Here is a 57,671-nt window from a genome sequence, read left to right as displayed (position 1 = left end):
AAAATATAAACTATACGGACTATATTCACGATATCATTAATAAAAGCCAGGTGTCCCATAATGCCCGATGACAATTTAGATTTTGGATCCTTATTCGACGATGAACCCGGGTCCTCAAAAGAACACGAGGAGACCACCGTCCCCGACAATGAACTTTTTACATTTGAAGACGATTTTGTCTCTCACGGTGATGATCCGGTTCCTGTCAGCGAGACTCCGCACCCCCGGAAGCCAATCGAACCCATAGAGAAAAAAAGACGGTCATCCCTGGACTTTGAGCCCGATATGGATGCGCTGCTCCTCACCGCGCAATCATCCATGATAATAGAGGGCACAAAGTACATGGGGCAGAAATTATACTCCCATAAGGCCCTGCCCATCTATACGGAGGCCATCAAGGGAATTGATCTGTATATTAAAATATTGGAAAGAAACCCCAATAACTATCATAAACTGTCAAAAATGATAGTGCAGGATATTGACTGCCGCGAGGTGGAGCGTCTGGCCTTCAGCATATACAAGGCAAAATACAACGAGGCACCGCAAACGGACGACCATAAACTCAGAGCCTATGAACTTTTCAGGGACCGGCTGAAGATCGCTTATTTCAAATCCCTGATAAGCCAGACAATGGCAGGAATTAAAAAATATTTTCTCCTCTCTGGCGGTACCGATACTGAAAAAATAAACAGCCTCATTCAAAACGAAGATATCACCCTTAAATCCGATGTGGCGAGAATCAGCCAGCACACCAATCTCGCCCTGGAGATGCTCAAACATGGAAACGCCGAAATATCCGGTGGAATGAAAGGCAGGGAAATGAACATGTTCATCATCAGATCGAGTGAACTGCTTCAGTATTACTACACGCAGACGGGAAGAACACAGACCGCCGATTATTACAAGAGACTCCATACCACATACAGTAAATACTTCGTCATCAGGGATTAGCGAAGCGGATACACGTCAGACGAAAGCAATGCCTGTTTCGCCGCAGGCAGGCATTCCGTCACCGCAGCATATCCTCTACCGCTTCATATATTACTGCATCGGCCATCATGATCCCGTCCTTTGTAAGACAAACACGCGCGTCCTCCCCCTCCCGGCTTATTGCGACCATCCCTTTCTCTTCAATCTTTTTTAAATTTTCGACAATGACATGAGGAATTTCTTCGTGAAAATAATCCTGGAACATGCTGAAGGTAAATCCGCGGATCATGCGAAGCCCGGTCATGATGAATTCCACCATGGCATCGCTTCGATTCCTCACATCCATCTTTAACGTAAAATTTTTCTTTTCCACGTAGTCATCCAGCGGTGTTTCATTGCAATACCGCTCCCCCCCGACGAAGGAATGGGATCCGGGCCCGAATCCCATGTATGGTTCGAATCTCCAGTACTTCATATTATGCCGTGAATAAAATGCCGGTTTGCAGTAGTTCGATATTTCATAATGTTCATAACCCGCCGCCACAAGACGGGACATGGCGGCCCGGTAGATGTCATATTGAAGATTCTCCATCTCCTCGCCGGCGGTCATGCGCCGTGCCAGGGCAGTATTTTTTTCGACGGAAAGCAGATAGGCCGAGATATGAACCGGGCCATAGCCCACCAGTATATCAAGCTCTTCCAGGAACCCGTCAACGGTCTGTCCCGGTATGCCCGTCATGATATCAAGGCAATGGGAAAAACCGCTGATGCCGAAAAACATATCGAGAAGATCCACGCTGCAGACCCTTCCCGACCTCCCCAGTATGTCGTGCCAGCGTGAATTTATGGTCTGGACGCCCAGGGTTACCCGGTTTACGCCCGCATCCCGGACACATTCCAGGTAGTCGCGTGAAAGATCGTGGGGATTGACCTCAATGGATACCTCGGTACCCGGTGCAATAACGGTATGTCGTCCAATAGTTTCGATGATACGGGATATTTCATCGGGATACAGCAGGGAGGGCGTTCCGCCGCCGAAATAAATTGTATCGACCGTGATGCCCGGTGCCGCTTCCAGGCGGCTCTCTATCTCATTCACAAGGGCGGGAACATAACGGCGTATAGCAGGATAGCTGCCATCGCTTCCCGCATCGGCCGCTACGGAATAAAAACCGCAGTAATCGCATTTCCTTCTGCAAAAAGGGACATGAATATAAAGGCCATAATTCATTTCACACCGGGCATCCCCAGGTAGACGGAATTATTTTTTAGTGGAGTCACCGCCCCGTTCAGACATTCTGCCAGAAGCTCAAGAGAGATATCCGTATTCGAAAAAGACAGAAGATACGATTTAAACATGCCGGTCCTGGTCACCGGGAAGGGATCGCCGCTGCTGACAAGAACACATTCCATGTATTTCCCTCCGGTCATATCCTTCACCATGGCCAGCTCGGCAAAATCAGGTTTATAAATATGATAATAGACAATGACGGGTTTTGATGATTTGCCTATTTTCCTCAGAATTCCCTGCAACCCGGAAATGTTTTCCACGATGAAATCGTTGTTATCCTTTTTCAGGGACCGGCGTAAAACATCGCTTCCCGAAACAAACACCCTTACCGTTTCCTGTCCCGGCTTCAGAAGATCGTCCCTGCCGTAATAATAAAGGGCGTTGCGCGACAGCATCTCGTTTACTTCACCGGCCTTCCCTTCCAGTTTTTTTTCCTTTTCGGAATATTCAACATGGCCCGACACTACCCTGTTCTCTTTAAAGTCCATTATATTATATCGTAATTTTAACTCGATGATTCTCCTCACCGAATCATTTATCCTCTTTTCGTCGATGGCACCTTTCCGGACGGCTTCCATGAGTGCGCTGAAAATTTTTTCCGTATTGACGCCATAAGAACTGATCAGGATTATATCCGAACCGGCCTGTACTGATTTTACCGCGGCCTCACCCAGATCGTATTTTCCTGAGATGGCATTCATCTCCATATCGTCGGTCATGACAACTCCCTCAAATTTCATGTCCCGCCGCAAAACATCGGTGAGAAAAAATGGTGAAATAGTAGCCGAATCGGTATTACCGACAATTTCAGGAAAGGCGATATGCGCTGTCATGACACATTCCAGGCCGGCATCTATGGCTTCGGCGAAGGGGGGAAGCTCAATTCTTTTCAGCCTGTCCATTCCATAATGGATCACCGGCAGGGTGAGATGCGAGTCCTTATTGGTATCTCCATGGCCGGGAAAATGTTTCCCCACGGCGATGCATCGCGATTCCTGGAGCCCCTTAATGTAGGCCCGCCCCATTCCCGCCACCAGTTCCGGATCAGAACCGAAGGAACGTGTATTGATGACGGGATTTTCCGGATTATTGTTTACATCCAATACAGGAGCCAGGTTCATATTTATACCCAGCGCTCTCATTTCCATGCCGAGTATACGTGCCCACTGAAAAACCAGATCCCGGTCTCCACCGACACCGGCGGCCATGTTCCCGGGGAACTGTGTAACTCCCGATGTTATCCTGACGACCCTGCCACCCTCCTGATCAACGGAAACGAATACGGGAATACCGCTGTTTTGCATGGACTTAATCTGTATCTCCCCGGTGAGCGCCGCGATGCCCTTATCGTCGGTGAGATTGTATCCAAAATAAATAACACCTCCGGGAAGAAATTTTTCCAGTATTTTCTCCATATCGGAATTCATGGCTTTTCCTGGAAGGGCCACCATGAGCATCTGCCCGATCTTCTGTTCCATAGACAGTGTACTGATCAGGGCATCGGCCTTTTCAAACATTCTCTTCTTCCCGCATGTCGTGACTATCAAACATAACAACAGTATTATTGGAGTATGGAAAAATATTTTTACTTTTGTTTTTTTCATCTGTATAATTCCTGAGAGTTAGTTAGTATGTAGAAAAAGAATTTGCATGCAATAATAGTAATCGTGTTAATTTCAGCAATCAATAATCCGAATACTGTAATAAAAATGAATTCTGACCGGCCGGTCCCACAAAACCCGAACGGGCGGACAGACAATGTTGACATAAAGACAAAAATATAATATTATTCAATTTTTACTCAATCATCCGGATAATAACTTGACAACGGGAACGTGTTCGGCGGCACTTATGAGTTAATGAATTGAAATTCAATATTAAAATTATAACGGCAATACATTCCGATCTTTTCATATAAATTTTAATTTAGTTATTGATTTTTTGGTGTAAATTATTAGAGTAAGAAACTCGTACTAAAAAATTTAAATTGTAAAATCGATTAACAGGCTCATAAATATCAAAATTGATAAAGGCGACAATCACGACAGCTACGTGTCACTATCTTATGGTTAAGAACGAACGCGAAATAGGTTTTCTGGACAGCTATACGGCAAACACTTCCATAGTTCCCAGTGTAATTGATAGATTGATAAAAGATCTTCAAAAGCTCGGTTACGCCCAGGACGATATAGATGAGATAGTGCTGTCCATGGATGAATCCATCACCAATGCCGTGCAGGAGACATTGAATAAATACCGGCATCGCAATCAAAACAATGATACGCGCGATATCACCATCCGCTACACCATCAACGACAAGGAATTTGATGCCACCATCATCGACCACGGCAAGGGACTTGATATCTTCCACGTCCTTCATGCCGTACCGGACAACATGTCCGACTCCTACCATGACCAGGTAATCATCTACGCCACGGAATCAGAAAAAAGCAAAATTAAAGTCAGAATCAACGGCGAAGAAGTTCCACTGCGTGGAATCGGGGCCGGACTAAAAATAATCCTTCATTTTATGGACGCTGTTACCATTGATCTCATTGACAAAGAAAAAGTGCTGTCCAGCTCTGTTTCAAAACATACCGACGGCACCATCCTGAACATGAAACGAAAAAAAAGATACGGCTGACATTTATTACTGTCTTCAATAAAATACAGAAATCAGGGTTACTGCAAACAGATGAACGCAAAAAAAACCATACTGGCCTTTGACAACCCGGAATTCCTTCGATCCCGCGAAGCGCGGGCCATCAGAATCCTGAGCGAATATTTGGAACCTGAAAAAAGATTCCAGGAAAAAAACATTCTCCACACCGTGGTATTTTTTGGTTCAGCACGATTTACTCCGGAAAATAAATACTATATTGCCGCCGAAGAGCTGGCTTACGAAATGGTCCTTATGGGACGCGAGCTTGAGGAGAAAATTGGCAACGGTTTTTATATCTGTACCGGCGGCGGGCCCGGCATAATGGAAGCAGCCAACAGGGGCGCTCACCGCGCCGGGGAAAAGACCATCGGCCTTAACATCGAACTCCCCAACGAACAAGGATGCAATCCCTTCATCACGCCGGAGCTTAATTTTGAATTTAATTATTTCTTTATGAGAAAATTCTGGTTCCTCTATCACGCAAAAGCTATAATTGTTTTCCCCGGCGGATTCGGTACCCTGGATGAACTTTTTGAATCTCTAACCCTGGTACAAACGAAAAAAATTGAGAAGTTCGATCTTCCTATTCTATTATATGACAGGGATTACTGGAATGATCTGATCAATTTCCCCAAGCTCGTGGAAATGGAACTGATATCACCGGAAGACATGAAGCTCATTCACTTTTTTTCAACCCCGGCCGAGGCTATAAATATATTAAAACCGCGGATGATCAATCTCATGGAGTATATCGAGATTTACCACGAAGTCTGATAAGGCATGAAGGATACTATGCAAAAAAAAATCCTCACCGTTCTCGCAATCCTTTTCATCTCCCTTCCGGCGGCGGCCCGCCGCGACAGGAATAACAGCGGCGAAAACTTCACCAGGCATGGAAATCCAACGTTCGGCTTCAGTATCATGATCCCCCAGTGCTGGAAAAAAACCGAGGCCGATCTTTCCTACAAATATATTCTTCTGTTCCAGAAAGGGACATACACGGAGATAAAGATAAGCGCGATCAAAGCCGGTGATGAACTGCTGCAACAGCAGATAAAATGGGTTGACTGGTATACCAAGGGAATCGGTGCAAGAGCCTTTGAAATTATTGAGACCGGAGAAGTCGCCATAGACCGGGAAACCAAAGGCAAACTTCTGCTTCTCGAATATTCATCCCGGGGCAGAAAAATTATCCAGAGAGTCCTTATTGTCCGCCATAAAAATATACTGCTCACCATTGAGTGCAGCGGCACCGTTGATCAGTTCTACCGATATAGTGAAGTTTTCAATACGGTAATGGGAAGTCTCATATTCTCCGCCCCTTCTGTCCCGGAGGCGGTTGAAAAAAAAGAAACAGTTGAAAAAGTCGTGATTCCTGAAAAGCAAAAAGAAGTAGAGCCTGTAAACAAAAAAGAAGAAACCAGGACCGAAAGCAACGATAAAGTAAAAAAAGAAGATGAAGAAGAGGAAGAAGAAATAGAAGAAGAGTTTACCGATGATACTTCTCAGGAAACAGGAAAATAGCCACTCTATACCCGGCAGAATTATTTATACACCTTCAGCATTACAGATAAAAAAAAAGGCGGGGCTCATATCCTCACCTTTTTTTATGTGCCCAGGGCGGGACTTGAACCCGCACGGACGCAAGGTCCAAGGGATTTTAAGTCCCTTGTGTCTACCATTTCCACCACCTGGGCAGGTATTTGCCTGCTTCCCGAAACCTTCATCGAATATAGTGTCACTCTATGAATACGGGGTGTCTTCTAAAACGGATTTATTTATTGAAAGATAAAATGAGGCGCCGAGCGGATTCGAACCGCTGCATAAAGGTTTTGCAGACCTCTCCCTTAGCCACTTGGGTACGGCGCCGTATAACTGTGTAGAATCAACCATATATTGAACCAATATGCTATTGTCAACTTAAAATATTCACGGTATCTGAATTTTCCTCCTATGCCCTCAGCATACACTGGTATCTCTCATACACCCGCCGCAGGATATATCAGTACCGTTTCATTTTTAAAATTAATTTTTCAGAAATGCTTATAAATATTGACATATTATATTGCCAATTAATAATTGAACCTACTTAATGCCGTTACTGTGAGTTTGTATAAATTGCATTAAGCATCACATATGCTTTTTCCATTTATCTTTTCTTGGGGAAAAAAGGGGAGAAAAGAGACAAGCAACTTCATAACCGGTAATGGCTTAAACAATCTTCAACTTTCTCTACAAAGAAAGACTTTCATAGGAGGTTTTTATGACAAGAAGGATCGAAAAAGTAGCCGTTATAGGCTCTGGTATCATGGGGGGTGGTATTGCCGCTCTCTGTGCTGGTGCTGGGATCCCTACTTTACTCTTGGACATTGTTCCATTTGATCTAAAAGACGAAGAAAAAAATGATCCGAAAGCAAGAAACCGGATCGTCACAGCAGGTCTCGAAGGAGTAAAAAAGGCCAAACCCGGTCTTATATTCGACAAAAAGGCCGACCTTGAGCTTATCAAGTTAGGCAACCTGACTGACGATTTCGACAAACTTGCTGAATGTGATCTGATCTTTGAAGTGGTTGTTGAAAACCTGAAGATCAAACAGGAACTCTTCGGAAGGATCGACAAGATTCGCAAACCTACCGCAATCGTAGCATCAAACACCTCAGGTCTTCCCCTTGCAGCAATGTCGGAAGGAAGAAGCAAAGGCTTCAAAGAAAACTTTCTTATAATGCACTTCTTTAATCCCGTTCGATACATGAAGCTCCTTGAGCTCGTTGCCGGACCCGATACAAAAAAAGATGTATGTGAATTCATCTCCAAATGGGGAGAAAAAGTCCTTGGTAAAGGGATTGTATGGGGCAAAGATACCCCGAACTTCATCGGAAACCGAATCGGCGTTCAACTCATTGCTGAAGCATGGAGTCTCATTAAAGATTCCGACGTAACAGTTCCTGAGGTTGATGCGATGTTCGGACCTGCTTTCGGACTTCCAAAAACAGGTGTTTTCGCTCTTGCCGACATGGTCGGTCTTGACACGATTCACCACCTCTGCGAAAACTCATACGAACTGCTGAAAAATGATGAAAGAAGGGATCTGTATAAAGTTCCCCAGTTCATCAACGATATGATCGCAAAGAAAATGTTCGGTAACAAAACCAAAGACGTCGGTGGATTCTACAAATCAGTACTGGATCCCAAGACTTGGAAAAAATCCAAACTCGTACTCAACCCTAAAACAGGCGAACAGGCAGAGTTTGACAGGAAAGCCATTCCCGCCAACGTTGCAGAGGCTAAAACCAAAACAACTCTGGCAGAAAAACAAAAAGCCGTCCTTGCTGGAGACAGCCCCCAGGCTCAATTCGCATGGAAACTCATCTCCAGTTCAGTATGCTATGCCGCAAACCGTATTCCTGAAATCGCTGACACCATCGTTGAGATTGACAACGCGATGAAATGGGGATATGCATGGGAAGTTGGCCCCTTTGAAATGTGGGACAACGTCGGCCTGGAAGATACTGTTAAGAGAATGAAGGCCGATAAAATTGCTGTACCGGCAAACATCGAAAAGATGCTGGCTTCCGGTGCAAAAACCTTCTACAGAGTACAAAACGGTAAACGTCAGTACTTTGATTTCGCTTCATCACAGTATAAAGATGTGATACTGAGCGACAACATGATTTTCCTTTCAACCCTGAAGGAAGCAGGCAAGGTTGTTAAATCAACTCCTTCAGTTTCACTCATCGACCTTGGCGACGGCGTATTCTGCATGGAATTCACCACCAAGATGAATGCCATCAACGGCGGCATCGTTGATTTCATTCCCGAAGTCGGCGAAATCGTCACCAAAGAAGGTATTGGTCTTGTCATAGGCAACCAGGCTCCTGGTATGCCCGGTGCATTCTCAGCCGGCGGCGACCTTGGCTATATGGGTGAACTTGCCAAGGCAGGAAAATTCGCTGAAATTGACGCTTTTATTGCCAACGTTCACAAAGCCATCTTTGGTCAGAAATATGCTCCGTTCCCGGTAGTTGCCGCTCCTTACGGCATGACGCTGGGCGGCGGTGCTGAAACATGTCTGGCAGCGGACAAAATCGTTGCCCACGTTGAACTCTTCATGGGTCTTGTTGAAATCGGAGCCGGTCTCCTTCCCGCAGGCGGCGGATGTACAAACCTGTGGCGCAAAATGACTGAAAGCAAACCGGGATGCGTAACCATCACGGATATGGCGGACTTCTTCCTGCCCTGCTTCCAGAGCATAGCCATGGCAAAGGTTTCAATGTCAGCCATGGAAGCCCGCAATAACGGCTTCCTGGGCCCCAAAGACAGAATCATCATGAACAAGGACTACCTCATTGGCGAAGCCAAAAAGGAAGTTCTCAGAATGGTTGAAGACGGATACGTTCCTCCGGCAAAAACTCCCATCAGAGTTATGGGTGGTGCGGCCCAGGGTATGGTCGACGCAGAAATGCTTAACATGAAGAGCGGTGGATATATCACTCCCCATATGATGACGATTGCGAAAAAAATCGCATACGTTGTTTCCGGTGGTGATGCACAGCCCGGCAGCTATGTATCGGAAGACTACATGCTGAAACTCGAAAGAGAAGCCTTCGTTGAGCTGTGGAAGACTGAAAATACTCAGAAAATGGCAGCACATATCCTGGCAACAGGAAAGCCGTTGATGATATAACTTATCTTTAATAACGATTTCAGGAGGAATATCAATGAGAGACGTATATATTGTTGAATCAGTAAGAACCCCCGGTTGTCGACGTAACAAGGGTGCTCTTGCACAGACCAGGCCTGAGTCTTTAATTGTTCACGCGCTGCAGCAGCTTATGGTTCGCGCCAAAGTTGAAAAAGCCGCCGTTGAAGACATCATGCTCGGATGCGCATTCCCCGAGGCCGAACAGGGGCTTAACCTCGGTCGGATCGCCGCCCAGATGGCGGGATTCCCCGATGAAACAACAGGAGCAATAGTAAACCGTTTTTGCTCTTCCGGTCTGGAAGCCATAGCTCTTTCAGCGATGAGGATCATGACGGGAATGGCAGATGTTTGCATCGGAGCGGGCTGTGAGTCCATGTCCATAGTACCTATGGGCGGCAACATGCCTCGTCCTCACCCCGAGTGGGCAAAGGAAAATCCCGATGTTTACATTTCAATGGGTATCACGGCGGAAAATGTTGCACGCCGCTACAATATCACCCGTGAAATGCAGGATGAATTCGCATTTCATTCAAACATGAAAGCTGCCGAAGCTCAGAAGAACGGCTATTTTACAGAGATCGTTGAAACACCTGCCGTCAAGTATGTGACACAGAAAGACGGTTCTGTAAAAAAAGAAACCTTCATGCAGAATTTTGATGACGGTGTAAGAGCCGAAACAACAGTTGAAGGACTTGGCAAGCTGAGAGGCGCTTTTTCTACTGCCAACCCAACTATTGCTAACAGCGGAACTGTAACAGCCGGTAACAGCTCACAGACCACTGACGGCGCAGCCGCTACCCTGCTTATGAGCGAAGATGGCCTGAAAAAATACGGCGTAAAACCCGTAGCCAAATTCAAACTCTATGCAGTTGCCGGATGTAAAGCTGACGAAATGGGTGTTGGCCCGAAATATGCCATTCCCAAGCTTCTGAAAATGGCCGGTTTGGACATCAATGATATGATTAAAAACGGCATCTTCGAGCTTAACGAAGCTTTTGCATCACAGGCACTTTATTGCGCACAGGAAATCGGCATTGGAGACAAAAAATACTTCCTGTCCGACAGCAAAGAAAGAATCATAAACGTCAATGGTGGAGCTATTGCTCTCGGTCACCCTCTGGGATGCACCGGCGCAAAACTTGCTGCTACTCTCATTGCCAACATGAAGAGACTTGGTAAGAAATATGGTATCGAGTCCATGTGTATAGGCGGCGGAATGGGCGCAGCTGGTCTTTTTGAACTTGTTGACTAATTGACCATTTCACTATATAAAAAAGGGTGTCCGAAAGGGCGCCCTTTTTTTTTATCTACAGGTTATTCCCGGTATTAACAACAATCCTCTAAATATAAACATATTTTCAGCCGATAATATAATACAGCATATGCAGCTCCCATTATTAATAAAAGACTTGCAAATTAAAGGAGATGGGCCATGATCCACAATAAGAAAGAATTAAACAGATGGAAAATTGATCAGCTGAACTATTTCAAAAAATACTTGGTGACTTTTCAGGTCGATACCAGGGAATATGATCTCATAAAAACAGGAATTGAGCAGCTTGAAAGATCATTGTAATTGATCCATGGGAGACAAGGAAACTTTTTCAGAGAAAACACTGAAGCAAATACGTTCTGACAACCAATCGACAGCAGGAGCCGGAACGCAAAAAATATTGCGCATGGTACTGGTTATAGACGCTATATTTATTGTGATGATCCTGGTTTTTTTCTATTACAAAGAATCGGGTGACAAATATCATTCATCCGCTATGAAGTATGACTATATCTCCCTTCGTTTTTCCAATATAAATAAAAAACAATCGCGTCAAAGCGTTTTGATCCTTAAATCTGACAGCAGGAAATTAAGAGATGAAATGATACCTGGAATCTCTGGAATAGTATTGGAAGCCGGTATTCACTCAATCTCTCCGTGCCTGTATCAACCGAAATCAAATTTATGCATGAGGTATCACAATGAGAGACCGCCCTTCATGGGATGATTATTTTATGAAAATTGCCGAAGATGTGGCAACTCGCTCCACTTGCATACGCCGCAACGTAGGCGCGGTCGTTGTCAAGGATAAAAGAATACTTACTACCGGTTATAACGGCCCGCCCAGCGGCATATCTCACTGCACACCTGAAACCTGTCTGAGAACCAAATTTAATGTCCCTTCAGGAGAAAGACACGAGCTTTGCCGCGGGCTCCATGCGGAACAGAACGCCATAATCCAGGCCGCGTATCATGGCGTTCAGATCAGGAACGGAATCATATATGTTACCCATCAGCCATGCTCCATTTGCACGAAGATGCTCATTAATAGTGGCATCACAAAATTTATATTCAATTCACCCTATGTTGATCCGCTGGCCGATGAAATGGTAAAAGAAGCCGGTATTGAAATGATTGTCTTTCAAAAAAAACCTTCATAAGGCAAGCACAATAAATCATTTAAATAAAACCGGAAATATTTGCAGAACAATTTTATATCTTTTCTGTCTAATAGATAAATGTACATCGGGAATACATCATGTAAATTATATGCAAGGCTGGGAAGACAAATGAAAAATATAATAGTGGGAAAAATATTTCTGATCACCCTGGCTTTATGTGCCGCGCCCTCACATACCGCCTTTTCCCAGGTAGAAGCGAAAAAGAATGATACTTACAAGAAAGCGGTGAAATATTTCTACCAGAAAAAGTTTGAAATGGCTGAAGTCCTTTTCCAGGAGAGCCTGAAACAGGATCCTGAAAATGTTCTGACCTATTCGTACCTGGGCGATATTCTACTCAACAAAAAAAATTATGACGGAGCACTGAATCTCTATAAAAAGGCTCTTGACCTCAAACCCGATATAGCGGAAAATTATTTCCGAATCGGCCAGATATATTATTACAAGAAACTCGGGAACATGGCCATTGAAAATTTTCAGAAAGCCCTTGACGTGGACAGCACGCTGAAATTTTCCCATTATCATATTGGCCTCACCTATCTCATGATTGTCCGCGACAAGGAAAATACAATACGCAGCTGGGAAACCTATCTCCGCGCTGCACCTGAGGACCCCCAGTATGAAAACATACGAAGGGTCATTCAGCTCCTTAAAGATCCAAATTTTATTTTGCCTCCGCCGGGCAGCGAAGTAACCATTGAAGAAGCTCTCCTGCTGGGCGGCGCGACACTGACCACGGCAGAGCACAAAGCCAGTGACAAAAAGGCCGGGAATGAATCGAAAAAAACCAAGAAAAAAGTTGAGGGACTGTACCTCGATGATGAATTATAGAAGGAGGAATTATGTTGAACAATATTGATTCAAAAAAAATTGTAGCTGGAGGGATACTCCTTCTTCTCCTCTTGACGGGAGGATATTTCCTTTTCAAATCGAACGGTATCCCCGAAGTTGAAGACCAGCGCTACAAACAGATTGAGCTCTACATGCAGCTTCTTAAAACCGATCCCACGAACCCGGAATACCTGACAAAAATCGGAACCCTTTACAAGGATGCCGGAGATTTTGATGAAGCAATAGATTATTTCAAAAAAGCCCTGAAGCTCAATCCCAGGGATTATTACGCCCTTAATGAACTTGGCCATGCCTATGCCCTCAAGGGCGATTACGATAATGCCATTAAAACTTTTCAATATGCAAAATCGGTTAAACCGCGTTATCCCAGGGCATACAACAAGCTCGGGAATGTTTACGATAAACAGCTCGAACATACAAAGGCTCTTAAAGAATATAAACAGGCTCAAAAAATAGACCCTGCCGATCCTGACAGCTACTGGAACATTGCCCAGCATCAAATGCGTAAAGGTGACATGAAAGGCGCCATTTCCACCATGGAAAAGGGGGTCAAGGCAAATCCCCGGGAAGCAGAAAATTTTTACAACCTTGGCAATCTCTATCATCAGATAAAAAAATACGATCAAGCCATTGATAATTTCGATAAAGCTATCGCCCTTGATCCCTCAAAATCCAAGTTCTACCGCGGAAAAGGAGAATCCCTCCTGAGGCAGGAAAAAACAGACGAAGCCCTGAATGCTTTCAAAAAAGCCTTCAGTATCAATGAGGCTGATGCAGGTGCGGCGGAGCGCATCGGCGATATTTACGCCAAAGATAAAGATTACGAAAATGCGGCAAAATATTACCGGGCTGCCCTGCAATACAACAGCAGAGACAAGGAGCTGAAAAGAAAATATGCCGATGCCCTGTCCAAACTCAAAAAAGACCGTGCTGTAGCAGTGATTGATTCCGGCAAAGGCGGAACCGACACCTCGGCTGACCGCACGGATGTTTCCGATACATCTTCCGGCGACAACCTCGACAATCAAGGCATACCGGATCAATCGTCGGATATCTCCGATACATCTAAAAAACCGCTCCAAAAAGGTAACAATGTCAAAGAGTCGGCAATCAAATGGAGGGAGCTGGGCGACAAACTGCGGGAGGAAAGAAAATTTGATGACGCTGTCAAGGCTTACCGGAAGGCCGTAGATGTCGATAAAAACGATGATTACTCACACCACTGGCTGGGAAGGATTTACCAGCATAACAAGATGTATGATGATGCTAAAAAATCTTTCCATGATTCGCTTCTGGCTAATCCCAAAAATGCCGAGTCACACTACCGCCTTGGTCTTATTTATTACATGGAAAAAAAATACGATCCCGCGATCAAATCATTCACGCAGGCCATCTACAATCAGCCCAATTTTCCGAAAGCATATTATTCACGGGGCCTTTCTTATATGGCAGTTAAGGATAATACCAGCGCCATCAAGGACAACAAAAAAGCCATTGAACAGGACCCGAAGATGGATCGGGCCTATTTCAACCTGGGCAACATCTACCTGGAGGCGAAAAATTATCCTACCGCTTTACAGTACTTCACCAAGGACCTGGAATTGCGGCCTGACAACCCTGATACGAACTTCAAGCTGGCCGAGACGTATCATGAAATGAAGTCATACAACAACGCCCAGCAATTTTACAATAAAACCCTCACCCTGGATCCCCAGTACTACCAGGCCGTTTTCAACAGCGGACTTATCCTTAACGCCAAGAAGGAATACAACGAGGCTATAGCCCTCTTTAACCGCTCGGCCGAAATAAAACCCAATGATTACGCCTCATATTACCAGATCGGGAAAGCCTACGAAGCCCTGGACAATGATGACAGCGCCATACAGAATTATTCCAAGGCAATCTCAATCAATCCCTCTTACACCATGGCATACATCAACCTGGGAGAACTGTATGCGAAAAACAAGCTCTTTGACAAAGCCATTGAACAGTACCGTAACGCGACGTCGAACAATCCCCGTTCGTTCGAGGCTCATTTCAACCTGGCCAACGCGTATCGTGAATCAAAAATGTATGAAGATGCAATAGAGGAATACAAAACATGCCTGAGTATACAGCCCACGGATTCCAAGTCGCACTTTTTCCTCGGCCTTGCCTACAGGGATAAGGGTAATTACCAGGAAGCCGTTAAATCCTTAGAGAAATCGGTACAGCTCAACAAAAACCTCTATGAAGCTCATGAAGAGATGGGTATGATATATTACCGACAACTGAAGGATAATCAGAAAGCCATTTTTCACTTCGAAAAACTTCTCACAATGCAGCCCAATCATCCCAAAGCTGACCAGATTCAGAATATCATCAATCTGATGAAGGGAAAACAATGAAAAAAGGAATTACCATTATAACACAGCTGGCCATATGGGCAGCTGTGGCATTTATCTCCTGCTCATCGGCGCCGATAAATGATGAATCAATGAATAATTTTACCCACAGGGGATTCATCAATGATGACTGTTTTCAGACAGTGATAACCGAATCGCCCGACAAGGATACAGGCGGGCTGGTTGAACAAAGGGAGAGCGCCTTCCTCAAGGCAAAGGTCGGATGTCCGGAAACGGCCATAAACGATCTGGTGGAATATATCTGCGCAAAAAATATTCATGCGGATAAACCGGGAGAAAATCAGCCGGCGATAAACCCGGTGCCTGCACGGCAAAAAATCGAGGCCTCGGTCCGCAGATATATCCAATACGGATATATAGCCGAGGAATACTACAGGGAAGACTATTCCGTTGTCCTCGTATACCGCATCAGGAAATCGGGCCTGAGACGTGACATTGATTCTATCGAATGCAAATAGTCGCAAACCAGATGATACATATCACATTTTCAGGGGGCACTCAATGAACAAAAATATCAATGGACTCCTTTTATTCTTATTATCATTAGTACTGCTCATACCCGGCCTTTCATGCTCCGGTAAGAAGGTAAAGGAGAATGCTGATAATAAAAGCACATCATGCAGCATAGAGAATCTCAGCCCCGAAGAATTTGAAAAAAGATATATGAAGGAAGGATTTATTTCTGACCGCACATTCCGCATAATCATTCTGGCTCCCGTGGAAGAATGTGAGTCCGATATAGACGCTGTCCAGGAAAAGGCAAGAAAAAGGGCCATATCCACACTTCAAAAATATCTCATATCGGAAAACAGAATTGTTAATCAGAAATCAACGGCGGAAATAATCAATATCGTCAATACCTACGGCATGCTCATCAAGAAGGACATCCGGTGCCAGAACAATTATGTTTTCTTTTATGATATCGAACGCGACAATCTGCAGAGACATGTAAATACCATATCAAAACCGAGGGAATAATAAACGTAATACGCTTCCAGGACAATAAACCCCGCCCACCGGCTGCATCTTGAGAAAATAATATCTCCAGCCGTCTCACCTGTTTGTATAGATATAATAAGCCAGGCTTTTAAAAATAAACGTTTCCAGATTTTCCTTGTCGGAGTCGTAGATACTGCTGAACATAATGCCGATGCCGTACTCATCTTCAAGGTTATCGCAGCGGACAACCATCGCCAGAGCCTCCACGTCCTCAAGGTCTTTGTCAACGCGGCTCAGGTCAATCATGACTTTTATGATGGAAGAAACTTCAATAGCGCGGTTATATTTGAAATAAAGTCCGCCGCGGCTGATATTTATAACATTCCCCACCAGGGTCAAGGCATCTTCATCATCGCCGGCACTTTCAATGAGTGTATCTATAATTGTTATGGGGATTTCAATATCAAGCCTGAAATGACGACGCTTATTACCGGCATCATCACTGCCGGCATAATTCTCATTAAGCCATTTGTCAAAATTGTCCGTGAACCAGTCAATCATGGTATCTTCTATGGAGAGGGAGCTGTTCTGCTTCATCTTTTCATTATGGAGCCTTTCGATGTCTTTTTTGATTTCCAGGGACAGTTTCTCATATTTAATATATTCTTTTTTCATGATCCTCTCCGTCTTTTAAATGACGATTCTCCAATATGTACAACAATAACCTATAAATTCCGATTATATGGATTTATTTTCAATTAATTCAATAAAATTGCAAATATTTTCTTGATAATAATCGATATTTTTATTATAACCATATATTACGCTGAATGGTTCTCTATGGCAATAACCTAAATTTATTGAATGTGATAATAACTATGATCGGAAAAGTATCTGCCCTATCCTCACTTCTTCTCTTGACTTCTTTACTTATTATACATCCGGTATCATATGCCGAAGAAAATATCAGCATCGAACAACCGCAATCCATTCAAGCCATCCTGAAAGCTGAAAAACGCGTCCAGGAAACACGCGAAATATTGGACATAGTGAACCGGATTGATTCTATTTACGGCAATCTATATGAGAACCTGAAAGAGAAAAAACAGCTGGTTATATTCTTCGACCCGGCCCACGGGAAGCTCTCAAACGGAGAATGGCAGGGCGGTAAAATAACGCATCGCCTGAGCTGTTCAGGTAAGCCAGAAGAGTATTACTCCATCCAACTCTCAAGGAAATTATATAAGCTCCTCAAGGACAACCCGCACGTCACTATAAAAAGCACTACCGATTATATGAAAGTGCTCGAAGAAGACAGTGAAGTCTATAACAATATTCCCTTTTCCAAATCCGTTGCCATGGCAAAGGAATCCAATGCCTTTATCATACTTTCGGAACATCTCAACAACGTGTCCATGAGCTATAAGGCCAGCGGCAAATCCAATATCCCGGGCATACATATAACCCTTGACGGCCGCGGCCGCAAAATTTTGCGATACGTCGATGACACCTACTCTGGATTTCTCACGCTGTATAATCCGCTGGATTCCAGCGGATTTTCACGGCAATATGCGGTAAAGCTAAAGCATCGACTCGAGGAAGAAGGCCTTACTCCCAACAGCTGGGATTTCGGAGCCGTCGGCGATGACCGCTTCAGTTATTTTGTCGATTTCCCCGTATCCATTATTTACGAGTCAGGTTTTATTTCCAATCCCAAGGAAGAAATAAAATTGGCGGATCCCGCACATCAGGATATACTCACAAAGGCCCAGTACGAAATGCTTCTGGAAACCATCGAAGACGTCTTCGCCGTGGATATTTCCGGCAGGGAACCTAAAAAGAAAGAGGGAAAAACTGACAGCAGAGTGGAACTGCTGAAGCTGTCCCGCATAGCTGTATACTACACCAAAAAGGGCGAGACCCGTAATGTCGTCAATACCATCACAACTATGGAAAAAAAGTTCAGAAACAGCCCTTTCAGCGGCCACATTGCCTATTTCAGCACCATACGAAAGCGCATACAGAATGCTGAATATAATTTCAACAGGGGACTGATCAACAGTAATAAAAAACGCAGGAAGACAGCAAGAAAATATTTTCGAAATGCCAGAAGATGCATAAGCTATGCACCCATCTATTCCGCCTACCAGGAAAAATATTCAGCTTACCTGGGAAGACGAAGGGCTTTCCGGGAAGATTACGAAGCCCGGCTTGAAGAGACTCCTGCGTCGGTTTCCGTACCTGTACATCGGGCATCGCGATGGACTCCGATAATTCTGGCCGTTGATGACAACCAGAGCCTCCGGGATGCCGTATACAACGCCCTTGAGCCCGACGAGAAAACAATGAACCGTCTTATGAACTCCTTCAACAATGCCCATGGAGTCGGTCACAAAAAAGTAAAATATTATTCCAAAAAAGATAAAAAATATAAAACGAAGTGGGAAAGATATACGAAAAAGATTAATTTTTATACAGGTATATATATCGTTTACCTGGATAAAAACCTGAATATCCGCGACGCGAAAAAAATATCCAGTGTTCATTTAAATTCCGGGAAATACCAGAATCAGCAATTTTTGAAAAACTCGTTTTTCGCCAGTGAAAACAAAATCAAAGACCTTTAACCCCGGTTCCTGGTCCGGAAAACCCTATAATTTTTTCGGCGATTACCTGTGGAATAAATACAAGTGCAGGATACTTAAACTCCCCATAAATGCCGGGCTCTCCTGCCCCAACCGGGACGGCACCCTGAGCAGCGAAGGATGTATTTTCTGCTCCGACGACGGGTCCGCTTCACCCACAACCAGTGGAACTACCGATATCGAGCGACAAATGACCTTTGCACGGGACAACTTCAGACGCTCCGACAGCGCCACCAGGTATCTGGCCTATTTCCAGGCTTTTACCAACACCTATGCGGAAACAGCCACACTCAGAAAATTATATGATACGGCAATTGCATTCCCAGGGGTTACGGGCCTCATGATAGGGACCAGGCCCGATGTTCTTGATGACCAGGTCATAGAGCTCATCGCGTCGTACCGAAAACCGCAGTTCGAGCTATGGGTAGAGATCGGCATGCAGACCATGCACGACAGGAGTCTTATCTTTCTCAACAGGGGACATGACCATGAAAGAACTAGAGATGCAGTCACGAGAGCAGCAAGGAGTGATATTCCTGTCTGCGCGCATATTATCCTGGGCATTCCCGGTGAATCCTGGAATGATATGATGGAAACAGCCCGGGAGATGGCATCACTTCCCGTATGTGGAGTAAAATTTCATCACCTCCATGTGATCAAGGGCTCAGCATTGGAGCTTCTGTATAACCGGGGAGAAGTCCCCATGCTCACCATCAAAGAATATACATCTACGCTCTGTGATTTCATAGAACGGCTTAGGCCCGATATCCTCATCCACCGCCTGGCAGGCGACAGAAATGAAGAATCTCTTGTGGCTCCGCTGTGGGGGCTGCATAAAGGTACGGTTCAGAAAACGATTCTCGATGAATTTTCCCGGAGGGGAACATACCAGGGATTTCTTCATGAAGACCTTTCCCTCGATTAGGTGACAAATTTCTGTGGACATATTTCAGCGAGTATTTTCCATGTCAATAAATACGATTGAGGAGCCACTTTATGAAAATCGCAGTCGCCATGAGCGGTGGTATTGATTCAACCATCGCCGCCATTCTGCTCCGGGAAATGGGCCATGATATCATCGGCATAACGGCGAACTTTAAAACAGGAATTCCCGCCGACAGGAACAATCCTTTTTTTTCAGAAAAAAGCATCGAGGATTCCCGTGCAATAGCGAAACAGTTCGATTTTCCCCATTTTGTTAAAGAGATAAGCGATGATTTTTATCACCTGGTCATTGATCCCTTTTGCCGTGAGTACATGAACGGCAGGACTCCCAATCCCTGCACACACTGCAATCCCCTTATTAAATTCAAAAACCTCCTGGAGTATGCTCTGACCCTGGGATGTGAAAAAATCGCCACGGGCCACTATTCTCAGATAAAGATATCCGGCAAGGGAAGATATTTCATCTCACGGGGGAAGGACCCGGTGAAGGACCAGTCTTATTTTCTATACCGGCTTTCACAGTACACGCTGGAGCGCGTCCTCTTTCCCCTGGGTGATTTTCTTAAAAGCGAAGTCCGTGATATGGCACTCAAGCGCAACCTCTCCATTGCCCACGGCCCTGAAAGCCAGGAGATATGTTTCATCCCCGACAACAACTATTCTGAATTCATCGGCAAGATGATGGGGACAGAGCCTCCTCCGGGAAATATCGTAGACAGAGAGGGAAATATCCTGGGAAGGCATAAAGGAATTCACAACTATACCATTGGCCAGCGTCGCGGCCTGGGAATAGCAGCGCCACACCCCCTCTATGTTATCAGGATAAATGCCGGCGACAACACAATCACTGCGGGTTTCAGCGAAGAACTGGAAACAGAGGGCCTTGTGGCCGGCGATATCAATTACATGAAAGCAACAAGCATGGACGACATTGATATCCTGGTTAAAACACGCTCAACGCAGCAGCCCGTCCCTGCTCATCTGATTCAGGACGGTGAACGTGTAAGAGCAACTTTCGTGGAAAAACAGAAGGGAATATCCCCGGGACAGGCCGCCGTTTTTTATGATAACGACGGCGGCGTTTTGGGTGGCGGTATCATTGAAAAGGGATTTAATGCGGGATAGGTATCCTCGAAATTATTCTCCGGCTTTCTTCACATGCTCAATAGTAAATCCCGTGTAGGCATAGACGAGGGAAACCAGGGGCGTTATGATATTGAGAAAGGCAAAAGGCAGATAGAGGTAGGTGGCCACTCCCAGGGTAGTGGCCATGAAAGCGCCGCAGGTATTCCAGGGAACCAGGGGAGATGTGAGCGTACCGGCATCCTCCAGTGCGCGCGACAGGTTCTTCCGGTGCAGGCCCTGTTTATCGTAAGCCTCCTTGTACATCCTTCCCGTGATGACGATGGAAAGATACTGTTCCGCCGCAAGAATGTTAACGAGAACGGCTGTGCCCAGGGTGGCAGCTACCAGGTTTCCTGAACCCCTGATACCTTTAAGTATACCATCGGCGATACTCCCCATCATGCCGCTGCCATCCATGACTCCGGCAAAAAACATTGCCGAAAGGATGAGCCATATTGTATTAAGCATGGCCGCCATGCCGCCCTTGTTGAGAAGATTATCCACGATTTCCATTCCCGTGGAAGACCTGAAGCCCGTGGCTGCCGTATCGAGGCATGTCTTCAGGGAAGCCATGCCAATGGGAAGATCTGATTTTCCAGCCATCTCGGATACTACCTGGGGCTGAAATATAAGGGCGAAAATAATCCCCAGAGCTATACCGATAATAATTGATGGTATGGCGGGGAATCGTTTCACCATTATACCGATTGTTATAACGGGCGGAAGCAGCATGTAAACGGAAGTATCAAATTTTGAATTAATAATATCGGTGATTATTTTAATTTTTTCCGGTGTATAGGAGGCATGAGACTGGGTAAAACCCAGTATAAGGTACAGAATCAGAGCAATAATAAGTGCCGGGGTCGTGGTCCAGATCATATGGCGGATATGAACAAAGAGCGGCGTTTCCGCCATGGAAGCCGCCAGGTTTGTGGTCTCGGAAAAAGGAGAAAGCTTATCCCCGAAGTAAGCCCCGGAAACAATTGCCCCGGCCGTCATGCCCAGATTCATATCCATGGCCTGACCAATACCGACAAGGGCCACGCCAATGGTTCCGGCCGTAGACCAGGAGCTGCCTGTGGCCATGGAAACAACCGAGGATATAATACAGGCCGTAAAAAGGAAAATAGATGGGCTGAGCAGCTTTAGACCCCAGACTATTATGGCAGGAACAATTCCGGAAAGAATCCAGACTCCGATCAGGGCACCGATAAGCAGCAGTATCAGAATGGGCTGCATGACATCGGCCATGGTCCCGAGTACGTGTTCCTCCAAATCATGCCATTTGATACCGTGAGTCAGGGCGAATACGGCAGCGAAAGCAGCGGCAAGCATCAGTACGGACTGAACAGGTCCCGAGGTGGCTTTATCCCCGAATATTATAACCGTTATTGTCAGCGTTGCGATGAGAAAAATGACGGGAATGAGCGATACGACCAGAGACGGTTTTCTCCCTGAAATTATCTTCTTATCCAAATTGCACCTTAACCTTTGATAAAGCCACACTTCCCATATAGCTAGTCACTTTTCTTTTTATTTTTATGCAGCAGGGCGTGGGGATGTGTTTGATCATATACCCTTTTCAGCCGTTCTTTCGTTGTATGAGTATATACCTGGGTTGAGGAAAGGCTTCGATGTCCCAGCATCTCCTGTACAGCCCGCAAATCAGCGCCCTGGTTGAGCATTTCCGTGGCAAAGCTGTGCCGGTAGGTGTGGGGCGTAACGCGTTCCAGCATCCCGGCCGCCCGGGCCCTTTTGACGACAATGCCGAAAATTCCTCTCTCCGTAATCCCTCCTCCCCGGTTATTGACAAAAAGTGGTTCCGAGAGGACCCGAAATTTTTTAATTCTTTCCTTTAAATATCTATCAATGGTCTGCAGTGTTTCTTCCGTAATGAAAACGAATCGTTCCTCCCTCCCCTTGCCGTAAACCTTGAGCCGGCCCGACTCCATATCAATATCGGTGATTCGGGCCGCGGCCAGTTCAGCGACCCTCGAGCCGGTGGAATAAAAGGTTTCCAGCAGCGCCCTGTCCCTGAAATCAATAAAGGTTACATCCTCAAATTTGAGGATATTGTTGACTTCCTTCAGATGCAGGAAGCGGGGAAGCCGCTTCCCCTTTTTGGGATAAATAATCCTTCCGGCGGGATTCCTGGCAATTATATCACGGTTATAAAGAAATTTAAAGAAGGTTTTTACTGCGGCAATTTTCCTTTCGATACTGGAACGCTTCAATCCGCTGTCAAAAATAAATTCCAGGTAGCTGGTCAAATCATCCTTGCTGATTGTCTCAATGAGAATATCATCATCATGAACCGTTACCTTCACCTCGTACTGCCAGGTCGCATGACGCTCGTAATCACCGCATAAAAATTTATATAATCCGATCAGATCACGATTGTATGCCTCGATGGTATTGTCCGAGACGTTCCGCTCATATTGAAGATAGGACATGAATTGATCAATCTCATTGAGCATAAGAACTCTTAGTCCGTAGTATTTGTATTATTTCTTGTAACCTCTTCATCGAGAAGTTCAACCCGGTAATGGCAGGTCTTGTTGAGACAATGGAGTTCCTCACCCTTACCTTTCAGCCTTTTTTCGAAGAGAAGGCTGCCGCACTGGGGACATTTATGTTCAGAAGGACTTTCCCTTGTCAAAAATTCACATTCGGGATACCTGGTGCATGAATAAAAGGCCCCTTTTCCCTTTTTCGATGATCGTTTTACCACATCTCCGTCACCGCAGTGCGGGCACTTGCCCAGGGGCAGAGGTTTGGCATTTCTGCATTGGGGAAAGCCGGAGCAGGCAAGAAAGAATCCGAACTTACCGAGCTTTTTCATCATTTTGCTGCCGCACAATTCACAAACCATGTCCGTCTCTTCATTGAGGATGCCCTTCATATCAACAATATTGATATCAGCCTGATTGACTGTCTCTATAAAGGGCTGGTAAAATTCGCTCAGCATTTGAACCCAGCTTGCCTTCGATTCTTCGATAAGGTCCAGTTTTTCCTCCAGACTGGCGGTAAAATCAACGGCGACAAATTCCGGGAAGTGTTCACTCATGATATTGTTCACCAGCTTGCCAAGGACCGTGGGTACAAGCTGTCGTCCCGAACGTGTAACATAGTATCTTTTCAGCAGAGTGTCGATGGTCGGGGCATACGTCGAGGGACGTCCTACACCTGATTCTTCGAGAAATTTCACCAGCGACGCGTCATTAAAACGCGGGGGCGGTGTTGTAAAATGCTGTTCCGGCAGGTACTCAAGTATTTCCACCCTGTCGCCGGGATTCAGTTCCGGGAGCTGGTTTTTTTCGCTTTTATCATCCTTCTCGACGATTGAGAAGCCCCGGAAGAGAATAGTGCTCCCCGTGGCCCTGAAGAGATATTTGTCGGCTTCAAGAATAACGGTGGTGACCTCTGAAACCTCTGGAGTCATCTGTGAAGCAACAAAGCGCTTCCATATGAGGTCATACAGTTTATACTGATCTTTGCTCAGGTCGTTTTTCAGTGACTGGGGCGTTCGGTTTAAATCGGTGGGACGTATGGCCTCGTGGGCATCCTGGGCTCCCTTCTTGTTTTTATAATAATTGGGAGACGGGGGAAGCGATCCCTCCTCAAAATTATTTTCGATGTATTCCCGCACGGCCTTCAGGGCGATTTCCGATATCCTGGTGGAATCAGTTCTCATGTAGGTGATAAGACCCAGGGGGCCTTCTCCGGTTACTTCCACGCCCTGGTAGAGCTGCTGGGCTATCATCATGGTCTTCTGTGAGGTGAAACCGAGCCTGTTGGCGGCGTCCTGCTGCAGCTTCGACGTTATATAGGGGGCCTGCGGTTTTCTTCTCCTTTCCTTTACCTTCCGGTCCTTTACGGTCAGTTCGCGGCCACGGATTTTTTCCAGAACGCTATCCATCTCATCGTTGTTTTTCGCTTCAAATTTTTCGTCCTGATAGCCAAAAAGCGATGCGAGGAATTTTTTATTTTTAAATTTACAGGAAATATCCAGTGTCCAGTATTCGGTGGGGATGAAACCGTCGATTTCACTTTCACGGTCACAAATGACCTTGAGCGCCACGGACTGGACCCTTCCAGCAGAAAGGCCCCGCTTGACCTTTTTCCAGAGCACGGGGCTTATATTATATCCCACAATGCGGTCCAGTATCCTTCTTGTCTGCTGGGCATTCACCATGTCTATATCAATTTCACGGGGATGCTTGATAGCTTCCTTTATTGCGCTCTCGGTTATCTCATTGAACTCGATTCTCTTGATATTGCTATTTTTCGGTGAAAGAGCATTGGAGAGATGCCAGGATATGGCCTCGCCTTCGCGGTCAGGGTCAGTGGCCAGAAGGACCAGCGATACATTGGAGGCCTGTTTCTTCAACTCATTCAGTATCTTGGCCTTACCGCGAATAGTGATATATTCAGGTTTGAAATTGTTATCCACATCAATGGCAAGACGGGATTTGGGAAGGTCAATGATATGGCCCACCGAGGACAGGATTATGTAATCCTTTCCCAGGTATTTATTGATCGTTTTCGCTTTCGAGGGTGATTCCACAATCACCAGCGTACTCGGTTTGTTTTTCATAATTAAAAGTCCTGTTTTGCAGGTTTCTTCTTCCCCATTCAGCATGGGGTTCACGTCAGCACTACAAATTGTCAGGATTTGTCAAACATTTCTTTTATATTCCGAACCGGCTCCCATCGGACAAGCAGGAAGAGCACGCCGGCTAAAATAATGGAAATAACAAGAAAGATGATAATCCTCTCAAGGGAATAATAGATATGGGCATCAAAATCCTGCTCAAAAGTCATCACACCGGCAATTTCCGTGTTTTTGCCATGATCATGACAATAATAACATTTTTTTTCAAACTTGACTGCCATAATTGTATAATATTTCCCATCATGAATGCGCGAAGACAGATCTGAACCATTTTCCGACAAAAACTTTACGATATCATTGCCGGGCACCGGAGATTTTTCCCCCGGTAAGGGAATATGAAATCCAGCCCTGTCATAGATATTGACCGATATGGCGTGGGCAGTTTTGATATCATCGAGAAAAATCCAGCCGTATACGGGCTTGCTCATGCTTTTAATGCTGATAAAAGAGTCCCTGATAACAGCGCACTTCCTGTCCAGTTCACGGAAATATCCCGATTTATACGACGGCAGAATATCCTCGGCGTAAGGGTAAATAGAGAATATCTGGCTTATGGATATAATCATCAATAGTGAGATGATGGCAACAAAAAGATACTTAACTTTCATGGTTTCTTCCTTATTAAATACAGTCAATACATCAATGATATGGTATTATTTCCCGCCCCCTGATCTGGAAACGACATTTCCCTTCCGGCTTACCCTGCCCTCCAGTTCAAGGAGTACCAGGGATTCATGGATGCTTTCCGTGGTCAGACCAATATTCCGGATCACCGTATCAATATCAACTTCGGCATTTCCCAGGTATTTCAGTATCCGGTAAGGAGGTGAATCGGGAGGATATGCCCCTTCCCCGCAATCGGTCCCGGTAAGAGGAAGGGACGGTTCAGGCTCGGAAATATCCCCCCTGCCTGCTTTTTCTTCCTTGCCCTTCGCCTCCGTACGGGGAGGCAGCTCCACGAGAATGTCGGCGGTTTTTGCGAGAAGGTGAGCCCCGTTCCGAATGAGCCGGTGACACCCGCCGTATGATTCATCAAAGCTGTGTCCCGAACATGCGAAGACTTCGCGGTTCTGCTCAGTCGCATAACGTGCCGTTATGAGAGCACCGCTCCGTTCACCGGCCTGGATTACAACCGTAGCCGGGCACAGGCCGCTTATTATGCGGTTCCGCCGGACAAAGGTCCATTTTCCGGCATGAATTCCCGGGGGATACTCGGAAACCAGCACCGATCCAGCGGTACTCCGTATTCTGTCGTAGAGATCACGGTTCCCCAGGGGATAGAGAATATCAATGCCGTTGGCCAGAATCCCCGCGGTCCTTCCCTTTCCCGAGAGGGCGCTCGTATGGGCGGCCCGGTCTATGCCCAGGGCCATACCGCTCACGATGGAAAAGCCCCAGGACACCAGGTCCGATACAATCCTTTCAGTTACTTTCAGCGATGCATGATCGGGTTTACGAGTTCCCACTACTGCTATGGCAGGCTCCAGGTCCAGGGCACCATGATGATACAGCACCACAGGCGGATGGGATATCTCACGGAGGAGAGGCGGATAGTCACTGCCCCAGTATCCCGTAACGCCGATTTGTCCCTTTTCGGCCTCCGCGAGAATTTCCCGGGCCGCCATAAGGGGATCGGGAGAATACCGTACCGCCACAAAAGGCTGCGTGACTGCCCTGCTGTTTTCCGTGAGGCTTTTGTAAAGGAATTCCGGTGTGACAGACCGCTCCATGAGGTCATAAAGACCTGTACCGGCAGGAGAAGAGAGAACGGACAATGCCACGGAATAGAGAAGATGGGAATTATACATGCTGTATCGTTACCTTTTTTCCATGCTGTGGTCGGTGCCTGATAAATCGAGGATGTAAACAATCAGCAGCGGCAGTATCATCTTCATTATTATTAACATATGGCAGAATCTCCTTTTTCCCTTTCTGTATTAATTTACGATTAAAACGATTTAGAATTATACCTTTTTTTCATCAAATGTTATTAAAATGAATAATATTTCATTTCTATTGCGCTTCCCCGGCTCATTAAATTCGATTTTCCATTAAAATTGCTTGAGTTCCCCGTCCATGTCTGTATTAATTGCTAAAACTGCTTGTTTCTTGATGACATTATTAGATATACAATCAGTACTAGTCCATGACCGTACAAAAAATTTTATCCAATCCAAAAACAGCCCTTGCGGCAATGCTCCTCTGCCTGGTGCTTCCCATGCCCTTATTTTCTCTCGGGATCGTAAACATATCACCGACAATGGAAAAGCTTGACCTGGGAAAAGACTGCGAAACCCTGGAAGATCCTGATGGAACCCTGTCCATTACTGAAGCAGCAGATGAAGCGCATGCCCCCCTGTTTGTTCCATCACCGGGGACAATCCCCAATTATGGTTTCACCAAATCAGTTTACTGGGCCCGCATATCCATAGCGAACAATACCGACACGGCTCGGGAAATGCTCCTGGAGGTGGGATTTCCCCTCCTGGATAACGTTGAATTTTATATCCTCGAAAAGGGCAAAAAAACGGGGTTCGAGCTCCTGAAAAAGGAAACAACGGGGCGCGACTTTCCTTTTACCCGGAGAGATATCAAACACCGCAATTTCGTTTTCTCCATCCACATGCCCGCCGACACCGGCCGAACCCTTTACCTGCGCTTTAAAACAGCCGACGGGATGATATTTCCCATGACCCTGTGGACACCCCCATCCTTCATGAAAAAGACACAGAGGGAGCAGTTCGCCTTTGGCATCTACTACGGTATTATTTTGATCATGATATTATACAACCTGTTCATATTCTTCTCCACCAGGGACAGAAACTATCTCTATTACGTGCTGTACATTTTCTTCTTCGGCATGTTCCAGATGGCCATGAACGGACTTGCCGTTCAATACCTGTGGCCGGAATTCCCCTGGTGGGCCATACATGCCAATCCTTTCTTTATAGGGATGAGCATCGTCATGGCCACCTTCTTCACCATGCACTTTCTTGATACGGCATATTACACGCCCGTGGCCGACAAGCTGCTGAAAATTCTCATGGGACTCAGCGGCATCCTGGCTGTTCTTGCCCTGGCAATAAGCTATTCCATCACCATAGTTGCAGGACAAATTCTTCCCCTGGCCTGCATCCTCATCGCCATTCCCACGGCTGTGATCATTCTCAAAAAAGGCAACCGGTCGGCGCGTTTCTACCTCATCGCCTGGTCCACCTTCCTCGTGGGAATCATTCTCTCAACCCTGCGAGTCATGGGCATGATCCCCCATAATTTTCTGACGGAACACGGCCTGCAGATCGGTTCAGGATTTGAGATGGTACTTCTGTCTCTTGCGCTGGCCGACAGAATCAATATAATGAAGAAAGAAAAGGATGAAGCCCAGCAGGAACTCATAACCTCCCAGCAGCGGAACATGGAGGACATCATGAGATCCAGGGATGAAATCGAGGAGGCACACCGCCTTCTCAGCGTTTCCGAGAGTAAGTACCGGCTTCTCGTTGAAGGCACCAGCGACATAGTTTTTTCCCTGGATGAGAACTGGAATTTCATTACTTCCAACAGGGCCATCCTCACGGAGTTCAAGATAGATCCGGGCACGGTTTCCTCGCGCAATTTCCTTGACCTCATATACAGCGACCAGGCCGAGCATTACGTGACGAAGCAGCTGGTTCTGGAGAAGCTCGATGAATTCTCCCGCACAAAAAAGCCGATCCAGTTCAGGACACATTTCATCTCGCCCATCATCTCAGAACCAAAGGAGATGCAGGTCCGCCTCGAGTTCCTGGACATTGAGGGCAAAAATGAGATACTGGGCAAAGCCTCCCGGATACTGGACGATTCCCTGTTAAAATACTTTGACGCAGAACGCCAGAAATATGTCATCGGGAATCTCCTTATCACGGCCGAGGATATTACACACCGGCTCACCAGGAATCTGAAGAAGTACGTGCCTACCCGGGACGTCAATTATCTCCGCCTCGCCCTCCGGGAGATAATCATCAACGCCATCGAGCACGGCAACCTGGGCATAACCTTCGAGGAAAAATCAAAGGCCATGAACGAGGACCATTATTTCGAATTCATAGCAAGAAGACAGCTTGCCCCCGAAGCAACGGGAAAAAAAATCGCCATAGAATATTCAGTCGACACCCATCGTGTTGTCTATATCATTACCGATGACGGAGCGGGTTTCGATCACAACCATTTCCTCAAGAACGCTATAAACACCGCTAATGAAGAAATGCTCTCTCATGGGCGTGGAATTGCCATGACCATGAATGCCTTTGACCGGGTTCAGTATAATGAAAAGGGGAACCAGGTCATGCTTATTAAATACTTCAGCGAACTGCCAAGGTGATTTTCCGCCTCACCACGGACCTGAAAATTCACTCCATCGCTGCCTGATTAATAAAATTTGACTTGCCAAAAACCGAAACCACTCATATTGTCCATAATTCACGTCATTACAAGGAATGGAACCGCCTGATGAATATGTACCTGAAGCCCGTCATTACAGAAGAAAAACAGAATGTAAACCTTCTCACTTTTCCCGATGGTAAAAAGCTGTATCTTATAGGAACTGCCCATGTCTCCTCATCATCGATTGATCTTGTAGAAGAAACTATACGGAAAGTACAACCCGATACCATATGTGTTGAGCTGGATGAACAACGCCATAAGGCCATGACAAAGAAAAAGCTCTACGAAGATCTGGATATAATTGAGATCATCAGGAAGAAGCAGCTCTTTTTTTTCATCGGTCAGTTTATAATGGCTTCATATCAGAGAAAAATCTCGGAAAAAACCGGCAGCAAACCGGGCATGGAATTCAAGAAGGCCATTGAAATGGCTGAAATAACCGGCACCCGTCTCATCCTGGCAGACCGGAATATCGGCACAACCCTGAAAAGAGCCTACCGGATGACTCCTTTCTGGCATAAAATCAGGTTTCTCGCCAGCCTGTTTACGGCCGACGACTCGGACTTTGATGATATAGACATTGAAGAGCTGAAGACCCAGGATGCCATCATAAACATTGTCAGGACCTTCGAGGACGAGCTGCCCACGGCCAAAAAGGTCCTCATCGATGAAAGAGACCAGTACCTGACTGCGGAAATACAGGCGAATCTCGGCACTGTTACCGTGGCTGTGGTAGGAGCCGGCCATGTTCCCGGCATGCTCAAGGAATTCGAAAACCGGATCGGTGAAGAGAAAAAGTTTGAACTCAACATCATCCCGCCCCCGTCATCGGCAGGGAAAATAATCCCCTGGATAATTCCCTTCATTTTTATCGCCCTGATCGCCTGGGGATTCATGAGCGGGAGAAAGGATGTGGCCCAGGATGTGATAATCTACTGGATTGCGGTCAACGGAACCCTGACTGCCCTGGGATGTCTCCTGGCCTTTGCCCATCCACTGACCATGCTGGCTGGATTCATCGCCGCCCCCATAACCAGCCTCAATCCCACCATCGGTGCCGGTTTCGTTACGGCCATTGTACAGACTTTTCTCGTGAAACCCCGTGTCCGGGATTTTGAGGAGATACAGGAAAAAACCCTTCGATTTCGGAACTGGTGGACCAACCGGATCACGAAAATATTCCTGGTGTTCATTCTTTCGTCGATAGGATCATCAATCGGAACCTTCGTGGCCCTGCCGGCTTTAAGAAAACTCTTTACATTGTAGACGTTTTCATATACATTATATTATTATAATGTGAATAAACCTAAATAAAGGAGCAAAACATGAACAAAATCATCGTATCAATGGCTGTTCTCTCTCTCGTTTTCGGTATTTCCTGCAAATCAACGGAAAAAAAGGAACCCGTTGTGCAGACCACATCGGTCGATCACTCCCTGTGGGTCAAGGCCTCCAACAAACAACTGGAAAAAATACCCGTGGAAGGCTTTCAGTACAAAGGAACAGAGGTTCCCGCTCAAAAATGGGACAAGTGGGCTAAAATGAGCGCCCCTGTTGTGAAAAAAATCATCAGCGAATTGCCCGAGGGATATGTGCTCCAGGTGAAAGGACATACCGACGCCCGCGGACCGGAAGATCCTGAAGGGGACAAACCGGGAAACATCAAAATATCCACTGACCGGGCAAAGGCGGTTCAGGAGTCCCTGAGACGACAGGGCATATCCTCACCGAAACTGACTTATAAAGGTGTGGGCTCATCGGAACTGAAAGCAGGCATTGATCCCAAATCGGCTGGACAGCGGCGTGTAACTTTCGCAGTAGTACCGGAATAGCCTGACATTTTCGACTATACAACCTGTCGGATACAATATTATGCGGCAATCCACAGATGAATGCCCCGGGAGGGGAATCTGCCGTGGCATTCATTCGTTCAGGAACCAAATCCATGAAAAAAACCACCTTTATTATTCTTATCATTGCAGTCCTGGTTATAGCGGCCCAGGGCTGTAAAAAAATGGAGGAACAGGGGAATATCGTTTCCGTCTCCATTATTCCTCTTCAGTATTTTGTCCAGCGTATCGGCGGACCGGGCTTCAAGGTCAACGTGCTTATACCGCCGGGTCAGAGCCCCCACACCTACGAGCCGACATCACAGCAAATGATCGAAATGAGCAGGTCCAGGGCCTTTTTCAAAACAGGCCTCTTCCCTCTTGAGGATGCATTCCTGAGAAGCATGACATCGACGGGAAGCGGTATGATGATTATCGATTCCTCCGAGGGAGTAAACCTCATCAGCGCCCATCATCACGACCACACCGGGTATGGCCATGACAGCGGCATCGATCCCCATATATGGCTTTCACCGGCGGCAGTGAGAATAATGGCTAAAAATATCCTGGCAGGATTTATCGCCATAGACCCGGCCGGTTCGACTCTCTACAGAAATAACTTTCAGGCCTTCATGAGCGATATTGATGCACTTGATATCTATATCAAAGGCGAACTGAAACAGGTAAAAGAAAAAAAATTCCTGGTCTATCATCCCGTCTGGTCCTATTTCGCCCGGGATTACGGGCTTACCCAGATCCCCATGGAAATCGAGGGTAAAGAACCTGACCCTACGCATATAAAAGACATCGTGGACATGGCACGCCGGGAAAAAATCAGGGTGATATTCGTCCAGAAACAGGAGCCCCTGGATTACGCCAGGTCCCTGGCCGGCGACATACATGGAAAGGTGGTCCATCTCGATCCTCTCGAGGGCGACTGGATTGCAAATATGCGCACCACCGCAAAGACATTTAAAACGGAACTGGAGTGAACCGTTAAACCACTATGAATAAAATCATGGAACTCAAATCCATATCGGCGGGATACGCCGACTCCCTGGTGCTGGAGGATATAAATCTCAGTATTCTGGACAGGGATTTTATCGGAATAATCGGGCCTAACGGCGGCGGGAAAACCACCCTGCTGCGCATCATCCTGGGCCTCCTGAAGCCCCTGCGCGGAACCGTTTCCTTCTATGACAAGGATCTGCAGGGCACACGTAAGGCCATAGGCTACCTGCCCCAGTTCAGAATAATCGACAAGCAGTTTCCCATTCGGGTCATGGATGTGGTGCTCTCGGGTCATATGAATTCCGTCGGCCTGTTCAGAAGATATTCCCGGGAACAAAAAGAGCAGTCCTCGGCAATTCTCGACAGGTTCGGCATATTTCATCTGAAGGACCGGCCTATTGGCGAGCTTTCGGGCGGACAGATGCAGCGTGTCTTTCTTTCCAGGGCACTGGTCTCATCTCCCCGGATACTGATCCTCGATGAACCCGATACTTTCGTAGACAGCAGCTTTTCCCAGGACCTGAACGAAATTCTCGTCGAGCTGAACGACCGTATGGCCATCGTCCTCGTATCGCATGACATCGGCACTATCATATCATCGGTGAAAAACATCGCCTGTATCAACGGAACCCTGCATTATCACGGTTCAAGTGAATTTTCGCAGGAACTCATGGAGACATACAACTGCCCCGTCAGGATAGTGGGACACGGTGACATGCCTCACACCATACTGAAGAAGCACGGAGAATAACATGTTCGAGCTTTTATCATACCCGTTTTTTCAGCGGGCCATTCTGGCTGCCCTTCTTGCCAGCCTCACCTGCGGGATCATCGGCACCTATATAGTTTCCCGCCGCATCGTATTCATCGGAGGAAGTATTTCCCATTCTTCCTTCGGCGGTATTGGCATGGGATACTATTACGGGTTCAATCCCATAATCGGTGCCGCCGTATTCGCCGTATTCTCGGCCTTCAGTATCGAATTTCTTTCCAGGCGCACCAACATGCGTACCGATTCACTGATCGGCGTCCTCTGGTCCCTGGGCATGGCCGTTGGAATCATCTTCGTCTTCATAACACCGGGATATGCTCCCAATCTCATGAGCTATCTTTTCGGCAGTATCCTTACCGTTTCCTGGGTTGATATAGGCATCATGGCCGCAATCGGGGCAGTCACCGTATTAATTTTCACCTTATTCTTCAGCGAAATCCTGTACATAGCCTTCGATGAAGAATTCGCAACAACACGCGGCATGCCCGTACGCGCCCTTAACTACCTCATCCTGGCGCTGGTAGCACTCACTATAGTGATCACCATCCGCGTCGTGGGCATCATTCTGGTCATATCGCTCCTTACCATACCGCAGGTTACGGCCGGGCTCCTGACCGGCGATTTTAAAAAAATCATAGGACTCTCCATCGTATTCGGTTTTACCTCGTCATTTGCCGGTCTCATGGCGGCCCACTGGCTGAAAATACCTTCGGGAGCATCTATTATTTTTTCCGCGGTCATCCTCTTCCTCATAGTGAAAACCTGGCACGCCCTTACGGTGCGGCAGAGACTGGCGCTGAAGATAGACCGGTGACCGGCTTCATGACAGGAAAACTGATCATTCAACGCATACTTATTCTCCTGATGATCGTCCCGATTCTGCAGTGCGGTTCCCTGCCATTTTTTTCCCGGGGCAGCAGCGATACAAGAATGCTCCTTCAGGAAAACAAGAAATTATCCGGGGAAGTCGCTATCCTGAATCAGCGGATTGCCCGTCTGGAAAAGGAGATGACCTTTCTTTCCAAAAAAAGCTTTTCCCTTCTCCTCACGGGCGACATACTTCTGGCAAACGGGGCGAATGATGCCATGAAAAAACAGGGAACTGACTACCCTTTCCACCAAATCGCGTCCTTTATGGAGGAATATGACCTGGTATTCGCCAACCTGGAAACGCCTATTACAACCAATCACGACCCAGCCGGCAACAAGCCCTATGTCTTCCGCCTGAACCCACTGTTCGCCGCAAGCCTCACGGATATAAAGCTCGATATCGTTTCCATTGCCAATAACCACATCATGGACCACGGCACGGAAGGTATGCTTGATACGATCCTCTGTCTCAGCGACATGGGAATCAAGTATACCGGAGCCGGACGAAACCTTGACGAGGCGCGGCGGCCCGCTATATTTCATTTCGGGTCCATGGATCTGTGCATTCTGGCCTACTGCGAAAGACCTCCCGAAGACTTCTATGCCGGACCGGAAAAGCCAGGAACCGCACCCCTGGTCCTGGAGCAAGTAAAAGAAGATATAAAGCAATACAAGGACGGCAACACCATCGTACTCGTATCGCTGCACTGGGGAATCGAGCTCACGAACTATCCACGGGCCTACCAGAGAAACCTGGCCTGGAAGATAATTGATGCCGGCGCCGACGGCATCATCGGGCACCACCCTCACTGGCCCCAGGGGATCGAGATGTACAAAAAGAAGCCCGTCATTTATTCACTGGGCAATTTCGTCAATGGATTTTACAACAAGGAAGAGAATGAAAAAGATAATATTTTTGTATCCCTTCGCTATGACAGGGAACGGCTCGTGAAAATTGAAGTTATCCCCGTGGCCGGGAAAAACCAGACTATCCACTTCCAACCCCGAATTCTCGAAGGCCCCGAGGCCGTGACTCATCTGAAGGCCATCCAGATTCAATCCCGGGGCCTGGGCACCAGGGTATATATCTATAGAGACCGCGGATTTATCAAACCATGACAACCGATTTCACAAATTTGTTTTTTCCTTGACTTCTCCATCATTCATGTTACTATTTTTACAGCATCCAATATATCTTTTCAATACTCACATGCGCATTATTCCCGGTATGACTTTTTTTGATTCAAGTATAAGCATTCAGAGGGTAAGCCATGTTCATAAATCTGGAAAAGAAACACCTGGTCATAGGAACTTCCATAGCCGCCCTTCTTTTTATTTTTATCGTATTCGGCCCGCCGGGCCTCTTTAAAAAAACATCCTCGCCGGACTACTGCGGCAGCTGTCATGTCATGTATGATATGCACGACCACTGGTTCCTCTCGGGCCTGCACCGATCCATCAAATGCGTTGACTGCCATCTCCCCAACAACAACCTGGTTAACCACGTTATATGGAAAGGCATCGACGGCATGAAGGACTTACTGTACTTTCACTTTATGCTCTTTTCAGACCCCATCGAAATCACTTCTCATGGCAAGACGACACTCCAGGCCAACTGTGTCAGGTGCCATGGAGATATGGTATCACGCATCAATATAGACGCGAAAAACTGCTGGGAGTGTCACAGGAGGGTCAATCACCGCATCACTCCCCTGGCCATTATCGAATAAATATCAAGGCCTTTCAACAAGGAGGAATCCATGAAAAAAAACACGTTCTTTTTTTTACTCAGCCTGTTTTTATCCCTTGCCATGTATGGCTTTTTTGCCGGGTGCGGCCCCTCGGACGTACAGCCACTGAAGGTAGGCGGCATCGCCGACAATGAATTCGACCCGGAAGAATGGGGCAAGGTATATCCACTGGAATATGAATCATGGCTGAAAACTAAGGAGCCCAAACCGGTCAATAAAAGCAGGTACAAAAGAGGCTGGGATACCGATAAAATAACTTACGATAAACTCAGCGAATTCCCCTTTCTCGGACTCCTCTTCAGCGGCTGGGGATTCGGTATTGAATACAACGAGCCCAGGGGGCATTATTATGCCATCATTGACCAGATAGAAATTGATCCATCCAGGACAGGCCCCGGCGGCGTATGTCTTGCCTGCAAAACGCCTTTTCACAAATCCTTTACAGAGAAGCATCAGATGAAGTATCTCACGGCGAAATTCAATGACGCGCTGGATATGCTTCCGAAAAAAATGCGGGAACTGGGCCCGGCCTGCATCGACTGTCACGATAACAAGACCATGGACCTCCACACGAACAAGCTTCACATTGAAAAAGGCCTGGCCATGATAGGCAAAACCGGGCTGACCCACCAGGAGAAGCGCATCATGGCCTGCGGACAGTGTCACATGACCTATTATGTTCCCCGGACTCAGGAAGGAAAAGTTGCCGGTGATGTCACGCCTCCCTGGACAGGCGGCACCTGGGCGAATATCTCAATTGAAGCAATTGCCAAAGACCTTCTTACTGACTATAAACGCCAGGAATGGACTCAAAAGGTGACGGGATTCAGAATGCCCTTCATCCGCCATCCCGAATTTGAATTATTCACCAAGGGCAGCACGCACTTTAACGCCGGGCTGGCCTGCGCCGACTGTCACATGGCCTACAAACGCGTTGGCGCTTACAAAATATCCGATCACGATGTAACCAGTCCCCTGAAAACCGACATGAAGGCCTGCGCCCAGTGTCACACCGAGTCGGCTACGTGGCTGAAGACACAGGTCTTCGCCATCCAGGACCGTACCATTTCCCTCAATTCCCGGGCAGGTTTCCAGGCCGCTGTCGCTGCAAAACTCCTGGAGATGGTCCACACGGCACAGCAGTCCGGCAAGGCGATCAACCAGGACCTGTATAAAAAGGCGAAGGACTTCTACATGCAGGCCTTCATACGGTTCAATTTCATCAGTGCCGAGAATTCCATAGGCTTTCATAATCCCACGGAAACGGCCCGTATCCTGGGCGATTCCCTTGCCTTCAGCAGTCGGGCCGAGGCGCTGTTGCGTCAGGTTCTGGCTGAAGCGGGCATACGGGTTCCCGTCAATATAAATCTGGAGCTCGCGAAATATCTCAACAATCGAGGAAAGAAAAAGCTGAATTTCCGACCCGAACAGGAATTTAAAGACCCGTACAACACACAGGAATATTTCGTGCCGAAAAACACGCGGGGAATATAAGGCATTACATTCACGCATTGCTGCATCGCGGTAATGCGTGAATATAATTAAATATTTAATATTTTTTTGCAACCGTATCCCCATTATTTTGTCTTTCAGAAAAGTGCCTGTTCATACAGCCGTAAAAACGAGAACCGCGTTCATGCCGGTAAACAATTTTTTTTATTTCGCATAACGTACAATAATTCATTCAATTATTTTTTCGGCTTCACATAGAAATGCCGGCACACACATATCATGCTCAAACAAAACAGGGGGGATTCCATACATGAGAACTTTCATCAATGCGACTGAGTCACTGCTTGACTGGATATTTATTATTGCCGATACGGCTTTCTGGGGAACGCTCTCCCTTCTTTCCATCATAGTCAGCCCATCGGGGAATCTATCACACCAGTGCATGAGGTGGTGGTCCATCACCATCCTGTGGTTCTGCCGAATCAGGGTTTCCGTTGACGGCCGGGAAAACATCGACACGGAGGCAATTCAGATTTTTGCCGCCAACCATCAGAGTTTTTTTGATGTATGGGTCCTGAATAAAATTATTCCCGTGCGTTACGGCTGGGTCATCAAAAAAGAAATCGGACGCATCCCTTTCCTGGGCATGCACATGCGGATAAACGGCTATATCTCCCTTGACCGCGGAAACAGTGATCAGGCCCGGGCCGGCATGGAAGAGGCGGCACGCCAGATACGGGAAGGCAAGCGGATAATGATTTTTCCCGAAGGTACCAGGAGTCTTGACGGCAAAATGCGGCCCTTTAAAAAGGGGCTCTTTCATCTCTGCCTGAAGACCTCGATTCCCATCGTTCCGATTTATATATCCGGTACCGGCCCCATACTTCGTCCCGGTTCTTTCCTCATTCACCGGGCCCCGGTGCATGTGACCATAGGAAAGCCCCTTGACACACAGGGATACGGCGAAGATTCCATCGATGTCATCATGGGAGACCTGCGGGATAGGATGAGCGGCCTGGAAAAAACGACAGGTTTTTCACAACAGTCTGTTCTATAAATAGCAATCGTAATAGGCAACCGTGCGGATTTTCATTCTGCCGGTCTCATCAATTATTCCGGCTATTCATTAACTTATACATTTTTGATATAAGTTCAGTACGACAGTTTACATTTAATTTGCAGTAAATGTTGTCAAGATGTCTCTTAACGGTATTAATTGATATCCTGAGCTCCTCAGCAATCTCTTTATTCCGCATTCCCTTATCAACAAGATTAATCACATCAATTTCACGGCTTGTCAATAATTGAGAAGCAGGCAAAAATTCAGAAAGACATGAATCTTCTTCCAGAAAAATGATGGATTGCTGTTTATTGGAACCCGGAAGAGGACAAAATTTCGCATTGAGATTGTTGCTATGCAATAATCCATATTTTCCACGGATATTCGCTTCATGTCTCAGGAGAGACGATAAATCCTTTCCGGGATCGCAGCTATCAAAATTTCGTTCAGATAAAATTTTTGCAGCAGAGTTTGAATATTGTATAGAATACTCGGAATCGGTTAATATGACACCCTGAGGGATATGCTCAATGGAATCGTAAAGTGATTTACTCTGATCCGGACTTTCTCCATATCCGACTGATTTTGAAATTGCCATACTAAGAAACTTGCTTATTATTGATACAACTTTAAGATCAGATGCCGTAAAGGGCCCCTCTCTTATATCACGTCCGAAATTGAGAGTCCCGATTATTTTCCGCCCCGATACAAGGGGAGACTGCATCGCGAAATCAATGGAGGCGGTCCCGACTATATTATAAACGGGATGATGCTGCCAGCCTTCAAGTCCCAGAAGAAGCTGCGATTGATTTGGAGTCATTTTTTGTGTAATCCATCTCATGAGTGGATCAACATCTCGACCTCTTTTTTCATAATAGGTAAGAAAATCGACATCAACACCCCGGGCCCCAATGCGCCGCGGTTCTTTTTTTTCAGGTTTCATGAGATAGAGAGCTGTTGCGTGAGCTGGAATCAGATGGGAAATGGAATTCAGATATTCAAATTCGAGTTCTTCAAAATTATTAATACTTGAAATTGAGAGAATAACCTCTTCAAGCAAAGTCAGGGTTTCAAATGTTTTATTTGTATTGCTATTCTCTTTCATAGAACGCATCTACAATAAATGCTATATTGATAACAGAGTTCCGGTTGAAAAAAATTCCGCCGGAACTCTGTTATTATGCTCATTATGTCCGGCTTTTGCCGTAATTTTTAATTATATCCACTATCAATAAAAATGGATATAACAGGATAAACACCATTACACCGGGTCTCACAGACATCGAAACCATTTTGGCAAATTCCTTCGGTGTTATGTACATTTTTGAAGGCCATGCTCCCATTAACTGTCCGGTTATTTCAATTGACCTGCCCTTTCTTCCTACTCTGGAAATTACCATCATAGGCTGACCCTTGTCTGATACAATGTTCGTTTTCATAACTGCCTCTTGTCAAGGAATAAATATCTTATTTATCCCACCATTTTTTCTTCATTTTAAGATCCTCGGCAATAACCTGCACAGCGTTATATCCACAGGCGCCTCCAACGCTTCCGCTTGGGTGTGTGCTCGCTCCGCACATATACAGATTCTTAAAAGGGGTCTTATACGGTTTATATTCAACAAAAGGGCGCATAACCGTAAGCTGATCCTGGCTCATTTCAATATGATTGAATCCTCCATTGACCATTGATATCCACAGTCTTTCCGTGTCACGGGGAGACATCACATATCGCTTCAACAGCGCCTTGCCAAAATTATTCACATATTTGCTCCATACTTCGATGCAGCGATCAGCAAATTTTTCTTTTACATTATCCCATGCCTCTGCTCCGCCTTCCCGCAGACTATAGGGAACATACTGCCATGCAACCGCAGTAGCCTTTCCTTCAGGCGCCTGGGTCGGATCAATATTGGAAGGGTATGCCGTAAACATCCTGGGATATTCCGGAAGGTGTCCCTTGTTGATATCGGCAAAATCATCATAGAGTTCCTGAGGATTATCCACCAGAAGTACTCCCAGGCATTTATTAATATCAGGGTTGAATTTTGCACACTTCCAGTCAAGTGGTTCATCCAGAGCCAGGTGTGTATGGAAAAGAATAGTCCCTTCGGGCCTGCACCTTTTTACCGAGCTGACAAATGACGCATCAAGTCGGTCTTCACCGATCAGGTCGATGAATGTCTGCTGCGGATCAAGGTTCGTAATCACCAGTTTTTTAGCATTAAAAACAGTACCGTCTTCAAGTTCAACACCTGTCGCACGATCACCTTCAACAATAATCCGCTTCACATGAGCACCGGTTTTAACAGTTCCACCGTGATCCTGAAAACATTTAACAAAGGCTTTCGCGAGATTTCCCGAACCGCCCTTGCAAATTGCCCATCCATGGGGCTCATGTGTCTCACCCAGCATCATGGGAACAAATACACCGAACCCGTAAGTATCCGGTGAACCGCCGAATTCTTTAATAAAAGCCATGAGAGTGGATTTCAACTCATTCGATTCAAAGAGCTCTTCAATAATATTCTTTGTACTGGAAAGCTGCATTCGAAGCATATTCAATCCTTCAACGCTTCCCTCCATTGCCATTGCTGCGATTGATGTAGGCTGCGGTGGATTAAAGAACCAGGGAGCTATCATATTGTCAACGATGACCTGGAAATATTTTGCAAGCTGCCGATATGTATTCGCGTCCTTTTCTGAAAAACGTGCGATTTCACGGCATGTCTTCTCAAGGTCACGATAGAGTATCAGACAGCGTCCGTCAGAAAAAACTCCCGCTACCTGCGCATCAGGCCAGACATATTCAGCGCCATATTTTTTAAGTTCAAGGTCCTTGTAGACCGGCCCCATGTGGAGTATTCCGTGAAACACTGACGCAAGATTATGCTTAAACCCCGGTAGCGTCACCTCTTCAGTCCATACACCGCCGCCGGCTTTTTCCAGACGTTCCAGAACAAGAACATTCTCGCCCGCCTTCTGAAGGTAACATCCCGCTGTAAGACCATTATGGCCGCCTCCCACGATAATTACATCAAATTCTTTTGACATGATTTTTCCTCCTTTCATTTAAAACACAGTTAAAAAATTCACTCACAAACCCAATATATTCACCCGGCTCCCTTCGAACATCACCCAGACGGGTGACTACCCGGGAATCCTTTGATTTTTTTCAATTCACCGATAGTTTTAAGATCACTATTCAGAAGGGAAATATGCCGGGAGATATGTAATGAACAGGAGCGGTTCCTGGACACGGCTGCGCAGCATACAGATTCCATTTATGACGGCATAGGGAACCCGCTCAAAGGCATGATGCAAATGAATTAAACCGACATCTCGTCGGTTCAGTGGTATGGTGTTTCGCCAGTTAGGCATCCGGAGAGAAAAACAGTTATTTGTCCGTAAAAAGTCTCAGCAGGAGACTGACGTCCGGTAAACAGGAAATTATAAAAAGCAGTCGTAATAGGGAACCGTGCGGATTTTAATCTTTCCAGTCATGGAATCCAGGGAAAGCATGTTATCCGCGGCATTGAACTTTTCCTGGACCGGGGCATATCGGAAATAGGTATATTCGTCCTGGACGGGAAAATTCTTCCTGAAGCTGATATTCACCATCATAAGCTCATTCATCTTTATGGCAAAGCCCTTCGGTGTGTCGACAATGAAGGCTGCCCTGACGGCTTTTTCTTTTTTACCCTTGCGAGTTTCCAGCATGATTGCAACAGAACCGTTATTCACGGCCGCCAGTTTTATATATTCCTTATATTCCCTGCTTCTGAAAAGTCCCATGATTTTTCCCCTGTAATTCATCACAGGATGTTGATCCATGAGTCCTTTTGTCAAGTTTTTTCATAAAATATCTGTGCGTTACATTTATGTAATTTTTTTACTGGACAGGAAGTTGAAAAGGTGCATATTATTGCCATGTTCTAACCCTGAATCCGACATATACCTGAAGAAGCTATTCATTCAGCTTTTCAGGGGGGATTCGCAACAAAAATCCGCGAATCCCTGCACGTTCTAAGTTCCAATGTATTGCGAAAAGCGAATCATCCAGTAAAAAACTCCGGTTTAATGAGAGATATGGATGACTGGCCGACTATGCCCTTAAATTACTACATCAACATAAAAGGAGGTCTTAATGGGAACATTTCAGGAAACCAGTATGGCTGCGGTATTTCAGAACAATGCCGCAAAATATGGGGACAAGTCCTACGCCGCATATAAAAAGGACGGTGCATGGCCGGAAATTTCATGGCTGTCCATGAACGCCATGGTGCATAACCTCGCTTACTACCTTCTCTCTATTGGCGTTAAAAAGGGAGATAAGATCGGCCTTTTCTCGCCGAACCGATGGGAATGGCATCTCGGGGCACTGGCCATCAATTCTATCGGCGCAGTGGATGTTCCCATTTATGCCACTAATTCCGCCGAGGAATCTGAATACATTCTCGGTGATTCCGATTCCATCATCTGCATGGTAGGAACGAAAGACCACATGGACAAGGTCCTCCAGGTAAGGCCCAAACTGCCGGCATTGAAACAGGTACTTGTTTTTGATGAAGTGGCTAAAAAACAGGAAAACGTACTGACATTGTCAGAAGTTCTTAAAGCCGGAGAATCTTCACCTAACGAGAATACTTTCAACCGGCGCCTGCAGGAAATACAGCCCAATGACCTGTCGACCATAATCTATACTTCCGGAACAACGGGCAACCCCAAGGGCGTTATGCTGACGCATAACAACTTCAGCTCCAATATACGCAATATACTTTTTGAATTGAAGGACAAGAATACCGGCGAGATGCTGCTGCGGGATTCCGACACATTCCTTTCCTTCCTGCCCCTTTCCCACTCCCTGGAAAGAACTGCCGGCTTTTACGGCGCCCTTTCCGTGGGAGCCAAAACTGCCTTCGCAGAAGACGTCAGCAAGCTCCTTGATAATTTTCAGGAAGTGCGTCCCACTATCATCATCAGCGTGCCCCGTATTTATGAAAAGGTCCACGCGGGAATCATCGCCAAGGTTTCCATGGCGCCGGGACTGAAAAAGAAAATATTCGCCTTCGCCATGCGCCAGGCGCAAAAGAACCTGCTCTTCGTCTGCCGCGATCTCCCGAGAAAGGGATTCTTTGCCTTCAAATTTAATCTTGCCAACAAGCTCGTACTGGCCAACCTGAAGACGGCCCTGGGCATGGACAAGCTGCGGTACGCCATCTCCGGCGGCGCGCCCCTGTCCCAGTCCGACGCCGAGTTTTTCATTGGCATGGGAATCAAAATTCTCGAGGGTTTCGGCCTTACGGAAACGACACCGGTCACCAATTTCAACCGCCCCTGGTTCATCAAACCCGGTACGGTTGGCCAGGCTATCAATGAAACAACGGTGAAACTATCCGATGAAGGAGAAATTCTCATCAAGGGGCCCCAGGTCATGGCGGGCTATTATAAAAATGAGGCTGCTACCCGGGAAGTCATGACCGACGACGGGTTCTTCCGAACCGGCGACATCGGCATTATCGACAGTGACGGCTTCCTGAAGATTACGGGACGCATAAAAGATATCATTGTCACGGCTGGCGGGAAAAACATCTCCCCGCAAAACATTGAAGGGAGCATCAAGGCTTCCGCATTTGTCGAGCAGATCGGCGTCATCGGCGACAAGAAGAAGTATCTCTCGGCGCTGGTTGTCCCGGCTTTTCCGGAACTGGAGAAATGGGCAAAGGATAACGGCATATCCTTCACCTCCCATGATGACCTGATTTCGAAAGAGCCGGTAATAAAGCTCTTCAGGGCCGAAATAGACAAGTACACTGCCCAGTATGCACGGGTTGAGCAGATACGGAAGTTCCGGCTCCTCAACGCCGAGTGGACCCAACCCACGGGAGAGCTCACGCCCACGCAGAAGGTCAAGCGCAAGGTCATCTCGGAAAAATATTCGAAAGAGATAGAATCAATGTACGCCGGAGACTCGGAAGAATAGATATTGCGCCATATGGCAATAACAGGAAGGAGTGTTTCTATCGGAGCACTCCTTTTTTTTTGTCATACAAATATGTATATTTTCATTAATTCGTCACTTTTTTCGCTATCCCCCTTATTCTCACTTGACTGTCTTCAACCTCTCGTATATCATGAGCCGATACTCATTCCACGCAGGCCATCACGGCCACCCTAAAAATTAACCCATAGGAGGTGATACACACCATTTATTTTACTTTCCAATCATAAAATCGGGAGGAGGAATATGAAAAAGAATTTTGCTTTGTTATGCAGTCTTTTATTGCTCCTGCTTACCCTCTCAGCGGGCTGCGAATTTTCCGGTTCAGAGCAGGAATATCCGGCCCAGAGCACAAAATCCCTTCAGGAACTTCTCGCTATGAATTATGCCGATATGTCCGAAGCAGATACGGACCGGCTGGACCTGCTCACGGGTTCCATGTCAGGCGAGGTCTATACCGAGAAATATGGCTCCATCGAACAGAATTCCGACAGCCGTACTATCCTCGATGATTTGACCAGCGTCATCTGGGGCTCTTATGAACTCGTCACTATCCCCGGGGCTGTCTGTGCCGACGGTTCCCCGTACAAGATCTTCGTCATGAAATCTACGGGGTTCTGGAACTGGCTCATGGGATACACCAAGAACCTCGTCGTCTACCTGGAGCCGGGCGGCGCCTGCTGGGACTACCCCAGTTGTACAGGACAGGCGGGAATCCGCGGAGCAAGTAACCTTAACGGTATTCCCGACAACTACATGAACCTGGGCGCCTTTATCGACGAGAACCAGGAAGGAGGAAGTCCCATGGCGGCCATATCGCCAATCATTCTCCGGAATAATCCCACGGGTGATAACGTGGAGACGTCGAGCTGGAACAAGGTGTTCGTTCCCTACTGCACGGGAGACGTCCACAGCGGAAACCAGGTGACAACCTATACGGATCCAACGGGACAGAACCCTCCCGTGACGATCAATCACAAGGGGGCCGTCAATATCGAAAAGGTTATCGCCTATCTTAAAGCGACATTTCCAGGCATGAACAAGGTCATGATTACGGGCTGCAGCGCCGGCGGTGTCGGTTCCCTGACGAACTATCACTTTTTCAGGAAGGCGCTGGCTCCGAAAAAACTGTCCATACTGCTGGACGATTCGGGACCGATTTTCTCAAGCAGCGGCTACCAGTCCTACCTGCAGGAGGAGATACAGGATCTGTGGAACACCGATTACCTGCTCACAAAACTCATGGCGGACATTCCTGAGTTTGACTTTAGCGGCGACTTCAGTGAAATACACGAGGCGCTGGCTTTCAAGTATCCCAATGACAAGCTAGGCCTGACGCTCTTCAAGCGCGACAGGAACTTTTCCGGCTATTCCTATGCCCGATTTTACGACCTGGATGAAGCGGACCCGGTCGACGCCGAGCAGATTATGACCTACTGGGCATCGGACATAGACGACCTGACTGAAATCTATGATTCGTATGGAAACCTCTCCTACTACATTCCCTACATGCGCATCATAAACGAGAGTCACTGCACGTGCATTGTGGAATGGACCGGGACCGAGTATCTCGATACGGGGATCGACGTGGGGACGTATATCAACGATCTCCTGGACGGCGGCAGCGTCACGAGCTACGAGGAGCCCGATAATCCGTCCGATGCCGAAGTAACGGACTTCTGGATGGACCTGGTTAATTTGCTGCTGTAACCAATGGTCAACTCCCTGCATGAGCAGGATGCCTGTTTACGAAAGCCCCTCTTTCCGTAGAGGGGCTTTCCTGTTGCCTTCAAGGAGCAATTCACATAACGCTCCGCCGTGCACCCTGTAACTTTCGATGCGTTAGCCGTTATATGTTTCGACAAAATATTTTTTTGCAACCATCCGCGTCAAAGTTCTGTCTTCACATAAAATAAAGCACAGATCATCGGCGACCTGCCGCAGCATTTTTCCAGAAATAATTCCGGGTGAATCCCCAGATATCATCCGAGACAGGACCTTTATCACAAGGGAGGATACATCTATGACCGCACACCGAATTCTGCTCACGGGGGTCTTCGGCCCTTTCGGGATTAAAAATAAATATGCCGAGGGAACGGGCATGCAGATGGAACTGCTCAACAACCAGATCACGCGCGGCCAGGGCATCCATTCACCGCGGCAGTCCTACTGGACCTTTCCCCTGTACCTGCTTGCCGAAAACATTTCCGTGCCCTCAACCGTGCTGGACTTCCCCTCGTGGCGGAAATTTACCTCGGAACTGAAGAAGGGATACACTCATGTGGGCATCAATTTCATTCCGGCCAACGTATACAAGGCCGGGCGCATGGCCAGATACATCCGCGAACATTATCCCGAAATAAAGATAATCCTGGGTGGATACGGCACCATCATCCCGGACCTGAAAGACATCGTTCCCTGCGATGAGATATGTAAGGGTGAGGGAATTTCATGGCTCCGAAACTATTTCGATGAAAATCCTGCGGCGCCCATAAAGCACCCGGCAATCTTCGGCCCGGCGTATGAATATATCTACGGCGTCAAAGGCAGGCCCTCGGGAGGTATAATACTTCCCGGCGTGGGCTGTGAAAACGGCTGCAACTTCTGCATCACCACCCATCAGTTCAACAAGTGTTATGTACCTTTTCTTAAGACCGGCAAGGAGATCTACGACGCCTGCCTGAAATCAAAGATTAAAATCGGCACCAGCGGCTTCACCATCATGGACGAGAATTTCCTCAAGACGCCCCTGCGGGCCCGTCAGCTCCTGGAGGAAATGGCACGAAATAACATGCCCTTTGTCTTTGACATTTTCAGTTCGGCCGAGGTCATAAAGCAGATGGGCGTCGATTTCCTGGTGCGCCTGGGTGTACGCATGGTTTGGATCGGCGTGGAATCCAAGGCCAATTCCCATGAGAAGACAAAGGACATCGACCTGAAGGCCCTCATTGCGGAACTCCAGTCAAAGGGGATTTCCGTCAACGCCTCGGCCATGCTCTTCATGGAACATCACGACAAAGATTCACTCCCCGAAGACATCGACTGGGTCATCGGCCTGGGCTCCGATATGATCCAGTTCATGAACTACACTCCCCTTCCCACGACAACGCTCTCGGAGCGCCTGGCCAGGGAAGGCAGGCTTAAAGATATGGATTACCGTCATTTTCACGGCCAGGGCGAACTTGCCTTTGACCATCCTCATTATAAAAATCCCCGGGACCATTTTACCATTTTGAAAAAGGCCTTCAAGAAGAAGTACACCACCGACGGTCCCGGCATTCTCAACATGGCCTCGACGATAATCAGCGGGTACAGGGAAGCCGTGAAGGATTTCATCGACCGCAGCAGCCAGGGACTGGCATGGAACCCCGAAACGTTGCGCTATGAAAAAACCGATAATCCCGTGCCCGACGAATTCATGCTCCTGCGCATAAAGATGATGCAGAAAATGGCCATGAACATACGCATGATTCTGCCGGCATCCATGGTGTACTCTCCCAACATGAGGGCGCGCCGGAAAGCCCGTTCCGTCATAAAGCTCTACCGGGAGTCCCTGGGCCCGCTGCCCTTCGCAAACCGCGTTCTCTCCGGTCTGCTCATCATTTCAGGCCTCGTAGAAACCCTGCGCCTGGCCATGGCGCGGATCAGGGGCGGTGAAAGCATCGTACGGCAGCCTCCCTCGCGACGCGTAGAATATCCCCTGAGCGCCGTGACTATCAGGCACCTGCACCGGAAGCCTGTCCTGATAACGCCGCGCAGCACCGGTGAATCACTGGCTGTCTGAAAATAACGCAAAAGAGACGTTCCGTGATGAAACAATATCCTCCTGTTATTTACAAACTTTAAAACAGGTTTTTATTTACAGGAGGATACATGAGTATTGTACATACGGTAAAAGGACAGGTAGTAACATCGGGGATAACCTTCGGAACGGCCATGGCCATTGCCATCAGCTATTCGGCCAACCACTCCATTTTCTGGGCCATTATTCACGGCATTTTTGGATGGATATATGTTGTGTATTACGCCATAGTATATTGACGGGGATAATGCCGGTCATACAGCGGCGGTGAGAGCGTCTATTTCACGCAGGTCATGTATATGGAAGAGTGCTCTCCCATCCATTTCTCAAAGGTGCCTGCTTCCGTAAAACCGGCCTTCAGGAACATGCTTTTTGACGATGATGATACCACGTGAGCGGAATAGCGTTTTGCCGTGGTCGATTCCATGAGGTATTTCAGCATGAGCGTGCCCAGGCCGCGGTTTTGATATTTTTTCATCACGGCGATATCAACGACATAGAGAGTATCTTTCCGCTCTTCAATGGTTTCAAAATCGAGATAATCCAGGGCATGTGCCGGGCGCACATTGCAGAATCCGGCAATATCGCCATTATCGGAAACAGTGATGAGAACCGATTCGCTGTTACCGCAATTATCGAGCAATTCCTCTTCGGAGAAACGAAGATCTTCGGGGAAACACTCCTCTTCAATGGAAAGAATCCGCGACCATACTTCATCGAGGCTGGTATTGTTAATCTGCTTAAATTCAGGGGTCATGGCTTTTAAATTGAATCACACTCAACACAACAGGCACAATCTGTCAAGAAATAATATTCCAGACGAATATCCCAACCAGGGGTGAGGATTAAATCCCGGGAAAAACTTAAAGAATATCACCACAAAGACTCGGAGAAAACGGAGATAACTGATAAAAATCCAGAATTTGCCCTTTATTCAAACACAATTGCTGAACACCGCATCAAGTTATAAAGTATAAAAAACCTAAACCATCCTCCGTGAACTCCGTGTCTCCAGCGAACGACAGTGAGCGGGTGGTGAAATTCCTGCTCTTTTCTGCAAAATCAGTTCGACCCGGCGTAATAATTACTTGTTCAAAGCTAAAAAATACGGTATATTCAAATAAAGGGTGCCAGTATGGAAATACAGAATATCAGCGGACCAGATACCATGCCGTCGGGTTTCGCGGTGCGGAGTGATATGCCCCCTGAAAATGCCGACCGGGACAGAGATGAGCAGGTACGCAGGGAAGAGATTCCCGAACAGTCCAAGGGACGTTTTGTCGACACCTATGTCTGAGTTCCGGAGAAGAGACCCGCTCTTACACCGATTAAACTGCCAGGGAGACTATTTATGCAGAAAACAGCTATTATAGCACTCATCTCAGGAATGCTGATAATTCTTTTCTCCGCGTGTTCACCAAAACCGGATACCTTCACGGGTCTCTCCGAGGTGGGAGGCGGCGACGGCTCTGGCGACAGCATCAACACCATCCTGTACCGGAACGGCCCGGCACCGCGCTGATATATAGCGTCACTATATTTTTCCGGCATAAATTTTCCTTCGACCCTCATCAGATTTTATTCCGCTGCCCCACACAGGCTGCACTATGCGTATATTTTGCGCATATCCCGTCCGTTTTTCCCGATGGCATGCATCATTTTATAAATCCCGGTGAAATGGAATTGACGTCAGAGTAAAAATACGGCACAATAGATACCACCGTACCCGGCCTGCGGGAATAACAGAAAGGACGTGACCCATGACACAGGATCAAATACTTACCCTGGCCTTCATATTCTTCGCGCGGATCTGCGACGTGTCCATAGGCACCATCAGGATCGTCATGATATCGCGGGGATACCGCACCGTGGCGCCCATCTTCGGCTTCTTCGAGGTGCTCATATGGCTCATGGCCATCAGCCGCGCCCTGGCGAGCCTGGACAATATCTACAGCTATTTCATCTACGCCGCCGGTTTTGCCGCGGGCAATTACATGGGAATGTGGCTCGAGGAGATGATGCCCTTCGGATACAAGTCTTTGCGGGTTATAACGAGCAAGGAGGTTTCGGTCCTGCCCCTGACGCTCAGGAGCGAGGGCTTCGGCGTCACTGTTGTGGACGGCACGGGACTCCGGGGACCTGTCAGCATCCTCTATTCCCTGGTGCCGAAGAAGAGCGTGAAGAAATACATCGACATAGTCACCATACTGGAACCCAGGGCCTTCGTAACCATTGAAGAGGTGCGCGTGTCAGGCGAGGGCTTTTTCGCGCGCAAGCCCTTCCATAACTTCCATGGCAGGCTCCTCACGAAGAAAAAATAAACTGTTCCCTATTCCTCTATTACGACTCCCCTCGAGGTGAATGAAAGACCCTGCTGGCCCTTGGTCCCGATCATGATGGTTTCCACAATGGGCCTGTTTACTTTCACCTGGGAACGCCATCGGACAATGAAATTGGCGCCGACGCCTCCACGGTTGTCCGCTTCTTTTATGCCAATATTGTAAGTCTCCAGGGGCTGCAGCACCTTTTTTTCCCGGCCGATGTAGCTATGGATCAGCTTTCCCGTCGTATTGTAATAATCAATGGATTCGATGATTATGGCATTATTTATATCGACGTTATGGATACTCAGGGTTACGGAGAGCATGAATTCCCATTTCAGGTCGCTGTGCATGATAGAGGAATAGACCGGAACATACACTGTTTCCCTTAAGGCCTTTCCGCTGCTCTGGGGTGAAACCGATACGGTGCCAAAACACAGCACGCACAGGACGGCAGCCGACAATACGGAGTAGTTCCTTCTTTTCATCACATTACCTCTCTCAGTTCTAACACTCGCGACACATCATCATGTCGCTAAAGACCTTTTTGTTACCGGAAAGGCCGATGACTGCGATATAGTCCCCGGTGCGGAATTCAAAGTCGGCCCCGGGATTGGCGACAAATTCGCTTTCCCGTATCACGCCCACGATTGACGCGCCGGTCCTGGACCGTACGGCCAGATCCCTGATGGTTTTCCCGGGAACTGGGGAATTCTCATCGACCTCGAACCAGTTCATCTCCAGGAGAAACGGCGTTTTTTTGATATTGGCCAGGAGCGATGACTTGATGCTGTCGATCCTGGAATGCATCCGGTTCTGGCTGCGCAGGGTATCGCAGAATTCCTGTATTTTCATCAAAGGAACATCGAGAATCATGAGGGACTTTCTCAGTATTTCCAGGCTGGCCTCGAACTCGGGCTGCACCACCTCGAATATGTCCATTTTGAAGAGCTCTTCGGCATGGGACACGTCGTCGGCACGGACGATTATTTTTACCCCGGGATTGTACCGGCGCGTCGTCAGTATTATTTCACGGGTCGCCGACATGAGGGGGATGGTGATGAGTACCAGGCGGGCATTGGCCGTCTTCGCCCCGGAGAGCACCGCCTCCTGCGCGGCGTCGCCGAAGATTACGGGAAACCCGGCATCCTTGCATTTTTCGAAGCGCCGGAAATCCTGCTCGATGACGATGAAGGGAAATTCAATCTGATAAAGGATTGACGCTATCTGGAAACCGACGCGCCCCCCGCCGACGATGACGATATGTTCGTTCAGTCCCCTTTCAGGCATATTGACGGTGCTGATCTCTTCATGCCTGAAGAGCTTTTTCTTCAGGGAATAGAGGGGTACGGCCAGCATGGAGAGAAAGGGCGATATAATCATGGTAATGACCGACACGGCAAGCACCAGGGAAAAGAAACCGGAACTGATGATGCCGCTCTGCAGGCCGGTCCGCGCCAGGACAAAGGAAAATTCACCGACCTGGGCAAGGCCCAGTCCAAGGGCAAGGGGCATGATATTATAGTACCGGAAGGACAGGCTGAGTAAAAAGAAAACCAGGAATTTCCCCGCCACGATAAGGAGCGCCAGTACGAGCACCATTGACAGGTTGTCCAGGATAAAGCCCATATCGAGGAGCATGCCGATGGAGGTAAAAAAGACCAGGCCGAATATGTCACGCAGGGGAATAATGTCGCTGAGGGCCTGGTGACTGTAGTCAGACTCGCTGACCACCATGCCCGCCACAAAGGCGCCGAAGGCCAGGGACAGGCCGGCTGCATGGGTCAGGTATCCCACACCGAGGCCGATGGCCGTTATGGTGATTAGAAAGAGCTCGCGGGAATTGATTCGGGCCACGAACTTCAGTATCCAGGGAATGACGCGCATACCCACGACAATAATAGCCGCAAGTATCAGCCCCGCCTTGCCCAGGGTGAGCACGAGAGGCATTAAATCACCGCCCAATTCCTTAACACGGGGAATGATGAGCATGAGGGGTATGGCTGCCAGATCCTGTATGATGAGGATGCCGATCATAACCCGGCTGGAAAGGGTACCCATGAGGCCCCGGCTCATAAGGGTCTTGATGACCACCATGGTGCTGGACAGGGATATTATCATGCCCAATATGAGGGATTCATTCCAGGGCATGTTCATGAAATGCCCGAAGCCGTATCCCATGGCGATGAGAAGCACTATCTGTATGGGGGTTCCAACCAGGGCGATGCCCTTCACGGCCCTGAGCTCCCGAAAGGAAAAATCCAGACCGATGGAAAAGAGCAGGAGCGCGACGCCGATCTCGGCCAGCAGCTCGATGCGGGGAACATCGGACACGGTCACACCGCCCGTGTAGGGCCCGATGATAATGCCGGCGATGATATACCCGATAATGGGCGGTATCTTCAGCCGGTTGGCAATGAGGCCCGTGACCAGGCCCACGATGATTATTATTATAAGATCTTCTGCTATACCCATGTGTACACTCATCAATATTTTTATTCCCTGACAGATTAACGCGGGAATTACTATTTTACAAGGATAAATTCCGTCATGGTATTAATACGGTTGGCGGGATGGGTTGTTGAAGAAAATTTTAACCTCACCCCGGCTCCGCCGCACGTCGTTTCCTATACGTACGGACAGGTCGCGACCTGTCCGTACGTATAGGAAGCAATCATCTATTTTATGATTTTTTCATGTATGACTTGATAAAAAACACCAATCCCGCCAGGACGCCGGCAATAGCGAGCACGGACAAAAGTATTTCCACCACGGATTTTTCCTTGACCAGCTTGATTTCGCCCACGGCCAGGTCCTGGGGCCAGCGCGACCCGGTATATATATCCTTTATAACAATCTTGATATCCATGACCTTCTTGAAGTTCACCGCGAGATGGATATTCTCTTTTGTGTCGATGATGTTGAAATCGGCGCATTTGGTGTCATCGCCGCATATAGACACTTTCCGCAAACGGCTGTTGAGAAAGTACAAGTCGCCGAATTCCGGGTCCTTGAGCTGAAAACCGTTGGATATGACTATTTCAGAAATATCCATGGGCTCCTTTAATTTCAGCTCAAGCCACTCGCCTACGCCGCCCTTTGCGGTCCTGATCTGCCACGAGGTCTTTGTATCGCCGTCAACGAGATGGCTCTTGTCGAAGCTGAAACGCGGGCTGGTGGACTTTACCGTGGGCGATGAGGATTTTATTTCATAGATGTATGACGAGGTCCTTGAGCAGCCCGTGATGGCAAGGATGGCGATGAGAAAGAATATGATTTTTTTCATGTGGTCCGTCCGGATTTTTTTATATTTTTATGGTAATACTATAACATTATGATAGTGCTGTAAATTCTTTTTCTTTACCATCTTCTCCATAAATACCACTGTCCCATTTAGCAGGATTATTTATTATATACTACCTGATACGGTTCAATTCATCATTATTGCGGATGATGTGGTCGTAATACGATCGGTGCCATTTAAACTCATTTAATCCAATTTGATGAATTTCCTTCGATGATGTAGTTTTGAAGGCTCCGATGAGTTCCGGAATGGGCTTTATTTTCCGTATCTTCCGTACGGACAGGTCGCGACCTGTCCGTACGGAGAGGAAGCAATCATTTGATATTGTTATTATTAGCGGAATGATGATTTCGGCGGGTGTTATCTTTTTCTTTTAATCATAGCAGCATGACTCAATTCATCGACGCTTATATCTTTCCACAGCTCTTTCTGCCATTCCGTATAATCAAAAGGCTCCCGCAACATGAGGGCGATAAATTTTTCGGCCTGAACTTCGCCAAGCGCCTTTACCAGCGCCTTGTAGCCATTTATTTTTATTTCCGTATCTGTAAGCATGTTAATTATCCTTTTGCCTGATATATTCAAGGGGATTCATAACTTTAATATCATTAGAGCTTTTCAATTTCTTAAGTATTTTCTCATCTGTTGTTATAAAATAATCACATCCGGCATATATGGCGCAAGCGATATGAATAGCATCCTTGCTTTTCAGACCCTTTTGAAAAAGTATCCGGGCTGTCGATAATATTGTTTCATTTTCCTCGATACAAATAACCGCTTTTCCTTTCCACTTGCCGATGACACCAGCCCTTTCCTCAAATGGATTATGCTCATTTTCAAAATCGAGCATATATGACCAGACAAGCTGCAGTGATTTATTTAGCACCTGTTCCTGAATATAAAGTTTTGCTTCAGATTCCAGTCTGATTTTAATCTGCACCTAATCATCGAAGGGTCTGTTAAAACAGCAATTATCCAGATATACTTTCATTTTAATAAATAATAAGTCCCTTTTACAATATATTGTAATTTTCAGGCAAATATGATTTTTTACAGCAATAAAATACAAACCCGGTAATTTTTATTAATCTCCCTGTTGGTAGGCCAATCCTACCCCGGGAAATATAATTACACAGCCTTCCGGAACATCTCGAATCTCCTTTCCAGCAGTTCCCTGTCGGGATAGTGCTGCCGGGTGCCGGGCAGGATTATTTTCTGCTCATGCATTCCCTGGAGGCCGTGCTTCAGCATGGGTCCGTCGCTTTCACGGAGGATGTCTTCGCGTCCCTGTACAATGTAGTCCGGGGATATACCGATGATATTGTTATCAAAGGCGGCATGATGCAGTTTGCACAGGGACAGGCCGTTCGTTACCAGGGGCTCTCCATCGGGATCGCTGTCGGGAATGATATGGGCCGCGTCGAGGAGTTCCCGGTGTTTGAGTGCGCACAGGGAGCACTGATCCCGGTAGGCATTCAGCACCCGTTCCCTGAAAGAACGCTGATGCAGGCGCTGCTTTACTTCCGTGGTGATATAGGATCGACGGGTCTGTTCCACGATGTTGTCCTGAAGTTTTACATAATCAAAGCCGTTTTCGATATGCATGAACTTTTCATCGTCGGCTGCCACTTTGAAGGTGAGGTTTTTCATATCGTCGTCAACGATGTATACGGGAAAGATTGCATGGTACCGGCCCTTTATGACATTGTTAAAATATATGAGGGGAACCTGGTTTTGCGCGGCTTTCCGGAGACCCACATTGTCGCGATGATGGGGATCGGTGCCGCGATATTTGTACAATAGATATCCATCATCAGAAAAGCTGTCACGGTATGGGCCGGTTATGACTGTAGTAATTGACAATGGTACATCGAATATTTTCGGCTTCCAGATTCCCTGGGGGCCGAGGAAGGTGATTCGTTCGCCATTATGGTAAAAGCCTTCGGTGAGAAGATCACGGGGCAACACATCGCCCTGGAGGGCAACCTGTTCATGGAGCCATTTGAAGGCGGTGAGGCGGATGTAGGTGTCGGGGGTTGGCATTTGCTCACATTATCCGATTATCTACGACAACATCCCATTTCCCCAGATGAATTTATCTCCCAGAGGATACCGGTAAAATAGAGAGATAAAGAGGTCTACATACCGAGCTTTTTCAAGAGGAATACAAAATTTGAACATCGGCTGATCTGGCTTTCCTCCCAGACCGATAACGATAAACACAGGCATATTCCGCTGCTTTGAAAAGGTATCGTAATGCAGTATTTGTTCATGACTTGCCCATTTGAGAACCTTTTGATTGGTCCCCTTCCGTTTCCACAAATGAGACCGGAACTTGCACTCAACGGCAAACTCCTTCCCTGTTGGATTATGCCGAATAATAAAATCGGGATTCTGATCGCTTTCGACATAAATATCTTTCTTCTTTGTATGAATGTCATTGGTCCAATGCACTATGGTACAATCATCTTTCTGCGAACCGAACATTCTGGCAATATGCTCTTCAAAAGCCTTTCCTTTATCGTAGGCCTCCTGGTTGAATGTCGTTGTTGAATCATATTCCATAATTTCAACTTTTGAAGCTACATCTTTATGCTTCGAGGACACAAGACTGTTGAGTTTTTCAAAAAAGACATTCCTAACGGATGACTTGATGAAGATTATCAAGAATCCCATTATACCGGCAATGGCAAGCACAACAATAAGTATTTCCGCCATAGATATTTTCTTCACCAGCCTGATTTCGCCCACGGCCAGATCCTGGGGCCAGCGTGATCCCGAATAGACATCCTTGATGTAGATCTTTATATTCATGACCTTGCTGAAGTTCACCTTGAGACGGACCTTATCTTTTGTGTCGATGAGGTTGAAATCGGCACATTTGATATCATCACCGCAGATATACACTTTTCGCAGACGGCTGTTGAGAAAGTACAGATCGCCATATTCCGGGTCCATGAGCTGAAAACCGTTGGATATGACTATCTCAGAGATATCCATGGGTTCCCGTAACTTCAGTTCCAGCCACTCGCCTACTCCGCCTTTAGCGGTCCTGATCTGCCACGAGGTCTTTGTATCGCCGTCGATAAGGTGACTCTTGTCGAAGCTGAAACGCGGGCTGGTGGACTTTACCGTGGGTGATGAGGATTTAATTTCATAGACGAATGATGAGGTTTTTGAGCAGCCCGTGATGGCGAGGATGGTGATGAGAAAGAATATGATTTTTTTCATGTGGTCCGTCCGGATTTTTTTAATGTACATTTTTGGTGCTTCGACCTCACCCCGGCTCCGCGTCTGCTCTCGCCATCCGTTATATAGTATACTGGTATTAGAAAGACTTTAGAAGTAAATTGATAGTGGGGAGAGCTAACGCCTCCGTGGAGAGGGCTCTCTGGCATAAATTTTCTGTTATGGCCTCCCCGGTCGCTTCGATACGCCACCGGTCATCGAG

The 57,671-nt window shown here is 47.0% G+C and carries 50 protein-coding genes, 2 tRNA genes and 1 pseudogene; 29 read left to right on the top strand and 24 right to left on the bottom strand.

Going from position 1 to position 57,671, the window contains the following annotated elements:
- Nucleotides 1-60 precede the first annotated feature (60 nt).
- Entirely contained in the window at nucleotides 61-951 is an 891-nt protein-coding gene (locus CVV44_03085) for a hypothetical protein (protein PKL40601.1), read from the top strand.
- A gap of 58 nt (nucleotides 952-1,009) precedes the next feature.
- Here the strand turns inward: CVV44_03085 and CVV44_03080 are convergent, their stop codons facing one another.
- Together CVV44_03080 and CVV44_03075 are read right to left on the bottom strand one after the other, a co-directional pair.
- On the bottom strand, nucleotides 1,010-2,161 hold the full coding sequence (locus CVV44_03080; protein ID PKL40600.1) for a hypothetical protein: 1,152 nt from the start codon (nucleotides 2,159-2,161) through the stop codon (nucleotides 1,010-1,012).
- A complete protein-coding gene (locus CVV44_03075) occupies nucleotides 2,158-3,825 on the bottom strand; it encodes a beta-N-acetylhexosaminidase (GenBank protein PKL40599.1) in 1,668 nt (555 codons plus the stop codon). The genes CVV44_03080 and CVV44_03075 overlap by 4 nt, the downstream gene beginning before the upstream one ends.
- Nucleotides 3,826-4,286: 461 nt before the next feature.
- Here CVV44_03075 and CVV44_03070 point away from each other — a divergent pair, with 461 nt between their 5' ends.
- Both CVV44_03070 and CVV44_03065 read left to right on the top strand, forming a co-directional pair.
- The gene (locus tag CVV44_03070; protein ID PKL40598.1) at nucleotides 4,287-4,865 is read left to right on the top strand and encodes a hypothetical protein; all 579 of its coding nucleotides are present in this window, start codon (nucleotides 4,287-4,289) and stop codon (nucleotides 4,863-4,865) included.
- 51 nt (nucleotides 4,866-4,916) lie between these two features.
- Nucleotides 4,917-5,657, top strand: a complete 741-nt coding sequence (locus tag CVV44_03065) for a TIGR00730 family Rossman fold protein (GenBank protein PKL40597.1) — start codon at nucleotides 4,917-4,919, stop codon at nucleotides 5,655-5,657.
- Here CVV44_03065 and CVV44_03060 read toward each other — a convergent pair.
- The 4 genes from CVV44_03060 to CVV44_03045 form a co-directional block, all read right to left on the bottom strand.
- On the bottom strand, nucleotides 5,601-5,930 hold the full coding sequence (locus CVV44_03060) for a hypothetical protein (GenBank protein PKL40596.1): 330 nt from the start codon (nucleotides 5,928-5,930) through the stop codon (nucleotides 5,601-5,603). The genes CVV44_03065 and CVV44_03060 overlap by 57 nt on opposite strands.
- 123 nt (nucleotides 5,931-6,053) lie before the next feature.
- Nucleotides 6,054-6,269, bottom strand: coding sequence for a hypothetical protein (locus CVV44_03055; GenBank protein ID PKL40595.1), 216 nt, complete (start codon nucleotides 6,267-6,269; stop codon nucleotides 6,054-6,056).
- 226 nt (nucleotides 6,270-6,495) lie between these two features.
- A tRNA-Leu gene (locus CVV44_03050) sits at nucleotides 6,496-6,580 on the bottom strand.
- 99 nt (nucleotides 6,581-6,679) lie between these two features.
- Nucleotides 6,680-6,752: transfer RNA gene (locus tag CVV44_03045), tRNA-Cys, on the bottom strand.
- A gap of 394 nt (nucleotides 6,753-7,146) precedes the next feature.
- On the opposite strand from CVV44_03045, the gene CVV44_03040 reads away from it, so the two are divergent.
- The 8 genes from CVV44_03040 to CVV44_03005 all read left to right on the top strand — a co-directional run bounded on the left by CVV44_03040 (nucleotide 7,147) and on the right by CVV44_03005 (nucleotide 16,274).
- Complete coding sequence (locus CVV44_03040) at nucleotides 7,147-9,567, top strand: 3-hydroxyacyl-CoA dehydrogenase (GenBank protein PKL40594.1); 2,421 nt, start codon at nucleotides 7,147-7,149, stop codon at nucleotides 9,565-9,567.
- A gap of 34 nt (nucleotides 9,568-9,601) precedes the next feature.
- Nucleotides 9,602-10,837 carry an acetyl-CoA C-acyltransferase gene (locus tag CVV44_03035; protein ID PKL40593.1) on the top strand — a complete coding sequence of 412 codons (1,236 nt, stop codon included), beginning with the start codon at nucleotides 9,602-9,604 and terminating at the stop codon, nucleotides 10,835-10,837.
- A 331-nt stretch (nucleotides 10,838-11,168) separates the two neighbouring features.
- On the top strand, nucleotides 11,169-11,585 hold the full coding sequence (locus tag CVV44_03030) for a hypothetical protein (GenBank protein ID PKL40592.1): 417 nt from the start codon (nucleotides 11,169-11,171) through the stop codon (nucleotides 11,583-11,585).
- The gene (locus tag CVV44_03025) at nucleotides 11,560-12,018 is read left to right on the top strand and encodes a cytidine deaminase (protein ID PKL40591.1); all 459 of its coding nucleotides are present in this window, start codon (nucleotides 11,560-11,562) and stop codon (nucleotides 12,016-12,018) included. The genes CVV44_03030 and CVV44_03025 overlap by 26 nt, the downstream gene beginning before the upstream one ends.
- A gap of 78 nt (nucleotides 12,019-12,096) precedes the next feature.
- The gene (locus tag CVV44_03020; GenBank protein PKL40590.1) at nucleotides 12,097-12,870 is read left to right on the top strand and encodes a hypothetical protein; all 774 of its coding nucleotides are present in this window, start codon (nucleotides 12,097-12,099) and stop codon (nucleotides 12,868-12,870) included.
- Nucleotides 12,871-12,881: 11 nt separating this feature from the next.
- Nucleotides 12,882-15,278: a hypothetical protein gene (locus CVV44_03015; protein PKL40589.1), complete on the top strand. Its 2,397-nt coding sequence runs from the start codon at nucleotides 12,882-12,884 to the stop codon at nucleotides 15,276-15,278.
- Nucleotides 15,275-15,754 carry a hypothetical protein gene (locus CVV44_03010; GenBank protein ID PKL40588.1) on the top strand — a complete coding sequence of 160 codons (480 nt, stop codon included), beginning with the start codon at nucleotides 15,275-15,277 and terminating at the stop codon, nucleotides 15,752-15,754. The genes CVV44_03015 and CVV44_03010 overlap by 4 nt, the downstream gene beginning before the upstream one ends.
- Before the next feature lie 43 nt (nucleotides 15,755-15,797).
- Entirely contained in the window at nucleotides 15,798-16,274 is a 477-nt protein-coding gene (locus CVV44_03005; GenBank protein ID PKL40587.1) for a hypothetical protein, read from the top strand.
- 75 nt (nucleotides 16,275-16,349) lie between these two features.
- Here CVV44_03005 and CVV44_03000 read toward each other — a convergent pair whose 3' ends face one another.
- Nucleotides 16,350-16,910 carry a hypothetical protein gene (locus CVV44_03000; GenBank protein PKL40586.1) on the bottom strand — a complete coding sequence of 187 codons (561 nt, stop codon included), beginning with the start codon at nucleotides 16,908-16,910 and terminating at the stop codon, nucleotides 16,350-16,352.
- A gap of 155 nt (nucleotides 16,911-17,065) precedes the next feature.
- Here CVV44_03000 and CVV44_02995 point away from each other — a divergent pair, with 155 nt between their 5' ends.
- The 3 genes from CVV44_02995 (at nucleotide 17,066) to CVV44_02985 (ending at nucleotide 20,950) form a co-directional block, all read left to right on the top strand.
- Nucleotides 17,066-18,862, top strand: a complete 1,797-nt coding sequence (locus tag CVV44_02995; GenBank protein ID PKL40585.1) for a hypothetical protein — start codon at nucleotides 17,066-17,068, stop codon at nucleotides 18,860-18,862.
- Nucleotides 18,837-19,805 (top strand): TIGR01212 family radical SAM protein, encoded by a 969-nt coding sequence (locus tag CVV44_02990; GenBank protein ID PKL40584.1) that lies wholly within the window; start codon nucleotides 18,837-18,839, stop codon nucleotides 19,803-19,805. Before CVV44_02995 ends, CVV44_02990 begins: the two co-directional genes overlap by 26 nt.
- Before the next feature lie 71 nt (nucleotides 19,806-19,876).
- On the top strand, nucleotides 19,877-20,950 hold the full coding sequence (locus tag CVV44_02985) for a tRNA 2-thiouridine(34) synthase MnmA (GenBank protein PKL40583.1): 1,074 nt from the start codon (nucleotides 19,877-19,879) through the stop codon (nucleotides 20,948-20,950).
- 12 nt (nucleotides 20,951-20,962) lie between these two features.
- Here the strand turns inward: CVV44_02985 and nhaC are convergent, their stop codons facing one another.
- The 5 genes from nhaC to dprA form a co-directional block, all read right to left on the bottom strand.
- A complete protein-coding gene (nhaC, locus tag CVV44_02980; protein ID PKL40912.1) occupies nucleotides 20,963-22,414 on the bottom strand; it encodes a Na+/H+ antiporter NhaC in 1,452 nt (483 codons plus the stop codon).
- Nucleotides 22,415-22,467: 53 nt separating this feature from the next.
- Entirely contained in the window at nucleotides 22,468-23,427 is a 960-nt protein-coding gene (locus CVV44_02975) for a site-specific tyrosine recombinase XerD (GenBank protein ID PKL40582.1), read from the bottom strand.
- Between the two features lie 8 nt (nucleotides 23,428-23,435).
- Complete coding sequence (locus CVV44_02970) at nucleotides 23,436-25,547, bottom strand: type I DNA topoisomerase (GenBank protein PKL40581.1); 2,112 nt, start codon at nucleotides 25,545-25,547, stop codon at nucleotides 23,436-23,438.
- Nucleotides 25,548-25,618: 71 nt separating this feature from the next.
- Nucleotides 25,619-26,233, bottom strand: coding sequence for a hypothetical protein (locus tag CVV44_02965; protein PKL40580.1), 615 nt, complete (start codon nucleotides 26,231-26,233; stop codon nucleotides 25,619-25,621).
- Between the two features lie 45 nt (nucleotides 26,234-26,278).
- Nucleotides 26,279-27,433 carry a DNA-protecting protein DprA gene (dprA, locus tag CVV44_02960; protein ID PKL40579.1) on the bottom strand — a complete coding sequence of 385 codons (1,155 nt, stop codon included), beginning with the start codon at nucleotides 27,431-27,433 and terminating at the stop codon, nucleotides 26,279-26,281.
- Between the two features lie 338 nt (nucleotides 27,434-27,771).
- On the opposite strand from dprA, the gene CVV44_02955 reads away from it, so the two are divergent.
- From CVV44_02955 to CVV44_02910, 10 genes are all read left to right on the top strand, one after another.
- On the top strand, nucleotides 27,772-29,985 hold the full coding sequence (locus CVV44_02955; GenBank protein PKL40578.1) for a hypothetical protein: 2,214 nt from the start codon (nucleotides 27,772-27,774) through the stop codon (nucleotides 29,983-29,985).
- A gap of 128 nt (nucleotides 29,986-30,113) precedes the next feature.
- Nucleotides 30,114-31,313: a TraB family protein gene (locus CVV44_02950; protein PKL40577.1), complete on the top strand. Its 1,200-nt coding sequence runs from the start codon at nucleotides 30,114-30,116 to the stop codon at nucleotides 31,311-31,313.
- A 59-nt stretch (nucleotides 31,314-31,372) separates the two neighbouring features.
- A complete protein-coding gene (locus CVV44_02945) occupies nucleotides 31,373-31,879 on the top strand; it encodes a hypothetical protein (protein PKL40576.1) in 507 nt (168 codons plus the stop codon).
- Between the two features lie 56 nt (nucleotides 31,880-31,935).
- Entirely contained in the window at nucleotides 31,936-32,868 is a 933-nt protein-coding gene (locus CVV44_02940; protein ID PKL40575.1) for a cation ABC transporter substrate-binding protein, read from the top strand.
- Nucleotides 32,869-32,882: 14 nt separating this feature from the next.
- A complete protein-coding gene (locus CVV44_02935) occupies nucleotides 32,883-33,638 on the top strand; it encodes a zinc ABC transporter ATP-binding protein (GenBank protein ID PKL40574.1) in 756 nt (251 codons plus the stop codon).
- Nucleotide 33,639: 1 nt separating this feature from the next.
- On the top strand, nucleotides 33,640-34,473 hold the full coding sequence (locus CVV44_02930) for a hypothetical protein (GenBank protein PKL40573.1): 834 nt from the start codon (nucleotides 33,640-33,642) through the stop codon (nucleotides 34,471-34,473).
- An 8-nt stretch (nucleotides 34,474-34,481) separates the two neighbouring features.
- On the top strand, nucleotides 34,482-35,648 hold the full coding sequence (locus CVV44_02925; protein PKL40572.1) for a capsular biosynthesis protein: 1,167 nt from the start codon (nucleotides 34,482-34,484) through the stop codon (nucleotides 35,646-35,648).
- Between the two features lie 152 nt (nucleotides 35,649-35,800).
- A complete protein-coding gene (gene nrfH, locus CVV44_02920) occupies nucleotides 35,801-36,259 on the top strand; it encodes a cytochrome c nitrite reductase small subunit (GenBank protein ID PKL40571.1) in 459 nt (152 codons plus the stop codon).
- 30 nt (nucleotides 36,260-36,289) lie between these two features.
- On the top strand, nucleotides 36,290-37,774 hold the full coding sequence (locus CVV44_02915) for an ammonia-forming cytochrome c nitrite reductase subunit c552 (protein ID PKL40570.1): 1,485 nt from the start codon (nucleotides 36,290-36,292) through the stop codon (nucleotides 37,772-37,774).
- A gap of 268 nt (nucleotides 37,775-38,042) precedes the next feature.
- A complete protein-coding gene (locus CVV44_02910) occupies nucleotides 38,043-38,789 on the top strand; it encodes a 1-acyl-sn-glycerol-3-phosphate acyltransferase (GenBank protein ID PKL40569.1) in 747 nt (248 codons plus the stop codon).
- 49 nt (nucleotides 38,790-38,838) lie between these two features.
- Here the strand turns inward: CVV44_02910 and CVV44_02905 are convergent, their stop codons facing one another.
- The 4 genes from CVV44_02905 to CVV44_02890 form a co-directional block, all read right to left on the bottom strand.
- Entirely contained in the window at nucleotides 38,839-39,906 is a 1,068-nt protein-coding gene (locus tag CVV44_02905) for a hypothetical protein (protein ID PKL40568.1), read from the bottom strand.
- A 73-nt stretch (nucleotides 39,907-39,979) separates the two neighbouring features.
- Nucleotides 39,980-40,231: a hypothetical protein gene (locus tag CVV44_02900; GenBank protein ID PKL40567.1), complete on the bottom strand. Its 252-nt coding sequence runs from the start codon at nucleotides 40,229-40,231 to the stop codon at nucleotides 39,980-39,982.
- A gap of 28 nt (nucleotides 40,232-40,259) precedes the next feature.
- Entirely contained in the window at nucleotides 40,260-41,864 is a 1,605-nt protein-coding gene (locus CVV44_02895) for a hypothetical protein (GenBank protein PKL40566.1), read from the bottom strand.
- 378 nt (nucleotides 41,865-42,242) lie between these two features.
- Entirely contained in the window at nucleotides 42,243-42,626 is a 384-nt protein-coding gene (locus CVV44_02890; protein ID PKL40565.1) for a hypothetical protein, read from the bottom strand.
- On the opposite strand from CVV44_02890, the gene CVV44_02885 reads away from it, so the two are divergent.
- The 4 genes from CVV44_02885 to CVV44_02870 all read left to right on the top strand — a co-directional run bounded on the left by CVV44_02885 (nucleotide 42,625) and on the right by CVV44_02870 (nucleotide 48,577).
- Nucleotides 42,625-42,822 (top strand): hypothetical protein, encoded by a 198-nt coding sequence (locus tag CVV44_02885; protein ID PKL40564.1) that lies wholly within the window; start codon nucleotides 42,625-42,627, stop codon nucleotides 42,820-42,822. The two genes, CVV44_02890 and CVV44_02885, sit on opposite strands and share 2 nt — an antisense overlap.
- A 117-nt stretch (nucleotides 42,823-42,939) precedes the next feature.
- Entirely contained in the window at nucleotides 42,940-44,775 is a 1,836-nt protein-coding gene (locus CVV44_02880; GenBank protein ID PKL40563.1) for a long-chain fatty acid--CoA ligase, read from the top strand.
- A 396-nt stretch (nucleotides 44,776-45,171) separates the two neighbouring features.
- The gene (locus tag CVV44_02875; GenBank protein PKL40911.1) at nucleotides 45,172-46,503 is read left to right on the top strand and encodes a pectin acetylesterase; all 1,332 of its coding nucleotides are present in this window, start codon (nucleotides 45,172-45,174) and stop codon (nucleotides 46,501-46,503) included.
- 313 nt (nucleotides 46,504-46,816) lie between these two features.
- On the top strand, nucleotides 46,817-48,577 hold the full coding sequence (locus CVV44_02870) for a radical SAM protein (GenBank protein ID PKL40562.1): 1,761 nt from the start codon (nucleotides 46,817-46,819) through the stop codon (nucleotides 48,575-48,577).
- 295 nt (nucleotides 48,578-48,872) lie between these two features.
- Here the strand turns inward: CVV44_02870 and CVV44_02865 are convergent, their stop codons facing one another.
- Nucleotides 48,873-49,352: a hypothetical protein gene (locus CVV44_02865; protein ID PKL40561.1), complete on the bottom strand. Its 480-nt coding sequence runs from the start codon at nucleotides 49,350-49,352 to the stop codon at nucleotides 48,873-48,875.
- Nucleotides 49,353-50,355: 1,003 nt separating this feature from the next.
- Between CVV44_02865 and CVV44_02860 the strand changes: the two genes are divergently transcribed.
- Nucleotides 50,356-50,916 carry a hypothetical protein gene (locus CVV44_02860; GenBank protein PKL40560.1) on the top strand — a complete coding sequence of 187 codons (561 nt, stop codon included), beginning with the start codon at nucleotides 50,356-50,358 and terminating at the stop codon, nucleotides 50,914-50,916.
- Between the two features lie 8 nt (nucleotides 50,917-50,924).
- On the opposite strand, the gene CVV44_02855 is transcribed toward CVV44_02860, so the two are convergent.
- The 7 genes and pseudogenes from CVV44_02855 to CVV44_02825 form a co-directional block, all read right to left on the bottom strand.
- Nucleotides 50,925-51,404 carry a hypothetical protein gene (locus tag CVV44_02855; protein PKL40559.1) on the bottom strand — a complete coding sequence of 160 codons (480 nt, stop codon included), beginning with the start codon at nucleotides 51,402-51,404 and terminating at the stop codon, nucleotides 50,925-50,927.
- A 19-nt stretch (nucleotides 51,405-51,423) separates the two neighbouring features.
- A complete protein-coding gene (locus CVV44_02850) occupies nucleotides 51,424-53,391 on the bottom strand; it encodes a portal protein (protein ID PKL40558.1) in 1,968 nt (655 codons plus the stop codon).
- Nucleotides 53,392-53,599: 208 nt separating this feature from the next.
- Nucleotides 53,600-54,202: a hypothetical protein gene (locus CVV44_02845; GenBank protein ID PKL40557.1), complete on the bottom strand. Its 603-nt coding sequence runs from the start codon at nucleotides 54,200-54,202 to the stop codon at nucleotides 53,600-53,602.
- 378 nt (nucleotides 54,203-54,580) lie between these two features.
- A complete protein-coding gene (locus tag CVV44_02840; GenBank protein PKL40910.1) occupies nucleotides 54,581-54,781 on the bottom strand; it encodes a hypothetical protein in 201 nt (66 codons plus the stop codon).
- Nucleotides 54,777-55,211 (bottom strand): annotated as a pseudogene (locus CVV44_02835) (PIN domain protein). The gene CVV44_02840 and the pseudogene CVV44_02835 overlap by 5 nt, the downstream one beginning before the upstream one ends.
- Before the next feature lie 137 nt (nucleotides 55,212-55,348).
- Nucleotides 55,349-56,263: an HNH endonuclease gene (locus CVV44_02830; GenBank protein PKL40556.1), complete on the bottom strand. Its 915-nt coding sequence runs from the start codon at nucleotides 56,261-56,263 to the stop codon at nucleotides 55,349-55,351.
- 21 nt (nucleotides 56,264-56,284) lie between these two features.
- Nucleotides 56,285-57,481, bottom strand: a complete 1,197-nt coding sequence (locus CVV44_02825) for a hypothetical protein (protein PKL40555.1) — start codon at nucleotides 57,479-57,481, stop codon at nucleotides 56,285-56,287.
- Between the last annotated feature and the right edge of the window lie 190 nt (nucleotides 57,482-57,671).

Source organism: Spirochaetae bacterium HGW-Spirochaetae-1 (assembly GCA_002839375.1).
Classification (GTDB): domain Bacteria; phylum Spirochaetota; class UBA4802; order UBA4802; family UBA5550; genus PGXY01.
This window is presented reverse-complemented; position numbering and strand designations above follow the sequence as displayed.

Bases quoted from the DNA above. Each gene is read 5' to 3' on its own strand.
- CVV44_03085 (PKL40601.1), top strand. From the start codon at position 61: ATGCCCGATGACAATTTAGATTTTGGATCCTTATTCGACGATGAACCC.
- CVV44_03080 (PKL40600.1), bottom strand. From the start codon at position 2,161: ATGAATTATGGCCTTTATATTCATGTCCCTTTTTGCAGAAGGAAATGC.
- CVV44_03075 (PKL40599.1), bottom strand. From the start codon at position 3,825: ATGAAAAAAACAAAAGTAAAAATATTTTTCCATACTCCAATAATACTG.
- CVV44_03070 (PKL40598.1), top strand. From the start codon at position 4,287: ATGGTTAAGAACGAACGCGAAATAGGTTTTCTGGACAGCTATACGGCA.
- CVV44_03065 (PKL40597.1), top strand. From the start codon at position 4,917: ATGAACGCAAAAAAAACCATACTGGCCTTTGACAACCCGGAATTCCTT.
- CVV44_03040 (PKL40594.1), top strand. From the start codon at position 7,147: ATGACAAGAAGGATCGAAAAAGTAGCCGTTATAGGCTCTGGTATCATG.
- CVV44_03035 (PKL40593.1), top strand. From the start codon at position 9,602: ATGAGAGACGTATATATTGTTGAATCAGTAAGAACCCCCGGTTGTCGA.
- CVV44_03030 (PKL40592.1), top strand. From the start codon at position 11,169: ATGGGAGACAAGGAAACTTTTTCAGAGAAAACACTGAAGCAAATACGT.
- CVV44_03025 (PKL40591.1), top strand. From the start codon at position 11,560: ATGAGAGACCGCCCTTCATGGGATGATTATTTTATGAAAATTGCCGAA.
- CVV44_03020 (PKL40590.1), top strand. From the start codon at position 12,097: ATGTACATCGGGAATACATCATGTAAATTATATGCAAGGCTGGGAAGA.
- CVV44_03015 (PKL40589.1), top strand. From the start codon at position 12,882: ATGTTGAACAATATTGATTCAAAAAAAATTGTAGCTGGAGGGATACTC.
- CVV44_03010 (PKL40588.1), top strand. From the start codon at position 15,275: ATGAAAAAAGGAATTACCATTATAACACAGCTGGCCATATGGGCAGCT.
- CVV44_03005 (PKL40587.1), top strand. From the start codon at position 15,798: ATGAACAAAAATATCAATGGACTCCTTTTATTCTTATTATCATTAGTA.
- CVV44_03000 (PKL40586.1), bottom strand. From the start codon at position 16,910: ATGAAAAAAGAATATATTAAATATGAGAAACTGTCCCTGGAAATCAAA.
- CVV44_02995 (PKL40585.1), top strand. From the start codon at position 17,066: ATGGTTCTCTATGGCAATAACCTAAATTTATTGAATGTGATAATAACT.
- CVV44_02985 (PKL40583.1), top strand. From the start codon at position 19,877: ATGAAAATCGCAGTCGCCATGAGCGGTGGTATTGATTCAACCATCGCC.
- CVV44_02975 (PKL40582.1), bottom strand. From the start codon at position 23,427: ATGCTCAATGAGATTGATCAATTCATGTCCTATCTTCAATATGAGCGG.
- CVV44_02970 (PKL40581.1), bottom strand. From the start codon at position 25,547: ATGAAAAACAAACCGAGTACGCTGGTGATTGTGGAATCACCCTCGAAA.
- CVV44_02965 (PKL40580.1), bottom strand. From the start codon at position 26,233: ATGAAAGTTAAGTATCTTTTTGTTGCCATCATCTCACTATTGATGATT.
- dprA (PKL40579.1), bottom strand. From the start codon at position 27,433: ATGTATAATTCCCATCTTCTCTATTCCGTGGCATTGTCCGTTCTCTCT.
- CVV44_02955 (PKL40578.1), top strand. From the start codon at position 27,772: ATGACCGTACAAAAAATTTTATCCAATCCAAAAACAGCCCTTGCGGCA.
- CVV44_02950 (PKL40577.1), top strand. From the start codon at position 30,114: ATGAATATGTACCTGAAGCCCGTCATTACAGAAGAAAAACAGAATGTA.
- CVV44_02945 (PKL40576.1), top strand. From the start codon at position 31,373: ATGAACAAAATCATCGTATCAATGGCTGTTCTCTCTCTCGTTTTCGGT.
- CVV44_02940 (PKL40575.1), top strand. From the start codon at position 31,936: ATGAATGCCCCGGGAGGGGAATCTGCCGTGGCATTCATTCGTTCAGGA.
- CVV44_02935 (PKL40574.1), top strand. From the start codon at position 32,883: ATGAATAAAATCATGGAACTCAAATCCATATCGGCGGGATACGCCGAC.
- CVV44_02930 (PKL40573.1), top strand. From the start codon at position 33,640: ATGTTCGAGCTTTTATCATACCCGTTTTTTCAGCGGGCCATTCTGGCT.
- CVV44_02925 (PKL40572.1), top strand. From the start codon at position 34,482: ATGACAGGAAAACTGATCATTCAACGCATACTTATTCTCCTGATGATC.
- nrfH (PKL40571.1), top strand. From the start codon at position 35,801: ATGTTCATAAATCTGGAAAAGAAACACCTGGTCATAGGAACTTCCATA.
- CVV44_02915 (PKL40570.1), top strand. From the start codon at position 36,290: ATGAAAAAAAACACGTTCTTTTTTTTACTCAGCCTGTTTTTATCCCTT.
- CVV44_02910 (PKL40569.1), top strand. From the start codon at position 38,043: ATGAGAACTTTCATCAATGCGACTGAGTCACTGCTTGACTGGATATTT.
- CVV44_02905 (PKL40568.1), bottom strand. From the start codon at position 39,906: ATGCGTTCTATGAAAGAGAATAGCAATACAAATAAAACATTTGAAACC.
- CVV44_02900 (PKL40567.1), bottom strand. From the start codon at position 40,231: ATGAAAACGAACATTGTATCAGACAAGGGTCAGCCTATGATGGTAATT.
- CVV44_02895 (PKL40566.1), bottom strand. From the start codon at position 41,864: ATGAAAGGAGGAAAAATCATGTCAAAAGAATTTGATGTAATTATCGTG.
- CVV44_02885 (PKL40564.1), top strand. From the start codon at position 42,625: ATGAGTCCTTTTGTCAAGTTTTTTCATAAAATATCTGTGCGTTACATT.
- CVV44_02890 (PKL40565.1), bottom strand. From the start codon at position 42,626: ATGGATCAACATCCTGTGATGAATTACAGGGGAAAAATCATGGGACTT.
- CVV44_02880 (PKL40563.1), top strand. From the start codon at position 42,940: ATGGGAACATTTCAGGAAACCAGTATGGCTGCGGTATTTCAGAACAAT.
- CVV44_02875 (PKL40911.1), top strand. From the start codon at position 45,172: ATGAATTATGCCGATATGTCCGAAGCAGATACGGACCGGCTGGACCTG.
- CVV44_02870 (PKL40562.1), top strand. From the start codon at position 46,817: ATGACCGCACACCGAATTCTGCTCACGGGGGTCTTCGGCCCTTTCGGG.
- CVV44_02865 (PKL40561.1), bottom strand. From the start codon at position 49,352: ATGACCCCTGAATTTAAGCAGATTAACAATACCAGCCTCGATGAAGTA.
- CVV44_02860 (PKL40560.1), top strand. From the start codon at position 50,356: ATGACACAGGATCAAATACTTACCCTGGCCTTCATATTCTTCGCGCGG.
- CVV44_02855 (PKL40559.1), bottom strand. From the start codon at position 51,404: ATGAAAAGAAGGAACTACTCCGTATTGTCGGCTGCCGTCCTGTGCGTG.
- CVV44_02850 (PKL40558.1), bottom strand. From the start codon at position 53,391: ATGGGTATAGCAGAAGATCTTATAATAATAATCATCGTGGGCCTGGTC.
- CVV44_02845 (PKL40557.1), bottom strand. From the start codon at position 54,202: ATGAAAAAAATCATATTCTTTCTCATCGCCATCCTTGCCATCACGGGC.
- CVV44_02830 (PKL40556.1), bottom strand. From the start codon at position 56,263: ATGCCAACCCCCGACACCTACATCCGCCTCACCGCCTTCAAATGGCTC.
- CVV44_02825 (PKL40555.1), bottom strand. From the start codon at position 57,481: ATGTACATTAAAAAAATCCGGACGGACCACATGAAAAAAATCATATTC.